The 57,671-nt window shown below is 60.9% G+C and carries 49 protein-coding genes, 1 tRNA gene and 1 pseudogene (1 of these 51 running past the window's edge); 29 read left to right on the top strand and 22 right to left on the bottom strand.

The features are described 5' to 3' along the window. From I1M21_RS06745 to I1M21_RS06735, 3 genes are all read right to left on the bottom strand, one after another. Positions 1–1,709 carry the 5' portion of a DEAD/DEAH box helicase gene (locus I1M21_RS06745; RefSeq protein WP_195192955.1) on the bottom strand. The gene continues 973 nt to the left of window position 1, outside the view, so the window shows 1,709 of its 2,682 coding nt (coding positions 1–1,709); it begins with the start codon at positions 1,707–1,709; the stop codon falls past the left edge of the window. Positions 1,710–2,018: 309 nt separating this feature from the next. Further along, on the bottom strand, positions 2,019–2,858 hold the full coding sequence (gene trmB, locus I1M21_RS06740; protein WP_195192954.1) for a tRNA (guanine(46)-N(7))-methyltransferase TrmB: 840 nt from the start codon (positions 2,856–2,858) through the stop codon (positions 2,019–2,021). A gap of 117 nt (positions 2,859–2,975) precedes the next feature. After that, entirely contained in the window at positions 2,976–3,848 is an 873-nt protein-coding gene (locus I1M21_RS06735) for a class I SAM-dependent methyltransferase (RefSeq protein ID WP_195192953.1), read from the bottom strand. A 267-nt stretch (positions 3,849–4,115) separates the two neighbouring features. Between I1M21_RS06735 and I1M21_RS06730 the strand changes: the two genes are divergently transcribed. The 4 genes from I1M21_RS06730 (at position 4,116) to I1M21_RS06715 (ending at position 8,585) form a co-directional block, all read left to right on the top strand. Continuing rightward, the gene (locus I1M21_RS06730) at positions 4,116–4,838 is read left to right on the top strand and encodes a helix-turn-helix domain-containing protein (RefSeq protein WP_195192952.1); all 723 of its coding nucleotides are present in this window, start codon (positions 4,116–4,118) and stop codon (positions 4,836–4,838) included. Then, a complete protein-coding gene (locus tag I1M21_RS06725) occupies positions 4,838–5,704 on the top strand; it encodes a DUF4097 family beta strand repeat-containing protein (protein WP_229025663.1) in 867 nt (288 codons plus the stop codon). The genes I1M21_RS06730 and I1M21_RS06725 overlap by 1 nt, the downstream gene beginning before the upstream one ends. A gap of 97 nt (positions 5,705–5,801) precedes the next feature. Continuing rightward, a complete protein-coding gene (locus tag I1M21_RS06720; protein WP_195192950.1) occupies positions 5,802–7,706 on the top strand; it encodes an elongator complex protein 3 in 1,905 nt (634 codons plus the stop codon). Further along, positions 7,707–8,585 carry a spermidine synthase gene (locus I1M21_RS06715; protein WP_195192949.1) on the top strand — a complete coding sequence of 293 codons (879 nt, stop codon included), beginning with the start codon at positions 7,707–7,709 and terminating at the stop codon, positions 8,583–8,585. A gap of 26 nt (positions 8,586–8,611) precedes the next feature. On the opposite strand, the gene I1M21_RS06710 is transcribed toward I1M21_RS06715, so the two are convergent. From I1M21_RS06710 to I1M21_RS06670, 9 genes are all read right to left on the bottom strand, one after another. After that, positions 8,612–11,056, bottom strand: coding sequence for a DEAD/DEAH box helicase (locus I1M21_RS06710; RefSeq protein WP_195192948.1), 2,445 nt, complete (start codon positions 11,054–11,056; stop codon positions 8,612–8,614). 115 nt (positions 11,057–11,171) lie between these two features. Next, a complete protein-coding gene (locus tag I1M21_RS06705; RefSeq protein ID WP_195192947.1) occupies positions 11,172–12,476 on the bottom strand; it encodes an ATP-binding protein in 1,305 nt (434 codons plus the stop codon). Then, a complete protein-coding gene (locus I1M21_RS06700) occupies positions 12,469–14,214 on the bottom strand; it encodes a TerB N-terminal domain-containing protein (protein ID WP_271763022.1) in 1,746 nt (581 codons plus the stop codon). Before I1M21_RS06700 ends, I1M21_RS06705 begins: the two co-directional genes overlap by 8 nt. An 89-nt stretch (positions 14,215–14,303) precedes the next feature. After that, positions 14,304–15,020, bottom strand: coding sequence for a DUF554 domain-containing protein (locus tag I1M21_RS06695; protein WP_195192946.1), 717 nt, complete (start codon positions 15,018–15,020; stop codon positions 14,304–14,306). An 89-nt stretch (positions 15,021–15,109) separates the two neighbouring features. Beyond that, on the bottom strand, positions 15,110–16,513 hold the full coding sequence (locus I1M21_RS06690; protein WP_195192945.1) for a hypothetical protein: 1,404 nt from the start codon (positions 16,511–16,513) through the stop codon (positions 15,110–15,112). A 39-nt stretch (positions 16,514–16,552) separates the two neighbouring features. After that, positions 16,553–16,813: a hypothetical protein gene (locus I1M21_RS06685; protein ID WP_195192944.1), complete on the bottom strand. Its 261-nt coding sequence runs from the start codon at positions 16,811–16,813 to the stop codon at positions 16,553–16,555. Next, the gene (locus I1M21_RS06680) at positions 16,794–17,396 is read right to left on the bottom strand and encodes a hypothetical protein (protein WP_195192943.1); all 603 of its coding nucleotides are present in this window, start codon (positions 17,394–17,396) and stop codon (positions 16,794–16,796) included. The genes I1M21_RS06685 and I1M21_RS06680 overlap by 20 nt, the downstream gene beginning before the upstream one ends. A gap of 87 nt (positions 17,397–17,483) precedes the next feature. Then, positions 17,484–17,993 (bottom strand): cell division protein FtsQ/DivIB, encoded by a 510-nt coding sequence (locus I1M21_RS06675; protein WP_195192942.1) that lies wholly within the window; start codon positions 17,991–17,993, stop codon positions 17,484–17,486. Next, a complete protein-coding gene (locus I1M21_RS06670) occupies positions 17,990–18,286 on the bottom strand; it encodes a hypothetical protein (RefSeq protein WP_195192941.1) in 297 nt (98 codons plus the stop codon). The genes I1M21_RS06675 and I1M21_RS06670 overlap by 4 nt, the downstream gene beginning before the upstream one ends. A 346-nt stretch (positions 18,287–18,632) precedes the next feature. On the opposite strand from I1M21_RS06670, the gene I1M21_RS09965 reads away from it, so the two are divergent. Genes I1M21_RS09965 through I1M21_RS06655 form a run of 3 tightly spaced genes read left to right on the top strand, consistent with a single transcriptional unit; the run spans position 18,633 to position 22,258 of the window. After that, the gene (locus I1M21_RS09965; protein ID WP_271763017.1) at positions 18,633–20,234 is read left to right on the top strand and encodes an FAD-binding oxidoreductase; all 1,602 of its coding nucleotides are present in this window, start codon (positions 18,633–18,635) and stop codon (positions 20,232–20,234) included. Between the two features lie 2 nt (positions 20,235–20,236). Then, complete coding sequence (locus tag I1M21_RS06660; protein WP_154517150.1) at positions 20,237–21,052, top strand: electron transfer flavoprotein subunit beta/FixA family protein; 816 nt, start codon at positions 20,237–20,239, stop codon at positions 21,050–21,052. Further along, the gene (locus I1M21_RS06655; RefSeq protein WP_195192940.1) at positions 21,053–22,258 is read left to right on the top strand and encodes an electron transfer flavoprotein subunit alpha; all 1,206 of its coding nucleotides are present in this window, start codon (positions 21,053–21,055) and stop codon (positions 22,256–22,258) included. It begins immediately after the preceding gene. Here I1M21_RS06655 and I1M21_RS06650 read toward each other — a convergent pair. Beyond that, positions 22,255–23,067: an HD domain-containing protein gene (locus I1M21_RS06650; protein WP_195192939.1), complete on the bottom strand. Its 813-nt coding sequence runs from the start codon at positions 23,065–23,067 to the stop codon at positions 22,255–22,257. The genes I1M21_RS06655 and I1M21_RS06650 overlap by 4 nt on opposite strands. A 138-nt stretch (positions 23,068–23,205) precedes the next feature. Between I1M21_RS06650 and I1M21_RS06645 the strand changes: the two genes are divergently transcribed. The 4 genes from I1M21_RS06645 (at position 23,206) to I1M21_RS09960 (ending at position 26,708) form a co-directional block, all read left to right on the top strand. Next, the gene (locus tag I1M21_RS06645; RefSeq protein ID WP_195192938.1) at positions 23,206–23,898 is read left to right on the top strand and encodes an AzlC family ABC transporter permease; all 693 of its coding nucleotides are present in this window, start codon (positions 23,206–23,208) and stop codon (positions 23,896–23,898) included. Next, complete coding sequence (locus tag I1M21_RS06640) at positions 23,879–24,211, top strand: AzlD domain-containing protein (RefSeq protein ID WP_229025662.1); 333 nt, start codon at positions 23,879–23,881, stop codon at positions 24,209–24,211. Before I1M21_RS06645 ends, I1M21_RS06640 begins: the two co-directional genes overlap by 20 nt. A gap of 142 nt (positions 24,212–24,353) precedes the next feature. After that, entirely contained in the window at positions 24,354–25,376 is a 1,023-nt protein-coding gene (locus I1M21_RS06635) for a 2-keto-3-deoxygluconate permease (RefSeq protein WP_195192937.1), read from the top strand. 189 nt (positions 25,377–25,565) lie between these two features. After that, positions 25,566–26,708 carry a GGDEF domain-containing protein gene (locus tag I1M21_RS09960; protein ID WP_195192936.1) on the top strand — a complete coding sequence of 381 codons (1,143 nt, stop codon included), beginning with the start codon at positions 25,566–25,568 and terminating at the stop codon, positions 26,706–26,708. Between the two features lie 102 nt (positions 26,709–26,810). Here the strand turns inward: I1M21_RS09960 and I1M21_RS06625 are convergent, their stop codons facing one another. Beyond that, positions 26,811–27,746, bottom strand: a complete 936-nt coding sequence (locus I1M21_RS06625; protein WP_195192935.1) for a DMT family transporter — start codon at positions 27,744–27,746, stop codon at positions 26,811–26,813. Positions 27,747–27,845: 99 nt separating this feature from the next. Further along, positions 27,846–31,592 (bottom strand): phosphoribosylformylglycinamidine synthase, encoded by a 3,747-nt coding sequence (locus I1M21_RS06620; protein WP_195192934.1) that lies wholly within the window; start codon positions 31,590–31,592, stop codon positions 27,846–27,848. Between the two features lie 184 nt (positions 31,593–31,776). Here I1M21_RS06620 and I1M21_RS06615 point away from each other — a divergent pair, with 184 nt between their 5' ends. Further along, positions 31,777–33,339 carry a cation:proton antiporter gene (locus tag I1M21_RS06615; protein ID WP_195192933.1) on the top strand — a complete coding sequence of 521 codons (1,563 nt, stop codon included), beginning with the start codon at positions 31,777–31,779 and terminating at the stop codon, positions 33,337–33,339. A gap of 270 nt (positions 33,340–33,609) precedes the next feature. On the opposite strand, the gene I1M21_RS06610 is transcribed toward I1M21_RS06615, so the two are convergent. Continuing rightward, the gene (locus tag I1M21_RS06610) at positions 33,610–34,953 is read right to left on the bottom strand and encodes a homoserine dehydrogenase (protein WP_195192932.1); all 1,344 of its coding nucleotides are present in this window, start codon (positions 34,951–34,953) and stop codon (positions 33,610–33,612) included. A gap of 250 nt (positions 34,954–35,203) precedes the next feature. On the opposite strand from I1M21_RS06610, the gene I1M21_RS06605 reads away from it, so the two are divergent. From I1M21_RS06605 to I1M21_RS06580, 6 genes are all read left to right on the top strand, one after another. Then, positions 35,204–36,370: a substrate-binding domain-containing protein gene (locus I1M21_RS06605; protein ID WP_195192931.1), complete on the top strand. Its 1,167-nt coding sequence runs from the start codon at positions 35,204–35,206 to the stop codon at positions 36,368–36,370. A 269-nt stretch (positions 36,371–36,639) separates the two neighbouring features. Next, the gene (locus tag I1M21_RS06600; protein ID WP_195192930.1) at positions 36,640–37,827 is read left to right on the top strand and encodes an ABC transporter substrate-binding protein; all 1,188 of its coding nucleotides are present in this window, start codon (positions 36,640–36,642) and stop codon (positions 37,825–37,827) included. A 139-nt stretch (positions 37,828–37,966) separates the two neighbouring features. Further along, positions 37,967–38,848: a branched-chain amino acid ABC transporter permease gene (locus I1M21_RS06595; protein WP_040358647.1), complete on the top strand. Its 882-nt coding sequence runs from the start codon at positions 37,967–37,969 to the stop codon at positions 38,846–38,848. Between the two features lie 9 nt (positions 38,849–38,857). Continuing rightward, complete coding sequence (locus I1M21_RS06590; RefSeq protein ID WP_195193014.1) at positions 38,858–39,937, top strand: branched-chain amino acid ABC transporter permease; 1,080 nt, start codon at positions 38,858–38,860, stop codon at positions 39,935–39,937. Continuing rightward, on the top strand, positions 39,927–40,787 hold the full coding sequence (locus I1M21_RS06585) for an ABC transporter ATP-binding protein (protein WP_006234439.1): 861 nt from the start codon (positions 39,927–39,929) through the stop codon (positions 40,785–40,787). The genes I1M21_RS06590 and I1M21_RS06585 overlap by 11 nt, the downstream gene beginning before the upstream one ends. Continuing rightward, positions 40,788–41,501, top strand: a complete 714-nt coding sequence (locus I1M21_RS06580) for an ABC transporter ATP-binding protein (RefSeq protein WP_006234438.1) — start codon at positions 40,788–40,790, stop codon at positions 41,499–41,501. It abuts the gene before it with no gap. A gap of 63 nt (positions 41,502–41,564) precedes the next feature. Here I1M21_RS06580 and I1M21_RS06575 read toward each other — a convergent pair. The 4 genes and pseudogenes from I1M21_RS06575 to I1M21_RS06560 form a co-directional block, all read right to left on the bottom strand. Further along, positions 41,565–41,759, bottom strand: a pseudogene (locus I1M21_RS06575) (transposase); the annotation flags it as partial. A 254-nt stretch (positions 41,760–42,013) separates the two neighbouring features. Beyond that, positions 42,014–42,277, bottom strand: coding sequence for a hypothetical protein (locus I1M21_RS06570; protein ID WP_089573305.1), 264 nt, complete (start codon positions 42,275–42,277; stop codon positions 42,014–42,016). A 14-nt stretch (positions 42,278–42,291) separates the two neighbouring features. Then, positions 42,292–42,924 (bottom strand): DUF1700 domain-containing protein, encoded by a 633-nt coding sequence (locus I1M21_RS06565; protein ID WP_117655177.1) that lies wholly within the window; start codon positions 42,922–42,924, stop codon positions 42,292–42,294. Beyond that, positions 42,911–43,231 (bottom strand): PadR family transcriptional regulator, encoded by a 321-nt coding sequence (locus tag I1M21_RS06560; protein WP_187362357.1) that lies wholly within the window; start codon positions 43,229–43,231, stop codon positions 42,911–42,913. The genes I1M21_RS06565 and I1M21_RS06560 overlap by 14 nt, the downstream gene beginning before the upstream one ends. Positions 43,232–43,515: 284 nt before the next feature. On the opposite strand from I1M21_RS06560, the gene I1M21_RS06555 reads away from it, so the two are divergent. Beyond that, on the top strand, positions 43,516–44,193 hold the full coding sequence (locus tag I1M21_RS06555) for a copper homeostasis protein CutC (RefSeq protein WP_195192929.1): 678 nt from the start codon (positions 43,516–43,518) through the stop codon (positions 44,191–44,193). A gap of 3 nt (positions 44,194–44,196) precedes the next feature. Continuing rightward, a complete protein-coding gene (locus I1M21_RS06550) occupies positions 44,197–44,994 on the top strand; it encodes a DUF4931 domain-containing protein (protein WP_195192928.1) in 798 nt (265 codons plus the stop codon). A gap of 30 nt (positions 44,995–45,024) precedes the next feature. Here the strand turns inward: I1M21_RS06550 and I1M21_RS06545 are convergent, their stop codons facing one another. After that, complete coding sequence (locus I1M21_RS06545) at positions 45,025–46,023, bottom strand: bile acid:sodium symporter family protein (protein WP_195192927.1); 999 nt, start codon at positions 46,021–46,023, stop codon at positions 45,025–45,027. A gap of 274 nt (positions 46,024–46,297) precedes the next feature. On the opposite strand from I1M21_RS06545, the gene recJ reads away from it, so the two are divergent. The 9 genes from recJ (at position 46,298) to rplT (ending at position 57,237) form a co-directional block, all read left to right on the top strand. Continuing rightward, positions 46,298–49,585, top strand: a complete 3,288-nt coding sequence (gene recJ / locus I1M21_RS06540; protein ID WP_195192926.1) for a single-stranded-DNA-specific exonuclease RecJ — start codon at positions 46,298–46,300, stop codon at positions 49,583–49,585. A gap of 15 nt (positions 49,586–49,600) precedes the next feature. After that, the gene (locus tag I1M21_RS06535) at positions 49,601–51,961 is read left to right on the top strand and encodes a RelA/SpoT family protein (RefSeq protein WP_195192925.1); all 2,361 of its coding nucleotides are present in this window, start codon (positions 49,601–49,603) and stop codon (positions 51,959–51,961) included. 88 nt (positions 51,962–52,049) lie between these two features. Continuing rightward, on the top strand, positions 52,050–52,733 hold the full coding sequence (locus tag I1M21_RS06530) for an MBL fold metallo-hydrolase (RefSeq protein ID WP_324248731.1): 684 nt from the start codon (positions 52,050–52,052) through the stop codon (positions 52,731–52,733). A 194-nt stretch (positions 52,734–52,927) separates the two neighbouring features. Then, positions 52,928–53,794, top strand: coding sequence for a class II fructose-1,6-bisphosphate aldolase (fba, locus tag I1M21_RS06525; RefSeq protein WP_117638198.1), 867 nt, complete (start codon positions 52,928–52,930; stop codon positions 53,792–53,794). A 252-nt stretch (positions 53,795–54,046) separates the two neighbouring features. Continuing rightward, entirely contained in the window at positions 54,047–55,480 is a 1,434-nt protein-coding gene (locus I1M21_RS06520; RefSeq protein ID WP_195192923.1) for a transglutaminase-like domain-containing protein, read from the top strand. A gap of 39 nt (positions 55,481–55,519) precedes the next feature. After that, positions 55,520–55,606: transfer RNA gene (locus I1M21_RS06515), tRNA-Leu, on the top strand. Positions 55,607–56,037: 431 nt separating this feature from the next. Next, positions 56,038–56,607, top strand: coding sequence for a translation initiation factor IF-3 (gene infC / locus I1M21_RS06510; protein WP_006234423.1), 570 nt, complete (start codon positions 56,038–56,040; stop codon positions 56,605–56,607). A 32-nt stretch (positions 56,608–56,639) separates the two neighbouring features. Further along, entirely contained in the window at positions 56,640–56,831 is a 192-nt protein-coding gene (gene rpmI / locus I1M21_RS06505) for a 50S ribosomal protein L35 (protein ID WP_006234422.1), read from the top strand. Between the two features lie 46 nt (positions 56,832–56,877). Next, complete coding sequence (rplT, locus tag I1M21_RS06500) at positions 56,878–57,237, top strand: 50S ribosomal protein L20 (protein WP_006234421.1); 360 nt, start codon at positions 56,878–56,880, stop codon at positions 57,235–57,237. A 190-nt stretch (positions 57,238–57,427) separates the two neighbouring features. On the opposite strand, the gene I1M21_RS09820 is transcribed toward rplT, so the two are convergent. Continuing rightward, positions 57,428–57,671: hypothetical protein (locus tag I1M21_RS09820; protein WP_229025661.1), on the bottom strand; the 244-nt coding region annotated here is incomplete at its 5' end.

The raw sequence follows: 57,671 nt of genomic DNA, 5'->3' as shown, positions 1-57,671 counted from the left end.
AAAAACGGCGAGAGCGGCTGGTCGAGCGCAAAGTCCTCGGGCAGGTCGACCGTCAGCGCGTAGTCGATGTCCGGCGCGGCGTCAGCCGGAGCGTCGGGTGCGAGCGGCACCTCGGTGCGCACGACGACGCCGGAGTCAATGAGCGTGGCGAAGATCTCGTCGGCACGAACCTCGAGCTTTGCCTTTTCCTCGGGAGTCTGCAGACTCGTCTCGATGAGGTCGTGTACGCGGGCGCGGGCATCGCCGCCCTGCTCGACCACGCTAATCACCATGGAGTGTGTGATGCGAAGGCGCGGCTTGAGCGTCTCGGGCTGCGTCTCAATCAGGCGCTCAAAGGTCTGCTTGTTCCAGGTGACAAAGCCCTCGGGGGCCTTCTTCTTTTTAATTTTACGGAGCTTCTTGGGATCGTCGCCTGCCTTGGCCATGAGCTTGGCGTTCTCGATCTCGTGCTCCGGAGCCTCGGCAATGACCATGCCCTCGGTATCGAAGCCCGAGCGGCCGGCGCGACCGGCGATCTGATGGAACTCACGGGCGCGCAGGCGACGCATCTTGTAGCCGTCGAACTTGGTGAGCGCGGTGAGGACCACGGTGTGGATGGGCACGTTGATGCCGACGCCGAGCGTATCGGTGCCGCAGATGACGGGCAGCAGGCCCTGCTGCGCCAAGCGCTCGACCAGCAGGCGATAGCGCGGCAACATGCCAGCGTGGTGCACGCCGACGCCGCAGCCGAGCAAGCGCTTGAGGATCTTGCCGAAGGCCGTCGAGAAGCTCGTGCCCTTGGCCGCCTCCTTGATGGCCTCGCGCTGCTCCTTGCTGGCAATGCCAAAGTTGGCGAGCGACTGTGCCGTTGCAAGTGCGGCGTCCTGGCTAAAGTGCACGATGTAGAGCGGGGCCTCGCCGCGGCGCATCGCGAGCTCGACGGTGCCCTCGAGCGAGGTCGTCACGTAGTCGTAGCTCAGCGGCACGGGGCGTGGGGCATCGACGACCAAGTCGCAGGTAGCGCCGGTGTGCTCCTCGAGCGAGGCGGCGATCGCGGTGACATCGCCGAGCGTGGCGCTCATGAGCATGAATTGCGTGTGAGGCAGGGTGAGCAGCGGCACCTGCCAGGCCCAACCGCGATCAGGGTCGGCAAAGTAGTGAAACTCGTCCATGGCGACGCAGCCAACATCGGCATCTTCGCCCTCGCGCAGTGCGTCGTTGGCAAGGATCTCTGCCGTGCAGCAGATGACGGGCGCCTTGGTGTTGATGTGCGTGTCGCCGGTGATCATGCCGACGTTATCGCGGCCGAGCACCTGTACCAGGTCGAAGAACTTTTCGCTGACCAGAGCCTTGATAGGAGCCGTGTAGTAGCAGCGCTTGCCCTGCGCCATGCCCATAAAGAGCATGCCCAGCGCGACAAGCGACTTGCCCGATCCGGTCGGTGTTCCCAAAATGACGTGATCGCCGGCGGCAAGATCCATGAGGGCCTCTTCTTGGTGATCCCACAGCTCAATGCCGCGGTCGCTCGTCCATTCAAAGAAGCGTTCGAAGGCCTGATCAGGCGTGAGCCATGGTTCGGGCTCACTGCCATCCTCGGGCTCCCACCAGGTGGGGGAGAGCGCACCGAGCGAGCCAAACTCGGCTTCGGTTCCCGTGCCGCCCGAGAATGAGCTGGCAGCCCCGGCGCCGGAGACGGTGCTGGCGGTGGTATCTGTCGTGGTCTGTGCCATGTGTTTGCTTTCTCTCGCGTTTGTCCGCCAACTATTATGGCGTAGCGGCGGCGCGGGGTGCCAGCGCGCGAGAAAATGCAGGAAATGGGCGTTCTACCCAGCTGTTTGGTGCGGTCGCCAGCTAAGTGAGTAGACTTTTTGCAATATCGCGAGCACATGGCTTTTGTGCAAGGGCTCTACCTGCGGTTTTAGTTTTCGTTGTGCGGGTTGTGCGTGGCCATTGCGAAAAAGTCTACTCACTTAGGCTCGAGGGTCGTTCGTTGGCGCCTATTCGCGCTTGTTTGCCGACGTCGCGACCATCAGAAGCCCCTAGGACTCCTGCGGTAGGCGCTTCTTGCCCTTGCGGGCGCGGTTCTTAAAGTTCTCGACGGCTTCTTCCATGCCCAGGGGTACATAGGTGAGCTCATCGAGGTTATCGGGCAGGTAGCAGGCAAGGCTTTGCTCCTGCGCTCGGCCTGCTACGAGTTGCTCTTCGGTAGGCTTCTCGCCGGGTGTGGCGCAAATGCCATAGACGGCGGCGCCCATCTCGCGCGTGCGGCACTCATACTCGGTCTCGGGATGCTCGGGATGGTCGCGGCGAACGTCGTCACTTATCCAAAGTGTGTCGTAGCCTGCCGCGGCAAACTGCCCCAGGGCGTAGTCGCGCAATGGCTTGCTGTCGGTTCGCAGTGTGACGGTGGCGCCGGCTGCAAAGAGCGGGCGGTAGAGCATCAAATGCTCGACATGGACGAGTCGTTTTTTGGCGTACTTGGCCTTGGGCTGCGGCGTGGGAAAGTTGATGGTGATGGCATCGAGCTCGCCTGCAGCGAACAGTTGCGGTAGCGATGCCGCGCCACGGGGTAGGACGAGTGCGTTGGACAGGCCTTGTTCGCATATCTTCTGTGCGGCGTAGGCGATACAGATGGGTTCTTGGTCCATACCGATAAAGAGGGTGTCGGGCTCGCGACGAGCGCGCTCAACCAGATAGGTTCCCTTGCCACACCCAAGATCCAAGTGAAGACGGCCGAAAGGTTCGCCGCCAGCTGGTGCGCATGCTCCGCGCCAATCTCCGGCATAGGCCTCGGGGTTCGTCTCAATCGCATCGGCGTAGCGCTCCAGGCGCTCCTCGAGCACAAAGTTCTTAGGCGTGCGAACGTGGACGGCTCCCATGAGGCTCCTTGGTCATAAGTATGGAACGCATAGCTGCGCGTTCCGTCAATGGGTTGAAAAGGGCGGGCATAGCTTGCCCGAAAGATGCGATGCGGCTCGGCGGCGAGTTGTCGATGCCTACAGGCGCTTGAGAATCACATAGCGGTTGAGATCGCCGCTGCGACCGTCGGCATGGAAGCGCTCAAGCTCGCGCACGGGGACCTCGCCGCTCTTGTAGAACGTACGCACGCCGCGCACCAGGTCGGTGATCTGCTGATCGTCAAAGTGATGGCAATAGCGGTAGGCGTGGCGGTCGTTTTGCCAGCCAATGAGGTGGTCGCCGGCTTCAAACTGCGCGGAATCGTAACCCTCAAACGGCGGGGTGAGCTCGGCGCGCGCCTCGGCGCGAACTGCCTTGCGCGCCATGCGTTCGTCGTTCATAAACTCCCAAAAGCTAATGGCGATGATGCCGCCCGGGCGCGTTTGGCGTACGAGGGCATCGAGCACGCGCACGCGGTATTCGCACGATGGCACGTGGTGCATAAAGCCAAAGCACACCGAGATATCAGCGAGTGGGGCGTCAAAGAGCGTATCGGGCGTCTCGGCGGGATTGAGCTTCATGAGGGCGTCGAGCACGTCGAGCTCCTGGAAGTGCAGGTTGGGAATGCGCAGTGCGTGGCCATGTGCATCGATGGCCAGGTCTTGGCACGAGTCGACACCATAGAACTCAAACGGGCAGCTGGCATCTGCCGAGGGGTTTGCTCCGTCGACGCCCTTGGCGGCAAGTGCGCCGCCGGCGGCAAAGTTCTCGAACCGCATATTGCCGCAGGCAAGATCGAAGACGCGGACGGGATGCTCGATTGTGGCGACGTCGAGCTGCTCGAGCGCGATGTCCATGGTGCGCACCCAGCCGGGCCACGGGGCCTGGCGCGTATCGGAGAAGGAGGCGGAGTGCTCGCGATAGAACGTGTTGTTGAGCTGGATGAGCGATGAAGCGAAATCGCGGTTCACGGCGCGGAACTCCCTCCGTTGGCGGTGCGGAATAAACAGTACGACCATACTACCGTTAACGCCGCAACGGGGACAACCAAGCTACGGGTCATTGCTTTGTTTGGACACATTTCCGCAGCTCATATGCACCCGCAACCGCCGGTTGTCAAAAATCTCACTAGAATAGGTGGCATGCTTTTGGCGGTGGCGGATAGATTTTTAACTGTGCAAGGCGCCTTAAGAACAAAAACGGTCCGGCGGCACGGCTGGCATCACATAGGAGGAACCATGAATGTAGAAACTGCGCAGCGGCTCGCCGACCTTCGTCGCAGCAAGGGCTTTAGCCAAGAAGGGCTGGCGCGAAAGCTGGGGCTGTCGCGCCAGGCGGTCAGTAAGTGGGAGCGCGCGGAGAGCTCGCCCGATACTGAGAACTTGATCTCGCTCGCCAAGCTCTATGGCGTGAGCCTGGACGAGCTGCTCAATCCGAGTGACGAGATCGAGGACGATATCGAGTTTGAGAACGAGGACCGCGCTCGCCAGCGCGAGGCCGAGGCGGCAGAGCGCGCACGCACCCATGAGGCGGCGGCACGAGCTACCGAGGCGGCAACACAGGCGAGTGACGCCGCCGCCAAGGCGGCGCAAGCGGCAAGCTGGAGTGCGCAGGCCGCCAATGCCGCTACAGCGCAGGCGACGAGTGGCGGCGCGGTTGGCTCGACTCCGGTGAAGGGCCCGTTCCAATCGTTTCCGTATTGGGCCGTTTGCTGGCTGCTGTTCTTTTTGCTGATGTTCCTGCTTGGTGGCTGCCCCTTTGCCGCGCTGATTTTCTTTACAATCCCTATTTACCACTGGGTGGCCCGTGCGCTCGATGGCGATTGGGCACGTGGGGATATTCAGGTTGGTCCGGTACCGGTGGCGGCTCAGGTTCAGGTGCAGGACGCTTCCGCCACGGTTGATGCCGACGCGGCTGCTGCCGACGGCGCGGAGCCGAGCGCCAAAGAGGGTGATGAATGATGAAGCTTTCGCATGAGTCCAAGGTGCGCCTGGGCGTCGGCATCGGAGCGTTCGTGCTCATTATCGGACTGGTCTTTGGCATTTCACGGGCATTGATTCACTTTGATGGGCCGTGGAGTCTTGGTACCGTTGCGTTCGACTGGCCTGGCCTGGATAGCGACAACTATTCCGCTCAGTCCCAGCAGCTTTCGTGCACGACTTTTGACGAAGGCGCGTTTCAGTCGCTCGACCTGGATGTGACGTCGGGCACAGTCGAGGTTAAGCGTGTCTCTGGCGGACGGGTGCGCGTCATCGAAAGCGGCCGCGTTGCGAAGGGGACGTCTGCTTCAGACGCGGCAACCCGGAATCTTGCCGAGATCGAGGGCTCTACGCTCAAGATCGGCCAGTTCGACAGCGATGACAAGTACGTGATCGACCGTACGGTCACCATTGAGCTGCCGCGCGAGGTTGCCGAGAACATGGTGGGCATTACGGCGTATGTGGGGCTGGGCGATCTGACGGTCACAGACATTGCGTGCCACGATTTGGATGTAACGCTGGACTCGGGGGACGTCGAGTTTACGGGCGCCGTGACCGATACCCTGAATGCCGAGGTCGGTTTGGGCGATGCGACGTTTGAGCTCAACCAGGCCCCTGCGAAGTTGATGGACGTGAGTGTGGGCTCGGGCGACGTGGAGATAACGGTTCCGAGTTCTACGGGCTTTAAGGCGAGTGTTACCCTGGGCGGCGGCGACTTTGAGAGCGATTTTGTCATGGATGCCTACGAGGGCGATGACGTTTCGAACCTTGAGTTCGATAACGGTGACAAGTCCGCCACGTATCGCTTTGAGGTCGGTTTGGGCGACATGTCGTTTGATTCGGAGTGACGGACGGTTTTCGAAGACCGGTAAACATAGCCGCGCTCTTTGATGAAGGCGCCGGGGCCGTGGTCGGCTCCGGCGCCTTTGCCTTTACAATGGGGGCATGGAACAGATTATTTTGAACATACTCGAGGCCCTGCATCGCGGTGAGACCGTGGACGACAAGGCGCTCGTCAAACTGATACATGCCGAGGCGCGCCGCGAGGGCGCCGACAAGCGCGACCTGGCCAAGCGTCGCCTGCTGCCGTTTTACCAGCGGGTGAAGCGCGAGGAACCGGCGCGTTGGGCTGGGTGGAATGTCGATGCCGAGCTGGAGCGTCAGCTGCTGCAGGTGCTACGCATGAAGCCGCGCCGCACAGCTTCGGGCGTGGCGACGATTACTGTCATCACCAAGCCATGGCCGTGCTCGGGCGATTGCCTGTTTTGCCCTAACGACCTTCGCATGCCTAAAAGCTACCTGCATGCCGAGCCAGCGTGCGCCCGTGCGGAGCAAAACTGCTTCGATCCATATCTGCAGGTGAGCGCTCGCCTGACGGCGCTTTCACAGATGGGACATGCGACCGACAAAATTGAGCTTATCGTTCTCGGTGGCACGTGGAGTGACTATCCGCAGGAGTATCAGACATGGTTTATGTCGGAGCTCTTCCGCGCGCTCAATGACGATGCCGTGGCGGGCGTGGCAGCCAACCCCATGCTGGCGCGTCCGGGCATCAGCCGTACCGAGGCGGGGCGCCTGCTCGACGATGCTCCCGCCGATGCGCTGCCGCCCGTGGTGGCGGAGCGTCGCGAGCGCTATCGAGTCGCAGGTATCGCGACCGACGAGGTTGAGCTTGCTGCCGGTGTTGCCGACGAGCAGGAGCAAGTGGATGCTGCCGTGGGCGGCTACAACCGTGCGGTGCGTCGCCTGTACGGCTCTGGCACACCCTGGGGCGCGGTCGCCGAGTGGCAGACGGCCACCATGGAAGAGCTCGAACGCCAGCAGCGCATCAACGAGACGGCGAAGCATCGCGTGGTGGGTTTGGTTATCGAGACGCGCCCCGATGCCGTGACGCCGCAAGCGCTCACGCTCATCCGCCGCCTGGGTTGCACCAAGATTCAGATGGGCATCCAGAGCCTTGACCAGCATCTGCTCGACATGAACGAGCGGCGCATCACGGTGGCGCAGATTGAGCGTGCGTTTTCGCTCGCGCGTCTGTTTGGCTTTAAGATCCACGCGCATTTTATGCTCAACTTGCTGGGCGCCACGCCTGAGGAAGACAAGCGCGACTACGAGCGTTTTATGACCGAGGGGGCCTTTATGCCCGACGAGGTCAAGGTCTACCCGTGCGCGCTTATTGAGGGTTCGCGCCTGGTGGGCTGTTATGAGCGCGGCGAGTGGCGTCCCTATACCGAGGACGAGCTGCTCGACGTGCTGGCCGACGACATCGTGGTGACGCCGGCGTTCTGCCGCATCAGCCGCATGATTCGCGACTTTAGCTCCGATGACATCATGGTGGGCAATAAGAAACCCAACCTGCGCCAGCTGGTCGAGAATCGCTTGGCCGCTCGCGGCGACGGTGCGACGGTGCGTGAGATTCGCTATCGCGAGATCAGCACGGCGGGTGCCGACCTGGATGAGTTGTCTCTTGACGAGGTCGCCTACGAGACCCCGGTGACGGGCGAGCGCTTTTTGCAGTGGGTGACACCACAGGGCAAGATCGCCGGCTTTTTGCGCTTGTCTCTGCCCGACCGCGCATTTGTTGCCGCCCACGCGGGCGAGTTGCCGACGACGCCGGACGAGGCGATGATTCGCGAGGTACACGTGTATGGCATGGCGGCGCGTGTGGGCGATCAGGGCCAGGCGGCGCAGCATCATGGGCTGGGCCGTTCGCTGGTGGAGCGCGCGTGCGCTATCGCTCGGGATGCGGGCTATACGCACATTAACGTGATTAGCGCGATCGGCACGCGTGAGTACTATCGTCACCTGGGTTTTTACGATCATGGCCTCTATCTGCAAAAGGAGCTCTAGATGAACAAGCCGAGTGTTTCTGCCGGGGTTGTTGCCGGTGTTGCCTTGGGAGCTGCTGCGCTTGGTGCGGCCGCTGTCGCTGTTCGCGCTGCCTGCTTGCAGGTCGCGCGGACTCGTAATGGGCTAGCACGCGTAAGGCGCGTGCGCGATGCGAACGGCGATGAGGTTCGCGTGCTTGTGCAGGGTGGCGTTTACCAAAGTGCGAGCTATGTTGGCGATCGCTGGGCAGAGCCGGTCTTTGCGTACTATCGTGCGTTTGACGATGTGTTTGAGGCCCAGGATGCGATGCGCGCAGCTTGCGGGCATGGCATCGACCGCATGCTCATGCTGGGCGGTGGCGGGTTTGCTTACCCCAAGTTTGCGCTGATGTCGCACGAGGGCCTGCGTATGGATGTCGTTGAGTACGATGCCGAGATTACGCGTCTGGCCCGTCGTTGGTTCTATCTGGACGAGCTTGAGCGCATGGTGGGTGACCGCTTGTGTGTGATCACCGCAGAGGCGCGCTCGTATCTGGGCGTGACGAGCGTGGGGCATCGCCGCTACGACGTTATCGTGAGCGATTGCTTTGGCGGTGCCGAGCCCGTACGCGAGCTGGCGACGGTTGAGGCGTTGCGTTTGGTGCGAGGCAGCCTGAACCCCGGGGGTATCTACGCGGCCAATATCGTGAGCGCAAACGAGGGGAGCGACGTGACGTTCCTGCGCGACTGCGCTGCCACGGCACTCGAGGTATTCGCCCACGCCTGGGTGGTCCCGTGTGGCGATGCGGAGTTCGGCGGCGAGGAGAACTACCTGCTCATCGCCAGCGACGGCGACTACGCTTTTGCCGAAGCCGAGCCCTTCGACACCGACTTCCTCGGCACCGTCCTTCACGACAAGTAAGTTTCCCCGTCCTAAAAAGACTGGTCTCAGGCGTGGTCTCGCCAGCTAAGGACGCGCTGCTTCATGCCTTCGATGTCGAGCACGCCTTCGGCGAAGCCTTTGCGCACAAGCTCCTCGGGAACGTACTCGTCGTAGCGATCAAAATAAGGCACCTCGCCGGGATAGACGAGCTCGATGGGGTCGAAGTCCTTTTCGGCCTCGGCGGCGAGCACCTCAAAGAACGTCTCCTCGTCGGCCTTCATCTTGAACTGCATAAAGTACGGACGTGACGGGTCGAGTCCGCGAAGGCCCAGCTCCGCGGTACACTTAATCTTGAGCATGCGCTCGAGTGCCAAAAAGGCGTAGCTGCCCAGCCAGGGGAAGAGCACCCAGGTGTCGCCACCCAGGTTGATGAGTGGCTTGGTCCCCGCGCCCGAAATCTCGGCCGTATGGCGAGCCTGCGCCAGACGTGCCCGTGCGTTGCCCATAAGGTACGGATACACGGCATGTTCATTGAGCGCCTTGCGCATGCGTTCGAGTACGTGTGTATTGATGTCACCGGGGCAGTCGCCAAAGTAGGCCGGCACACGGCCCTTGACCTGCGTGGCAAAGACGGTATGACGCTTCCAGTCCACTTCCTCGACAATCCAGCAATGGCCGGCGATGGCGATGCGCTCACCGGGCGGGGGCGGGTTGACGATCGTGCCCAGCTCGGCCGATTCGCTGCGAACAGTGAACTCCTCGTTTTCCTGGAACACGGCGTAGAACTTAAAGTTGTTGATGATGCGCTCGCCCGCGAGACCCACGATAAGCCTGCCGCCTTCGGTGACCTGGATATGGTCGATCTTAATGAGGTGACGCAGCAGCACGCGATAGTCATCGGCCGAGATGCGATGGAAATAGCTCAGTGTGAGCACGCGCTGGGCAAGTTCGGCCGGCGTGAGCTCTCCGGTGCTGGCGAGGGTCGACATGGTCTGGTGATAGAGCAGACTGTAGGGGAGTCGATCGAGCTCGGGCGGCTCGACCCACTTTTCCTCGCGATAGAGTTGTACGAGCGCGATGCCCTGCAGGAGCTTCCAAGGAATGGTCTCGGGCATCATCGTGCGCGGCTCGGGTTCTTCCTCGCGCATGACAAACCACATCTCGGGCGGAAGGTCGCGACGGCCTGTGCGCCCCATGCGCTGCAAAAAGGAGCTGACGGTAAACGGCGCGTCAATCTGGAAGGCGCGCTCCAGGCGGCCGATATCGATACCGAGCTCCAGCGTAGAGGTGGTGACGGTTGTCTGCGCCTGCTCCTCGTCGCGCATGAGCTCCTCGGCCGTCTCGCGCAGCGATGCCGAAAGGTTGCCGTGGTGGATGAGAAAGCGGTCGGGCTCGTGTCGACTTTCGCAGTAGCTGCGCAGCATGGAGCACACGGCCTCTGCCTCCTCGCGCGAGTTGGCAAAGACCAGGCACTTGCGGCCGCGCGTATGCTCAAAGATATAGCCCATACCGGGGTCGGCGTTGTCGGGCGCCGTGTCGGTGGGGTTGAGAAGCGCCTGCTCGGCCGCTCGTGGGATGTCGACTTCGCCCTCGGGAGCCGAGGAAGTGCGACGGTCTTTGGGAGCGGCCTTGCCCCGCGCCTGCTCGCGACGTTGACGGCGTTCTTCCTGTGCAAGCTGTCCGCTGTGGCGCATGTCTTGGACACCGGGCGGCAGCTCCGCGGGTGGTGCCGCCTCAATGCGCTCGCATCCGAGCACCTCAGCTTCCTGCGGACCTGTGCTCGCGAATCCTCGCTGCTGAGCCTGGGGACCCGAGTTGTAGAAGTGCTCCATGGAGATACACCACACGCGGCGCGGCTCCTCAAAGCGGGGGATGACGCAGTCGCGTCCCGTCCCCTGCGACAGGAAGGCACCCGTGCGTTCCGGGTCCCCGATGGTGGCCGAAAGGCCGATGCGCCTGGGTCGCACGCCCGCCATGCGCGAGAGTCGCTCGATAAGGCAGAGCGTCTGCCCGCCGCGGTCACCGCGCATGAGCGAGTGGACCTCGTCGATGACCACATAGCGCAGGTCGCAAAACATGCGCGGAATCGCCATGTGCTTATGGATTAAGAGCGCCTCGAGTGACTCGGGCGTAATCTGCAAGATGCCGCTCGGTTTTTTGATGAGCTTAGCCTTGTGCGACTGGGAGACATCGCCATGCCAGTGCCAGATAGGGATATCGGCCTCTTCGCATAGGTCGTTGAGACGGACGAACTGATCATTGATGAGCGCTTTGAGGGGGCCAATGTAGAGGGCACCAACGCTTGCGGGCGGGTTCTCCCAAAACTCGGTCAGGATGGGAAAGAAGGCCGCTTCGGTTTTGCCGGAAGCCGTGGATGCCGTCAGGAGCACATTATCTTGCGTGTTAAAGATGGCATCAGCTGCTGCAACCTGGATGGAGCGCAGGCTCTCCCAATCGTGGGAGTAAATGAAGTCTTGGATAAACGGGGCGTAGCGGTAAAAGGCGTTCACGGGGCCTCCTCTCATCAACGGGCTGATCAACGCAACGGGCAACGGCTCGATATCTTGCAACATCGGCGTTTGCCCAGATAAAACCTGCCAAAATAAACCTGACCTTTTTGGCAGGTTAGATGGTGAACTCGGCGAAGTTGCGGTCGTCGCCTGCGGTGCCGGTGTCGTCTGTTGCGGCTGCCGGCGCCAGCGCGTCGCCACCGACGCTTTGCAGCAACTCGGCCACGTTAGCATCGGGGTTTTGACACAGGATATCGAGCAGCTCGATAAAGTCGCGGATGACTTCGCGGGGCGTCAGATGCGTGTCGGCCCCCACGCGGCCAAACTCGATCTTGAGGAAGTCCACCAGGTCGTTCTCGGTAAGCGTGGGGGTCCAGCCAAAGTAGCCGGCATGAATCTGCATGAGCTTTTCGATGAGCACCAGCAGCTCCTCGTAGGTGAGCGGCTGCAGGCGGATGATGGGCGCGAGCATGTCTTTGAGATCATCGTGCGCAAAACGGCCCTGAGCGAGACGGCTCCGAAGGGCCTCATAGGAAAAGACGCCGCGGCGGCGGTCCTCGATAGAGGTCGGCGTACCGCCCATGATCATGCCCAGGTACTGCGCCTTGCCCTGCAGCGTGTCGTTGTACATCGTTAGGATTTTCTCGTAGTTATACTGTCGCGTGATGGCGTTGGGAATCTTGTACAAATTCACGAGCTCGTCGATGAGCACCAGCATGCCCTTGTAGCCGCTGCAGACCAAAAAGCGCGCAATGAGCTTGACGTAGTCGTACCAATCGTCATCGCTGATGATGGTCGAGGAGCCTAGCTCGGCGCGCGCCTCGCTCTTGGTGCGGTACTCGCCGCGAATCCATTTGGTCACGCGACTCATAGCTTCTTCGTCGCCCTCCGAGACGGCCGTGCGGTAGCGGCGGAGCATGCGGGTGAAGTCGAAGCCGTGGACCATCTCTTCGAGTGGAGCGAGTTGGGCATTAACGGCAGACTCGTCGGCGTCGGCACACGAGGCGACCCAGCGATCCAGGATAAGGTTGAGCGCGCCGCCCTCGGGGCGCGTCTTGGTCGATATGTTGCGGATGAGCTCTCGATAGGTGGCGAGGCCCTGGCCCTGGCCGCCCTGTAGGCGGCGTTCAGGGGAAAGGTCGGCATCGGCGACCACAAAGCCCTCGCCCATGGCATGCGTTCGGATGGTCTGGAGCAAAAAGCTCTTGCCGGCGCCGTAGCGACCGACTAGGAAACGGAAGCTCGCGCCGCCATCGGCGATGAGGCTTAGGTCGGTGAGCAGGGCACGGATTTCGACCTCTCGCCCCACGGTGATATAGGGAAGGCCAATGCGCGGGACAACGCCGCCCTTGAGCGAGTTGAGAATGACGGCGGCGACGCGCTTGGGCACACGGGGTGCTGCGGGTGCGGTATCACTCATGGTCTAAGTATCCTCTCACGTCTGCTTCGTAGTCCTCGATAATTTGCGGTCCTGCTGAGCCAAATTCAATAACGGTGTCGCCCACCAGGTCAAAGAGCGCTTCGTTGATGCTATCGACGAGCATGTCTTCACTCTTGCCCGACTGCGCCACCGCCGATGCCGTCTGCGCTGCGTTTTGCTCGAGTAGTGCTCGAAGATAGGCGTCTGCGGCGGGATCGAGTGCGGACGCGGTGTCGGCGGGCGTGGGCGCTGGTGCGAGGAGCGGGGCTACGATGCCAAACTGCTCGGTGGAGATGGTCGGCTCGCCAGCCTCGTCCCGCTGTATGGTCGTCACGACTGGTTCGGCGATCGTGTCAGCCACGGGCTCGGCTTCCCGTCGCTCGGCAACTGCCACCTCGGCATCCGCAAGCGTGCCGTCCTCGCGCTCCTCGTCGATCAAAAGCGCCTCGCGCGTTTGTGCGGCGGCGCTCCGAATGTGCCCCAGCTGGCTCAGGTCGATATCGATCTTAACGGGCTGATGTGCGGCATCCCATGAAAGCCATGCCGTGATCTCGTCATCGATAATCTTAGCCAGATATTTGGGGACCTTCTCTTCCTTAAGGGGGTGGCCGGGATCCAGTGCCAAGCGCAGGCGTTGATCACAAGCGCGCATCATCTCACCGAGCTTGCTACTTTTTTGTCTGCTGCCGTGGATGCGCATGCATTCCCAAAAGCCATTTTGGCAGCGGTAGATGTGAATGGGGTCCAGGCGATATTCGCAGTCCTCGTGGCGCTCGGGCGCAAAGAACACGGCCGAGGCAAACATGGTGTAGGGCATGGCCGTCTCCTCCCCAAACAAGCTCGCTACGATGCCGGTCTTTCGGTGCGTGTCATAGTAGCGCGCCATACGGACATACACGGCGCATGCCACGTGGCGCAGGTCACGATGGTGGGAACGGTCGAGCCGTGAGTTATTCAGGTTGTACGTCGAGAGTGCGTCGATGGCAGCCATGAGCCGCTCCTCATGCGCCTCATCGGGCGGAAGGGGAAGCGTGGGCTTGGAGGTCTTGCGACGCGCAGGCGGCAGGTCCGACGGCGCCGGCGCGGGTACAAGGTCTCGCGCTGCGCGGCGCAGCTCGATGAGGGCGTTGTCGAACATAACGGTTTTAGAGTCGCGAAGCAGCTTGGGGTCGAGTCCGTGGAACACGGCGTAGTCCTGCAGCCACACGCGTGCGAACCGGTCGATGCCGGGTTCAAAGGCGCGATAGGCCTCCCAAAATGCCTTGATCTTGCTAAAACCATCGAGCGGGTCATCTACGCCAATGCCGCAAATCAACTCATAGAGATACAGGAAGGCAAAGGACGTAGACGTTTCCTCGACGGTTCCGCGGCGCACTTGGGCACGCCAGGTAAAGTAGCCGCGCAACTGTCGATCGCTCATGGCATTGTAGGTGGGAAAGTACGACTTAAAGGTGCCGTTGTAGGGGCAATCGTCCTCGAAGTCGGCCATCAGCAGGCCTTGACGGTAAAAGAGCTCCGCCTCCGATAGCCAACGCCCAGCGCCGCCTTTGGGATCATCTTGCCAGCGTGATATCTCGCGCATCTTGCGGTACTGGTCGGGGAGGAAGTTCTGCATCTGACGACCGGTCTTGAGAATCGGCTCGTCAGCATAGATTTCGTTTGAGAAGCGGGCGGACTGATGGGTCCGGGCCTCGGCCATAATGCGCTCGATGAGCATCTTGACGTCCTGGTCGGCCACCGCCCTCTCCTCTCCCTATATGGTGTCGGTGACCTCATATCATAGCACAGCATCAAACAGGTGTTCGAGATACCGCTATGTAGATAGATTTAGAACAAGAGGGCGTAGATGACCGCCACGACGACGGAGGGGAGCATGTTGGCCGTGCGGAAGGTCTGAGGCCGAATAAGGTTAACGCCGACGCAGAAGATGAGCATGGAGCCCACAAGCGAAAGGCTGTCGAGGGCTGCGGTGGTCATGATGGGGGAGAGTGCGCCGGCAAAAAGCGTGATCGTGCCCTGGAATACGGCAACGGGCAGGGCCGAGAAGATGCAGCCGCGGCCAAGCGAGGCCGTCATGGTGCAGACGATGATGCAGTCCAGCGCGCCCTTCAGGGCAAGCGTGGACCAGTCGCCGAGCAGACCGTCCTGAATCGATCCGACGATGGCCATGGCGCCGATACACACGGTGAGCGATGACGAGACAAAGGCGTTGGTGAACTCGTTGTCGCCTTCGCTGCCGGTTTTGCGCTTGAGCCATTCGCCGAGGTTCTCGATGGCGGCTTCCAGGTTGATGGCCTCGCCGATGAGTGAGCCGAGGGCAAATGAGACGATAAGCATGGTGGTGCCGGTGGTCGCCAACGCCTCTCCATCGATTACGAGCATCTTTTGCATGGTGCCGCCCAGGCCGATAAACAGAACGCACAACCCCGACGCCTTCATGAGCGTGTCTTGGATGCGGGGCGTAATGAAGCGCCCACCTATGAGGCCCAGCAGACCGCCCGCGATCAAAAGCGCGACGTTGATGATCGTTCCTAAACCCGGCATGAACCCTCCTGTAATTGATGCCAACGCGGCAATCGTAACAGAACGGGGAGGGGAGCGCTCAGTATCCGAGCCAAGCGGCGGTTGGCGGTTTAAGACAGGATGGGGCTAAAGTCGAAGCGCAGCGTCATGAGGTGCTGCGGGGATTCGATGGCTGCGGCAATGATGTCGGCATCTCGTGCACGATCGAACCCTTCAAGTTCCATCTGATAGGGGAAGTCTTCTTGGATACCGATGCGACGAGGAACCAAAAGCTTGGTTCCGTCGAATTCTTCGGTTCGCGTTCCGTCTGCTGCAACGGAATAAAGGTGTAACTTGGCGGTCGTTGTGGCATCAAGTGCCGAGATAGCTTGGATATCGTTCGATGCGCTCCTTGCTCCCACTGCTGTAAGTGCCGTAGGCGCGACGACTTCACCCGAAGGCAAAAAGACGAGCTCGACGGTATTGGGGAATGCGATGAGGATATTTTTGCGGCGGGGCGCATTGGCAGCGACTGGCTCAATGCTTGCGGCATCGACGGTTTCCGTGTGGTCGAGCGCGACCATCATGCAACAGTTGCCTTCGTCGACATCTGGGGGAGCGGCAAAGTCCAGGCCGTCTTTCGGTTGGGGATCGCCTAGTTCGGTGGCGGCGCCGCCTGGCTTCTCGAGAGGAGCCGCAGCGTCGTCTTCTGATGACGCATCGTCTGCATCGTCAACATGTGCCGGTGTGTCTGCGACCTCGTCTTCGGGGGATTTGTCATTATCGCCAGATATGGGAGCAGCAATCCCGACGGACCCCACTCCGTGCCATGCCATTTGGAGCAGCGCCGGATCGGCGAGAATGCGCTGCACGCCTTGCGCCTGGGCATCGATATTGATGGGGGCGGGTTCTGATCCACGCGTGAGGTTAAGCGAGCCCTTCTGTCTGGTGCTTTGAGCCTCTTGGTCGTCCGCGTCGCCAGCGTAGAACAACAAAGGTGCATCTCCCGTTGCGATGGCTTCGGTGTCCGCCTTGGTCAGTCGCAGCGATGCCGTAAAGGAGATGATGGGCTGCGCGCCATCGACATTCGAGGGAACGCAGCCCAGGCATACACCTCCTCCTTCTTCTTCATAGGTCGCGCTGTCGAAGACGACCTTCGCCCCGTTCGCCGAGTCATCGACCGAGGCGATATCGATGCGCAGCTCTAGGTCGCATGGGTCGCCATCGGCGTCGACTGCAGCCGATTTCCATGTGCAGATGGCATAACCTGCCTGGGGGCCGTTCTCCTTGTCCGGTCGCTTGATATCCACGACTATCGAGTCGACCGTATTGCGGTGAAGGCATCCCGAGGTTCGGACCGTGGCGTGTGCGAGCGAAAAACGTTGGCAGGCGACGATACCCGACGAATCCGCCACGGGGTTCAGAGCTTGCGGTAAGGAGTTTGCCGTGGCGGGCGTCGCCCAAGCGGCGAGAGGCATACCGCTCGCCAGTGCGCTGCAGAGCGCGGCAACGGGCAAAAGGTTTTTGGGTGCCATGGTTCTCCTATCTATTCCGCGTACTCCGGTTATGCTTGGCTATTGGTTGCGTTTGATGTGCAGGCCAAGGCACGTCAGTCCTGCTCCCACCGTGGCGGTGCCTACCGCAATGAGCTGCCGGGTGTCGCTCGTCTGAGCGAGCGGCTCGTGACGACTGCCGCGATCAAGGCCCGAAAGGTCGACGGTCACTTCTGTGGCCGCCTGCGCTTGCTCTTGTTGAGCAAAGGCCATGGCAGGTGCGGACGCCAAGATGCCGACGATGGCGGCCAGTGCGATTGCCTTAGGACGTGGCGTGTGCACCGGGCTCGACCGTCCAGGTGATGCTTGCCACTTGATCTCCCGTACCGGTGGCGTGGTAGATGTCACGCGTGACGCGCGCGACGTGTCCACTCACACCGAGCTTGATCTTGTCCGTTCCATCGGCAATGCCCTGGTACTTCATGTCGAAGTTTGCGTCTTTGGAAAGATCGAGGCCCGTAGTCTGGGTCGCCGAGCTGGCATCCTTTTCTGCCTTATCGGGGCCAACCTTAAAATCGATGGAGTTCTGGGCCGAGCCCGTCTTTGCATCTGCAACGATTGTCCAGTCGTTCTTGGCCGTGACCTTCATGTTGGTGACGTGGATGCCATATGCCGAGAGGTTGTCGATGGTAATCGTCTTGTCGGAGGGTCCTACAAGCGTTCCGTCGGCTTTGGCGGCAAAGGGGATGACCGTTGGCGCCTTAAACGAAACATTGCTAATGTCGGCCTTCACCGTCACATCGGTGGTTCCAACGCGTACCTCTGCCATGGCCGCCGTTGGCGCGGCGCCCATCGCAAGTGCGAGCGTAAGCCCTGCGCCCACGGCGAGTGCCCTGGCTCCGCTCAGGTTCATGGGTGTGTTCATAATCGATCCTTTCTGCTCGTCACGGACTGTTTCCGTGATGGTTGGACGAATGGGGGCAGGGTGCTGCCCCTGCGAGCGCGTCGGCCACTAGCCTTCTGCCTGGGCCACCCGCACTTTGGCGCGCGTCGGATTGCCGTGGGTGTCGTAGGTCTTGGCATCGAGTGCCTGAATCTCGATATATGCCTCGCCTTCTTGGATATCGCCGGCGGGGCAGGTCTCAACCGTCTTGCCGGCTTCGACCACACCGGACTCATAGATGGTCTCGTCGTTTTGAATCACGCGGAAGCGCTGGGGAAACTTGTTGTCTTGGGCGTTTTGCACGTTGACGCGCAGCTTGCCGCCTTCCTGCAACTGTGCGACCGGCGCGACCGAGATCGTCATCATGTTGTCGCGGACGATGGCGTCGAGCTCATCCTGGATTTCTTGGCGCGATTTGCCCTCTGCCGTCGTGACCGAGGCGCCCGCTTCGGGCACGGGCTGCGACTGCCAGGCGTATAGCCCTACGGCGATGAGGGCGCAGACGATAGCCAGGCAGACAACGACGAGTTTCTTGCGACGCCCCAGTCCTGCAAGGCGGGGCGGCTTCTTCGCGCTCATGCGGCGTCCTTGGTGGTGTAGACGCGTGCGAACGTGGACGGGTCCGCTCCAAAGAGCATGTGAAGCATCAGACGGCGCGAATAGATGAGCTCGTCGAAGTCGTGAGGGAGCTCGATGTTGTGGATGCGCGCGATGTGGTGGGCGAGCGCCGAGAACGACTCGGGGTCGCAGATAACATCGGTGGTGACGTGGTAGACCGTCGTATCGGGGAACGCCTCTTCGTCGAAAGGCAGGAGATAGGGATCGTCGTCGACCTCGATGGCGACGCCGTACTGGGGCCAGTAATATGCCATGGGAACCTCCCTGCTTCTGGGGCCAAAACTTCCATTGGTTTTGGCTGTCGATGCCGACCGTATCAGTCACTACTTGACCAATTTCTGACCAAATGCTTGACGGATTGACATCTCTGCAGGTAAAAGATGGCAAAAATAACTTCAACTTTTTTCGAGCGACAATTGCGTGGTCGCTGGCGGTAAAGCGACATGTGTCAAAAGCATCGTCTGCCGAGGAAACCTTGCCGCTCGCCGAATTGCACGAACGTAAAAATCGCCAATTATGGAGACGGTCTCGAACACGTCGACAAAACGATGCGGTAACATCTCCCTGCAAACACTGTAGTTAGCTAAAGGGGGAGTTCGCGTGTCTGCAACCATCAAACCCTTCACCGACGAGTTCGAAGAGTATGGTCGCGATGAGTCTCGCACATCGGGCGAGGCCTCGAGCATCTCGTTTCCGACAACGGAGGACGAGGTCCGCGCCATTTTGAAAAAGCTCCATGCCGAGCGTGTCCCGGTGACGGTTCAGGGCGCCCGGACCGGTCTTGCCGCCGGCGCCGTGCCTCATGGCGGTCACGTTCTCAATACTTCCCGCATGAATCGCTACCTAGGCATTCGCCGCGATGAGCAGGGCCGCTTTCTTTTGCGTGTGGCGCCCGGCGTCGTGCTGTCTGAGCTACGCAAGCAACTGGGCAAGAAAGTGCTACCGACTGCCGGCTGGGACCAGACATCGCTTGAGGCCTACGAGGAGTTCCAGGAAGCCCCCGAGCAATTCTTTCCTACCGATCCCACCGAGGCATCTGCCTGTCTGGGCGGCATGGCGGCATGCAACGCTTCCGGCGCCCGTAGCTACGCTTACGGCCCCATGCGCCCTCACGTCACGGGCCTTCATGTCGTGCTGGCCGATGGCGACCTGCTCGAGCTTCACCGCGGCGAGGTTTTTGCACGGGGTCGTCGCCTTTCGCTCGTCACGGTGCAGGGCCGCACGCTCGAGCTCGACCTTCCCGACTACACCATGCCCAAGACCAAAAATGCTTCGGGCTATTTCGTTGCTGACGATATGGATGCCATCGATCTGTTTATCGGTGCGTGTGGCACACTCGGCGTCATCACCGAGCTCGAGATTGCCCTGCAGGCGGCGCCTGCGGTCGTTTGGGGCGTGAGCTGCTTCTTTGACAGCGAAGACAAGGCCGTGTCCTTCACCGATTCTGTGCGTCCCGTCCTGTCCCACGCGGCTGCCATCGAATATTTCGATGCAGGCGCCCTGGATATCCTGCGTCGTCAGCGTGAGCAGTCGACCGCGTTCGCCTCGCTGCCGGCGCTCGACAAAGACGCCAAGGTCTGTGTCTACGTGGAGCTCGACTGCGACGACGAAGCCCAGGCGACTGAGGAACTGTATCACTTGGGGTGGGTACTGGAGCTTGCGGGCGGCAGCGACGATGCGACATGGGTCGCGCGCACCGAGGTCGATCGCGAGTGCCAGCGATTCTTCCGCCATGCGGTACCCGAGAGCGTCAATATGCTCATCGACGAGCGTCGCCGCACGGATCCCACTATCACCAAACTGGGCTCGGACATGTCGGTGCCCAACGCGCGCTTGGCCGATGTCGTCGCCCTGTATCGCCGCACGTTGGCCGAAAGCGGGCTTGAATCTGCCGCCTGGGGGCACATCGGTAACAACCATCTGCATGTGAACATTCTGCCGCGCGATGCGCAGGATTACCGCCGCGGCGGAGAACTCTTTGCCCAGTGGGCTTCCGAGGTCACGGCCATGGGTGGCGCCGTCTCCGCCGAACACGGCGTCGGCAAGATCAAGGCGGGCTTCTTGGAGACGATGTACGGTCACGAGGCCATGGTCGAGTCGGCGCGGCTCAAGCTCCAGCTCGATCCTGCCGGGCAGCTGGGTCGCGGTAACCTGTTTTCGGAGAACCTCTTGGATGAGCTCGTCCAGAAAGGGGGCGCGTAAAGATGAGCGATTTCCATATGGTGGTGTGCGTCAAGGCAGTGCCGGGCAGCACCGAGGTCAAGATGGACCCCAAGACCAATACCATCGTGCGCGATGGCAAGCAGGCGGTCATTAATCCCTTTGACGCGAGCGCTTTGGAATGCGCGCTGGCGCTGAAGGACGACTTTATCGGCTTTGGCATGGACGTGCGCGTAACGGTGGTGTCGATGGGCATCCCCGCGACCGAATCGCTCTTGCGCGATTGCATCGCCCGAGGCGCCGATGACGCACTGCTGCTAACCGATCGCGCCTTTGCAGGTGCCGATACCCTGGCAACCACCTATGCCCTCAAGTGCGGCATCGAGGCGCTCGACGAGGACTTCGACCTGCTCATCTGCGGCAAGATGGCGGTGGACGGTGATACGGCCCAGATTGGTCCCGAACTTGCCGGTGCCTTTGAGATCCCCTGCGTGACCGACGTGAGCTGCGTGCAGAGCGCGGGCTTTACGACCTGTGGTTCACTGGCGCTTGTTCACGGCTGCGATGCCGGCGAGGAGACGGTCTATCTTGAGATGCCGTGCGCGATGACGACCGCCAAGGAGATTGGCCAACTGCGCATGCCGAGCATTGCCGGTATTCGTGCGGCCGAGGAGGCGGACGTGCGCGTGGTCAACGCTGCTGACGTGAACGCCGACCCCGCGCGCTGCGGCCTTGCCGGCTCGCCGACGCAGGTCGTGCGATCGTTTGTGCCCGATCGCGACCAAACGTGCGAGGCCGTTGACGGAACGGCGTCCGAGCAGGCGGCAAAACTTGCCAAGATTATCGAGGGGATGGCATAGATGAGCGGACTGATTATCGATAGCGAAGCCTGTATCGGTTGCGGTCGCTGCGTTCGCGCCTGTGCCTCGGGCGGCATTGTGGTGGAGGGTGAGCGCCCCAACCGCTGCGCCCGTGTAACCGATGGCTGTATCCTGTGCGGTGGGTGCGTCGACGCCTGTCCCGTCAATGCTATCTCGATCGAGCGTGACGAGGTCGCCGGCGCGGCGGACCTTAGCGCATATCGAGACGTTTGGGTTTTCGTGCAGACCGACGAACACGATACGGTGGCTCCCGTGGCCTATGAGCTGATGGGCAAGGGACGCGAGCTTGCCGATGCTCGCGGCTGCCGTCTGGTGGCGCTGGCCGGTATGGGGCCCGAGAGCTCGCTCGGGGAGCTTGAGCATTTGGTTTGCGCCGGTGCAGACGAGGTCCTGGTCTGTCGCGACGAGCGCCTGCGCCAGAACGACGCGGAGGTCTACGCTCGTCTGATCTGCGATTTGGTGGCCGAGCGCAAGCCCGAGGCCATTCTGTACGGTGCGACCGCCTTTGGCCGCGAACTGGCACCCGGCGTTGCCGTGCGTTTGCAGACGGGCCTGACGGCCGACTGCACCGTGCTTTCGATGGATACGGAGACGGGCCTGCTGCAGCAGACGCGCCCGGCGTTTGGTGGCAACCTCATGGCCACCATCATTTGCCCCAATCACCGTCCGCAGATGGCAACGGTGCGCCCCGGCATCTTTAAGGCGACCGACTTTGACTACGGCCGCTCCGGCGCGATCACCCAGATATCACTTGCGGATGATGCTAAGGCTCGTGTCGAGATTTCGATTCCCGCCGAGGAACGGGGCCAGCAGGCTTCGATTGCCGATGCCGAGCGTCTGGTCGTGGTGGGCCGCGGCATTGGCTCCAAGAAAAACTTGCCGCTGATGCGAAAGCTCGCCGAGGCTCTGGACGCCGAGCTTGGCTGCACGCGCCCTGTCGTGGAGGCCGGTTGGTTGGAGTATCGCCATCAGATTGGCCAGACGGGCGTATCGGTTTCGCCCAAGCTTCTCGTGAGTATCGGTGTTTCGGGCGCCATTCAGCATCTTGCCGGCATCGGTGGGGCGAAGTGCATTATCGCCATCAACGAGGACCCGGATGCCCCCATCTTTGGTGCTGCCCAGTACAAGGTTGTCGGTGATGCCGTCGAGGTCGTCGAGGAGCTGCTGGCCCAGCTTGAGCGCTAGGCGCGCGCCAGCCAGTCGCGCATCTCGTCCTTTAGACGCTCCCAGGTCGCTTGCGTGGCGGGATCGGCAAAGGGGCGCGTAATGCCAAAGGGCGCGTCGAGCAGACGGTAGATATCGCCCTGTTCGCGCGCCAGCGCGCGGCTCGCTGGATAGACGAGCTCAAACATAAAGCAGATGAGTCCCACCAGGTAGTCTGCGGGCTCGTCGCGTTCATCGCGTGCGACGCAGCGATGCTCGTCAAAGGCGGCAAGTGTCGTCGCCGAGAAGTGGCTAGCAAGAAACGTATCCTCATTCACTTTGAGGATGGTATCGACGGTGCTATCGGCGATGGTGCGCATAATGTCGATCTTGTCGCCATCGCGTACGATGTCGCAGAAGCACCGTGTGCGCTCGTCGAGTTGTGCCGGCAGACGAAAGTCGCTGTGATAGGCGATGCTCGCGCGGATGAGCTCGTCGTGCTCGTCGGCCTCGATAAAATCTCGGATGCTTGTTGTCGCGGGCGCGTCTGCAGGGTTTTCGCCAAAGAGAACCTCGACGCCCAACGCCGCATGGCTCATGCTCTCGGCATCCTTAAACGTGTCCCAGCGTCGCAGCTGCTCAAAGCGGCCCATATCGTGCAGCAGGCCGCAAAGCCATGCCAGGTCAATGTCCTGCGGTGACCAGCCCTGTTCGCGTGCCGCGGCATCGCATGCCTCGGCAACGTGGTACGTATGCTCGATTTTGAGTGCGATGCGCGGATTGGCGGCATCGTAAGCATCGGTATAGCGTTTGAAGGCCGCGGTCGCCCGGCCCCGATCGATAGCTGTCATAATGACTTCCTAAAAAAGTTGTGTCTTTCTGTGTCTTTCGATCCGGTGGCAATTGTAGGTGAACTCGGTTGCTGCCGGGCGATGATTCTGCCGCGTCGTTGAATGCGGCTCGGAAAGCTTGTCGGGACGAGGAACGCTATGGTGCTCAAAATCGTTAAAACCGTCTGGCCGGTGATGCTTACCTATGTTGCGATAGGCGCGCCGTGCGGAATGATCATGGCGCAGACGGGAATGGAACCCTGGATGGTTTTTGCTCTGAGCAGCACGTTCGTGACGGGTAGCGGCCAGTTTATGGTCTGCAATCTGTGGCTGGCAGGTGTGCCTGCGGCATCGATCGTGGCGAGCGTCGCCGCAATCTCCTCGCGCTTTGCGCTTTACTCGGCATCGATCGCACCGCATCTGAGGGGTGCCTCGAAGCGTCAGACGCTGGCCGTTGCCGCGACGCTCACCGAGGAAGCATATGGCATCTCGCTTGCCAAGTTGGTTGAAGGGGAGGATTGGGGTCCGCACGAGTCCTTTGCGCTCAACGCGATCCTCATCGCGACATGGGGCGTTTCGTGTACGACGGGCGCCATCGTCGGCGCCGTTGTCGATGTTCCAACCGCTATTGCGGGTTTTGTCTGCACCTCGCTCTTTATCTGCCTACTCTTTTCGCAGAGGCTGTCGCGCGGCAATATCGTAGCTGCCGTTTTGGCTGCGGTGTCCGTCGCCATATGCAAGTTCTTGGGGTGGACGAATATCGCCGTGCCGGCAAGCGTGCTCGCCGGCGTTGCCGCGGCGCTTGTGTGCGATGCTCTCGCCGAAGGAAGGGATGCTCGCGATGCCCGTTAATGAGTTTTTGGTCCTGTGGCTGTCGTCGTGGGCGGCTATCGCATTTTTCCGCACTGCCCCGGCGTTTGCCTTGCGCGGGAGAACGCTGTCGCCCCGCGTTACCGAGGCCTTGGGTTATATTCCGCCCGCCTCCTTTGCGGCACTGGTCGCTAACGATTTGATAAGCCCTGGCGCTTTCGACACCGGCTTGTGGCAGGGCTTGATTCCCTGGATTGCGGCTGCCGGCGTCGTGGCGGTGGCAATCAAGACAAAGTCGATGTTGTGGTGCTGCGCCTCGGGCATCGTGTTCTATATTGTTTTGAGCCTCGTTTAAAAGCAAGGGTGCGTTCGCCGTCCTGGCCCAACAATCGAATTTCTCACTGAGCCGGTCTGCTTCTTCTGGTACCATGGTCAAACTTTACTGTAGCAAAGCATGACGTGGTCTTTTGTTCCGTGTCAGCGGAAATGGGGGTTTCATGGCACAGAAAGCGACCACCAACGAGCAAAAGAAATTCAAAGTACCACGCATCCCGGGTGACATCATGATCTACCCGATGATCGTCGGCCTTTTGCTCAATACCTTTTGCCCGCAGGTCTTCGAGATCGGTGGCTTCTTTACCGCCGCCTGCCGTGGCGGTTCCAACACCATCGTTGCCGCGATTCTGCTGTTTGTGGGCGCCGGCATCAGCTTTAAGTCCACGCCGGGCGCCATTAAGACCGGCATCGTCGTGCTGATTCCTAAGCTTATCGTCGCGGCGGCTCTCGGCTTGGGCGTCGCCTATTTCTTTAACGACAACTTCTTGGGCCTGAGCTCCGTGTCCATCATCGGCGGCATCACGTTTTGCAACATGGCACTCTATACGGGCATCATGGGCGAGTTCGGCGACGAGTCCGAGCAGGGCGCCGTCGGCATCCTGTTCTTTACGGCCGGCCCCGCCGTCACCATGATCATTCTCGGTGTCTCGGGCCTCGCCAACATTCCCATCGGCACCATCATCGGCTCCATCCTGCCGCTCGTTATCGGCATGGTCCTGGGCAACCTGTTCCCGTTTATCAAGAACCTGCTGGTTCCCGGTGCCAACCCTGCGATCGCCGTCATCGGATTTCAGCTCGGTGCGTCCATGAGCCTTTCGAGCTTCATCACCGGCGGCATCTCGGGCATTCTGCTGGGCCTGATCACGCTCTTTATCGTCGGCCCCATCACCTTTGCCTTTGAGCGTCTGTGCGGTGGTAACGGCAAGGCTGCTGTTGCCTGTTCCACCATCGCCGGCACGGCTATGACCACGCCGGTTGCCCTTGCCGAGGTCGCACCGCGCTACGCCGAGCTTGCACCCACTGCGTACGCCCAGATCGCCACCGCCGTTATCATCACGGCAATCATGGCTCCGATTCTGACCGGCTGGGTCGACAGGAAGTTCTGCCAGGGCAAGGAAGACCTGTCCGTTGCCGGTGTCGAGGCTATCGAGGAGGCTGTCGCGACCGATATCGATGGCGAGTAGTCGTCTCTTCGAATCAGTGAAACGGCGCGTGCAATTCGCGCCATCAGAGCGTCCGAACGGCATCTGTTATCCAGAGTCATTCGGACGCTCTGCTATTATTCCCTTTACCCCTGCGGAGTAAGGGGTGTTTATTGCCCAGATTCGAATCGGGCGATTCTGACCACTTGGATATTGAAGGGACGGCGTCTAGTGGTTAAGGCACTCAAGATTGAGATATTCGTGCTATGCATGATTGTTCTTATCGGGCTTGCCGTGCGAAGTCGTCGCTCCTTGTTCTCGAGCACCCAGCAGCTCTTGTTTAGCATGCTTGGCTACACCTCTGCTGCCTACATTTTCTTTGATATGATCTGGACGCTTTCGGATGGTGCGAGCGGCACGTTGGGCATTGCCGCCAACTGGATTTCCAACGCGGTCTCGTTTTCGCTGTTCGCCATCGCGTGCCTCATTTGGTTTTTCTATTCCGAGACGATGCAGGGCTCACGGCTCCTGACCACGCCCTACAGGGTGGTACTTTTAACGTTGCCAACCGCATTGGTGGTCGTGCTGGCATTTACCAGCTACTGGACGCACGCTATGTTCTATATCGATGCGCAGGGTGTATATCGTCGCGGTGCGGCTTATATGATTCAGCCCATCGTTAGCTACTGCTACGTCATATATACGTCCCTGCATGCCTTTGTCCATGCTCGAAAAGTCGAAAGCCTACAAAAGAAGGCCATTTATCGCACCCTCGCCTTTTTCGCGGTCCCCGCTCTGGTGGGCGGTACCTTCCAGGTTTTGTTTTCGGTACCGGGCCTTTGTGTCGGTATAACGCTGAGCATCCTGCTGCTCTACATCATCTACCAGGAGCAGCTGATCTCGACCGACCCGTTGACTGGACTTAACAATCGCAACCGTTTTGAGACCTATATGCTGTCGCTCTTCTCAAATGTGGATCAGGCCGAAGATGTGTATCTGCTTATGATGGACGCCGACGGCTTTAAGCTGATTAACGATCGCTATGGACATGTGGAGGGCGACCATGCTCTCCAGGTCATATCTGCTACGCTCAAAGAGGTCTGCTCGGCGTCTGGTGGTTTTATCGCACGTTATGGCGGCGATGAGTTCGTGGTGCTCCAGAAGGCTGCGGCGGAACAGGACATCATAGACCTGTGTTCGGCGATTAACGACGAGCTCGCTCGTGCCGAGGTGCCGTATGCATTGCGGATGTCCATCGGTTACGCGCGGGTCGGCGATGGTGTCGATACCTGGCAAGACTTACTTCGCGCTGCCGATGCGGAGCTCTACCGCGTCAAGGCCGAGAAAAAGAAAGCCGGTGTCCAGATACGCTAGAAAAAAGGGGCGCACGCTTGCGTGCGTGGCGGCCCTCAGCTCACCGATATACTCCATTAAGCTAAAGTACATGAATCCCCTCTGCTAAATAAGGGCAGTTCGTTAAGCTTTTTTGGGCTTGTTGACGATGATGATGCCGCCGCAGACCAACAGCAGGGCAACGATGACGGTAACGGGGCTCGTGCCAGCGCCCTCGCCGAGCAACAGCGCGCTCAGCAGCACACCAAAGACGGGGTTCATAAACCCAAAGACCGAGACGCGGCTGACGGGGTTGACGGCAAGTAGGCGCGACCACAGCGAGTAGGCGACCGCGGAGATAAGCGCCATGTAGATGATGAGCGCGATGGCGGGGGCAATCGCCGTGGGGGAGAGCGCGCCACCCATCAAAAAGCCGATGGCGGTGAGGACCAGGCCGCCGACCAAGAACTGCCACCCGGCAAGCAAGACGCCGTCGTGCTCGCGCGAGAAGATGCCGATCAGGCAGGTCGAAAGGGCACCCGCGACGGTGGAGACCAGGATAAAGCCCTCGCCGTCGAGTGCAAAGCCAAAGGTGCCGTCCGCGCCCGAAAGGTTGACGAGCGCGACACCGGCAAAGCCCAGTACGCAGCCGAGCACCTTGGCCGCATTGAGCTTTTCGGTGCGAAACGCCAGGGCGGCAAAGAGGATGGCTAGGAAGTTGGCGCTGGCCTCGATGATGGAGCTCGACATAGCGCTTGCACGGGAGAGACCAAGGTAGAAAAAGAAGTACTGGCCGATGGTCTGGAAGAGCGACAAGATGCAGATGGGCTTGATATCACGCGCTTGCGGAACGAGCGGTCGGCGCTGGGCCACGCTCATGCCAACAATGACCAGCATGCCGGCAAGCGTAAAGCGCAAACCCGCGAAGAGCAGCTGCGAGGCGCTGTCGTGCGCGGGAATGCCAAAGAGGCCGTAGCCGATCTTGATGCAGGGGAAGGCGGAGCCCCAGAGCGCGCAGCAAACGAGACAGCCCAGGATGAGTCCGGGCAGGGTGGCGAGATACGGCTTGCGGCTTTCCATGATGTCCTTCCTACATGCGCGAAGCAAAAAAGAACCCGCCACCGGATGCGTCGGTGGCGGGTGATGTTACCCGAAGGGATTGTACCCGATGGGAAAGGTTTAAGCGAAGTAGGCTACGCCGCTCTCAAAGATCGGCATGAACTTATCGCCGGGGACATGCTCGGGCACGTTGCGGTACAGGTTGTCGCCGCGACGCTCGGCATGGCCCATCTTGCCCAGGACGCGGCCGTCGGGGCTCGTGATGCCCTCGATGGCGAGCGCGGAGCCGTTGGGGTTGACGGAAAGATCCATGCTGGGCTTGCCGTCCTCGCCTACGTACTGCGTAGCGACCTGGCCGTTGGCGATCAGCTGGGCGAGTACCTCGTCGTTGGCGACAAAGCGGCCCTCGCCGTGGCTGATGGCGACGGTGTAGGGGTCGTCCAGACTGCACTGCGACAGCCACGGGGACAGGTTGGACGAGATGCGGGTGCGCACCAGGCGGCTCTGATGGCGACCGATGGTGTTGAACGTCAGCGTAGGCGCATCGGGCGTGGCGTCAACGATGTCGCCGTAGGGCACCAGGCCGAGCTTGATCAGGGCCTGGAAGCCGTTGCAGATACCCAGCATCAGGCCGTCGCGGGCCTTGAGCAGGTCGCGGACTGCCTCGGTGACCTCGGGAGCGCGGAAGAACGCCGTGATGAACTTGGCAGAGCCGTCGGGCTCGTCGCCGCCCGAGAAGCCGCCGGGGATCATGACGATCTGGCTTGCACGGATGCGGCGGGCAAGCTCGTGGGTGCTCTCGGCGACCGCCTCGGGCGTGAGGTTGTTGATCACGAAGGTGTCGGCCTCGGCACCGGCGGCACGGAAGGCGCGGGCGCTGTCGTACTCGCAGTTGTTGCCGGGGAACACGGGGATGATCACGCGCGGGCGGGCGATCTTGGCGCCGCCGTACACGTGAATGTCCTTGGCGCGGAAGTCGATGGTCTCGACCTCGGGGGTCTCGCCGGCGCTGCGGTAGGCAAAGACGCCCTCGATGCCGCTTTCCCAGGCTTCCTGGAGCTCGGCGAGCTCGATGACCTCGGAGCCGGTGTCGATGACATAGCCCTCGACGGTGGTACCTAGGGGCTCGACGACAACGCCGTCGGCGACCTCGGGCAGCTCGGCGTCCTCGGCGAGCTCGACGATAAAGCTGCCGTAGAGCGGGGTGAAGAGGCTCTCCACGTCTACGTCCTCGGCAAGCTCGATACCGATCTGGTTACCGACGCACATCTTAAAGAGGCTCTCGGCGCCGCAGCCGTAGCCGGGCGTGGAGACGGCCAGGGCGTCGCCGGTAGCAGTGAGCGCCTCGACGGCGTCAAACGCGGCGAGCAACTGCTGGGCGTCGGGGCGGTAGTCCTCGCCGTAGGTGGCGGGGGCGATGCGAACGACGCGGTGCGTCAGGCCCTTGAACTCAGGGGAGACGGCGCGGGCGGCCTTGCCCACGGCGACAGCGAAGCTGATCAGGGTCGGCGGAACGTTGAGCTCGCCGGCCTCGTCCTCAAACGAGCCGCTCATGGAATCCTTGCCACCGATGGCGCCGGCACCCAGGTCGACTTGGGCCATGAGGGCGCCCAAGACGGCTGCCGTGGGCTTGCCCCAGCGCTCGGCCTCGGTGCGCAGACGCTCGAAGTACTCCTGGAAGGAGAGATAGGCGCGCTTGTGCTCAAAGCCGGCGGCAACGAGCTTGGCAATGGACTCGACCACGGACAGGTAGGCGCCCGCAAACTGGTCGGCCTCCATCAGATAGGGGTTGAAGCCCCATGCCATGGCGCTCGCCGTGGTGGTCTCGCCGTCCACGGGGAACTTGGCGACCATGGCCGAGCTTGGGGTGAGCTGCGTCTTGCCGCCAAAGGGCATGAGCACGGTCGCGGCGCCGATGGTGGAGTCGAAGCGCTCGGAAAGGCCCTTGTTGGAAGCGACGTTGAGGTCGGTGACGAGCGAGGTCATGCGCTCGGCGAGCGTGGTGCCGGCCCAGCTGGGCTGCCACACGCTGCGGGCACAGACGTGGGCGACCTGGTGCTTGGGCGCACCGTTGGAGTTGAGGAACTCGCGGGATAGATCGACGATGGCGACGCCGTTCCATGCCATGCGCATGCGCGGCTCGGCGGTCACCTCGGCGATAACGGTAGCCTCCAGGTTTTCCTCGGCGGCGTAGCCCATGAACTCCTCGACGTCACCGTCGGCGACGGCGCAAGCCATGCGCTCCTGGGACTCGGAGATAGCGAGCTCGGTGCCGTCCAGGCCGTCGTACTTCTTGGTCACGGTGTCCAGGTCCACGTACAGGCCGTCGGCAAGCTCGCCTACGGCGACCGAGACGCCGCCGGCGCCAAAGTCGTTGCAGCGCTTGATCAGACGGCAGGCATCGCCGCGGCGGAACAGGCGCTGCAGCTTGCGCTCGACCGGGGCGTTGCCCTTCTGGACCTCGGCACCCGAGGTCTCGATGGACTCGGTGTTCTGGGTCTTGGAGGAGCCGGTGGCACCGCCGATGCCGTCACGTCCGGTGCGGCCGCCCAGCAGGATGATCTTGTCGGTGGGGGCGGGGCACTCGCGACGAACGTGGTTTGCCGGGGTAGCGCCCACGACGGCGCCGACCTCCATGCGCTTGGCCACGTAGCCGGGGTGATAGAGTTCGTTGACCTGACCGGTGGCAAGGCCGATCTGGTTGCCGTAGCTGGAGTAGCCGGCGGCAGCAGTGGTCACGAGCTTACGCTGCGGCAGCTTGCCCTCGAGCGTCTCGGACACGGGGACGGTGGGGTCGCCGGCGCCGGTGACACGCATGGCCTGGTACACGTAGCTGCGGCCCGACAGCGGGTCGCGGATGGCGCCGCCCACGCAGGTGGCGGCACCGCCGAAGGGCTCGATCTCGGTCGGGTGGTTGTGGGTCTCGTTCTTAAACAGGAACAGCCAGTCCTGGTCCTCGCCGTCGACATCGACCTTCACCTTGACGGTGCAGGCGTTGATCTCCTCGGACTCGTCGACATCGGTCATGACGCCGGTCTTCTTAAGGTACTTGGCGCCGATGGTGCCCATGTCCATGAGGCAGACGGGCTTGGCGTCGCGACCGAGCTCGTGGCGCATCTCCATGTAGCGATCGAAGGCCTGCTGCACCACGGCGTCGTCGATCGTCACGTCGTCCAGGACGGTGCCGAAGGTGGTGTGGCGGCAGTGATCGGACCAGTAGGTGTCGATCACGCGGATCTCGGTGATGGTGGGGTCGCGGTCCTCATCGCGGAAGTACTGCTGGCAGAAGGCGATGTCCGCCTCGTCCATGGCAAGACCGCGCTCGGAAATAAAGGCGGCAAGGCCGGCCTCATCGAGCTCACGGAAGCCGTCGAGCACCTCGACGGGCTGGGGCTCGGGGGTCTCCATGTACAGCGTCTCGGGCAGGTCGAGCGTGGCGATGCGCGCCTCGACGGGGTTCACCACGTAGTGCTTGATGGCATCGATGGCGGCCTCGTCCAGAGCGCCCGAGATCATATAGACCTTGGCGGAGCGCACGGCGGGGCGCTCGCCCTGGCTGATGAGCTGCACGCACTCGCTGGCGGAGTCGGCGCGCTGGTCAAACTGGCCAGGCAGGAATTCGACGGCAAAGACGGCGCCATCGCTTGCGGGGAGCTCGTCGTAGGTCACATCGACCTGGGGCTCGCTAAAGACGGTCGGCACGCAGGAGCGGAAAAGCTCCTCGTCGATGCCCTCGACGTCGTAGCGGTTGATGATCCTCAGGGCCTCGATGCCCTTGATGCCGAGAATTTCGGTCAGCTCGCCCTTGAGCTGCTGAGCCTCGACGTCGAACCCGGGTTTCTTCTCCACGTAGATACGAGAGACCATTGGTTCCTGCCTTCCTGATCGGTTGGGCGTACGGTACGGTATGCGGCAGCGGTCGGTTTACGGGGCAAGCCTCGCGGCCGCCTTGAGCCACATGTTTGTAAACCTCACTATGATACGACAGCTCGCGGCGCGTTGAGGACGGCGAGGGTGCTACAGTGGGGCTCAAACAAGAGAAAGGCATCACATGGCATTCGTTTCGCTCGCCATCATCGCACTCGTGGCCTTTGCAAGCCCCTTCATCGCCTCGGCGATTCCCAGAAAGCCCATTCCCGAGACGGTCTTTTTGCTCGTGCTCGGCGCGGTGCTGGGACCCCATATGCTCGGCGTCATCCATGTAGATGCCGAGGTCTCGCTGGTGTCCGAGCTCGGTCTGGCCTTTTTGTTCCTGCTTGCCGGCTTTGAGATCGATCCCAAGAGCATCACGGGCGTCGAGGGCCGCTACGGCTTGGCGACGTGGGTCGTCACGTTTGGTATCGCCTGGCTTGCTGTGCGCTTTACCCCGTGGTTCTCGGTCAGTCATTTCGACGGTATCGCCGTGACGCTTGCCCTCACTTCCACGGCGCTCGGCACGCTCGTACCCATCATGCGTGAGCGCTCGCTCACTGGCACGCGTGTGGGCGACTCCATCCTTGCCTATGGCACGTGGGGAGAGCTCGGTCCCGTGCTCGCCATGTCGGTGCTGCTGTCTGCCCGCACTGGCATCCAAACGCTCGTAATCCTTGGCTTGTTTGCGGTGGTTTGCGTGTTGCTTGCCGTGGTCCCGAGCCGCTCCAAGCGCGTCGGCAGCCGTTTCTTTGCGTTTGTCGAGGAGCGCGCCGATACCACGTCGCAGACCTTCGTGCGCCTGACGGTGCTCATCCTGGTCACACTCGTGGCGTTCTCGGCCGTCTTTGATCTCGACATCGTGTTGGGTTCTTTTGCCGCCGGCTTTGTCCTGCGCTATATCATCCCCGAGGGCAACCATACGCTCGAGACCAAGCTCGACGGTCTGGCCTACGGCTTTTTGATTCCGGTGTTCTTTACCGTATCGGGCGCAAAGATCGACCTGACGGCCGTGGCTTCGCGCCCGGGCTTGCTCGTGGGCTTTATCGTGGCGTTGCTGATTATTCGTGCCGTGCCGATCCTTGTCTCTATGAGCATTTGTCCTGCGACGCGCGATGTGTCGGCGTATGGCCGCATTACCGTGGCCCTGTACTGCACCACGGCGCTGCCGATCATCGTTGCCGTGACGAGCGTTGCCGTCAACGCGGGCGCGCTGTCGCAAGACATCGCGTCGGTTATGGTTGCCGCCGGCGCCATCACGGTGTTCTTGATGCCATTGCTCGCGCAGCTCTTCTACCGCGTGGTGGATGCTGCGCCGGTCGCCGCCGTGGCAGAAGTTGCCGAGCATCCATCCGATGCGCTCGACATCCTGCGCGCTCATCACGATTTGGCGAGTCTGCTCGCACGAGAGCACGAGCTGCTGACTTCGCATGGCCATGGTCGCGTATTCGAGGGCCTGCCTACGCTCGATACGATTGCCGAGCGTCTTTCCGCCGAGGCGGCGAGCGGCCACATCGATGCCCGCATCGTGGACGCGGCGCACCTGCTTGCCGATAAGACTTATGGTGATGAGATCGACACGTCCGAGCTGACTCCGCATGAGCGTCGCCGCCTGGAGCGCGCCAAGCTCGCCGTGCGCGAATACCGCCGCCGCATGCTGGAGCTCTATGCACGCGATGAGGCCCAGGACGACGACGGCAGGTAGCCAACGCCGCCGCGGAAAATGCGTCCCGGAATTGGCGTCCAGAGTGGGACGTGCTTTCCGCGAGAGGCCCGTTGCGGAAAGCGTGTCCCAGAATTCGCGCCCAGAATGGGACATAGTTTCCGAAAAAGGCCCTGAGGGAAGCTTCGCCCCGTTCTGAGCTGAAATACCGGGACGCAGCTTCCCCTGCAAACAGAAGAAGGCGCGCTGCCTGTGGTTGATGCAGGCAGCGCGCCTTTTGCGTTGAGCTTCGTTGAGGTTCGAAGTAGTGGACTAGTTGGCCATGACGCCTTCGGTCCATGCCTCGACGTCCTCGATGCGCAGGACGTTGGCGACCTCGGCCACGCAGTCGACGCTGGCAAGCTCGGCGGCGGCAGCCTGGACGTCCTTCTCGAGCGCGCGGTGCGTCAGGAAGATGACCGAGCAGGCATCGCTGACGCCCGACTTGCCGTCCTCGACCTGGTTGATGAGCGAGATCGAGATGTTGTGCTTGGCAAAGATGTCGACCGTCTCGGACAGGGCGCCCACGCGGTCGGCGACTTTCAGGCGCACATAGTACTTGGTCTGGAGCTCGTCCATGGGCTTAAAGGCGAGGTTGTGACCATAGGGCTCAATCTCGGGCAGCGGAGCCACGCCGCGGCTGATCTGCTCGGAGAGCGACAGGATATCGCCCACGACGGCGCTCGCGGTGGGGAAGGAGCCTGCGCCGGCACCGTAGAACATGGTCTCGCCCACGGCGTCGCCTACCACGTAGACGGCGTTCATGGCGCCGTTGACCTTGGCAAGCATGTGGTCGGCGGGGATCAGCGTGGGATGCACGCGGACGTCGACGCCAGCGTCGGTGTTGCGTGCGATGCCCAGCAGCTTGATGGTGTAGCCGAGCTCGCGGGCCTGGGCAATGTCTTCGGCGCCGATGGTACGGATACCTTGCTGGTAGACATCGTCGGTGGTCACGCGGGTGCCAAAGCCGATGGAAGCGAGGATTGCCGTCTTGCTGGCGGCGTCGAAGCCGTCGACGTCGGCGGACGGGTCGGCCTCGGCATAGCCCTTTGCCTGGGCGTCGGCGAGCACGTCAGCGTAATCGGCGCCCTCGGCGTCCATGCGCGACAGGATGTAGTTGGTGGTGCCGTTAAGGATACCGGCGATGGTCAGGATCTTGTTGCCCACCAGGTCGTGCTCGAGCGTGCTCACAATGGGGATGCCGCCGCCGCAACTGGCCTCGCACTTAATCTGTACGCCGCACGCGCGCGCCTTCTCGGCAAGCGTCTCGACGTGACGGCCCAGCAGGGCCTTGTTGGCAGAGACGACGTGCTTGCCGTTCTCGAAGGCGGTGGTGAATATCTCGGTTGCGGGATGCTCGCCGCCGATCAGCTCGACGACGATGTCGACGGCGGGGTCGGTGACGACGTCGTGCCAGTCACTCGTAAAGGCCTCGCGCTCAATGCCTGCCGCCTCGGCCTGCTCCCAAGCAAGCGCGCAGGCGCGGGTCAGCTTAAGGTCGATGCCGTAGGCTGCCAGGTACTCATCGTGGTGGCTCTTGATCAGACGGGCCACGCCGCCGCCGACGGTTCCCAGACCGATCAGACCGACGTTCACGGTGCGCATGGGTTCGCTCATAGATAGCTCCTTCGTGCATCTTATGGATGGATTAACCACTTAAAGGTTGAGTGCATTCTAGCGTGAACCGAGGGCGCGTGCTCGCCAGGCAACAGGAGTCGCACAAAACGGCACCCCCGAAACGCTGCGGAAACATTGGAAACATGCTCGCTACAAACGAACTTCCGTAACAAACTGTCAACGTTTGCACCATAAGGTTTGCCCTGTACCGCAAGACGGCCGCATCGCGGCTAGCGAAAAGGGGGACACCATGTTTAGCATCAACAACGTACTTAACCGCAGGAGTTTCCTTGCCGGAGCCGCGGCGCTCGGAAGCACCGTCGCGCTCGCCGGTTGCTCTTCGGACGGCGCGGACGGCGGCTCCGCCGATGAAGACGGCGCATTCAAGATCGGTGTCATCGGCCCTCTGACCGGCGCCGCGGCAACCTATGGCGTTTCGGCCGAGAAGGGTGCCAAGCTCGCCGCCAAGGATTTCTCGACCAAGGACCTCAAGCTCTCGCTTAAGTCCGAGGACGACGTCGCTGACGGCGAGAAGGCCATCAACGCCTTCAATACCCTGTGCGACTGGGGCATGCAGGCGCTCGTCGGCCCCGTCACGACTGGTGCCGCCGTCGCCGTCTCGGGCGAGATTGCCGACGATATGCTCATGGTCACGCCCTCGGCCTCGTCTCTCGACGTCACCAAGGACAAGACCACGGTTTTCCAGGTTTGCTTCACCGATCCCACCATGGGCGCCAGCGCCGCAAAGTTCTTGGCCGAGAAGTACGCGGATGCCAAGATCGCCCTGTTCTACAACTCCGGCGATACGTATAGCTCGGGCGTTGCCGACGCTTTTGCCGAGCAGGCCAAGGCCTCAAAGCTCGACATCGTCGATACCGAGACCTTTAAGGACGACTCTTCCACGAGCTTTACCAACCAGCTCACCAAGGCCAAGGAGGCCGGCGCCACGCTCGTCTTTGCGCCGATCTACTACACGCCGGCGTCCGTTTTGCTCAAGAACGCCAAGGACATGGGCTACGACATGACCCTCATGGGTACCGATGGCATGGACGGCCTGCTCTCTGTGGAAGGCTTCGATACCTCTCTTGCCGAGGGCGTACTGCTCATGACCCCGTTTTCGGCTGACGATGAGAAGAATGCCGACTTCGTCAAGGCCTATAAGGATGCCTACGACGAGACGCCCAACCAGTTTGCCGCCGACGCTTACGATTGCGTCCACGCCATCGTCGAGGCTATCGATAAGGCGGGGATTGACATTTCGGTCGATGGTGCCGAAATTGCCGACGATCTTGCCAAGGCCATGCGCAAGATCAAGATCGAGGGCCTGACGGGCGAGCTCACGTGGAACGACGAGGGTCAGGTCGAAAAGCCCGCCACGGCCTATGTGATCCAGGACGGCAAGTACATCTCCGCCTAAGTGCATATAACGAGACCGGTGGGGTCGTTTTATTCAGGGCAAGGGCGCTTGTAACAGAACAGAAACATTACTTTCACACAATAAAGTGGCTAAACTGCATAAACCGATAGGAATACGCACAAATATGGATAAATGGACAAAACAAAAGAAAAGTTGAAATAATCGCCACTTTTCTCAACTAAAGCGTCTACTATTTTGCGAACGCCGAACACGGCGAAGGATGGCCTGTCGGGTAACCGAAACCCGACGAGATTTGAGAGGAGAGCCGCATGTCGAGCCTCACCGGTAAGTCATTGAACCCTGTTATGAATCGCAGGAGCGTTATCGCGAGCGCAGCAGGTCTGGGGGCGATGTCCATTCTAGCTGGCTGCTCCTCCAACGGCGGCGACAGCGGTTCCGCGTCGGCCGACGGTTCCTTTAAGATCGGCACCATCGGACCGCTGACCGGCGCCAACGCGTCCTACGGCAAGTCCGTTACCCAGGGCGTCGAGCTTGGCTGCAAGGATTTCTCGACCAAGGAGCTGCCGCTTGCCAGCAAGGCCGAGGATGACCAGGCCGATGGCGAGAAGGCCGTCAACGCCTTCAACACCCTGCTCGACTGGGGCATGCAGGCCCTCGTCGGCCCGACCACCACGGGTGCGTCGGTTGCCGTTGCCGCAGAGTGCGGTAACGACCCCAAGACGTTCATGATCACCCCGTCCGCGTCCTCCGAGGACGTCACCGACGGCAAGGATTGCGTCTTCCAGGTTTGCTTCACCGACCCCAACCAGGGTGTCAACGCTGCCAAGTTCCTGGCGCAGAAGTATGCGGACGAGAAGTTCGTGCTGTTCTATAACTCTGGCGACGCCTATTCTTCGGGCATCGCAGATTCCTTTAAGGCCCAGGCCGCCGAGTCCAAGCTCGAGATTGTCGACGAGGAGACCTTTAAGGACGACTCCGCCACGAGCTTTACCAACCAGCTGACCAAGGCCAAGCAGGCCGGCGCCACCATGATCTTTGCGCCGATCTACTACACGCCGGCGTCCGTCCTGCTCAAGAACGCCAAGGACATGGGCTACGACGTCAAGATGATGGGCTGCGACGGCATGGACGGCATCTTGGGCGTTGAGGGCTTCGACACCTCTCTTGCCGAGGGTCTGCTGCTCATGACCCCGTTCTCCGCCGACGACGAGAAGAACGCCGACTTCGTCAACGCCTACAAGGATAAGTACGGCGATACTCCCGACCAGTTTGCCGCCGACGCCTACGACGGCGTGCACGCGGTGGCCGAGGCCGTCAAGGAGGCCGGTCTTGGTGCCGACGCCGACCCGACCGAGGTCGCCGAGAAGCTGTCCAAGGCTATGCTCAAGATTACCGTTGACGGTCTGACCGGCAAGCTCACCTGGAACGATAAGGGCCAGGTCCAGAAGGAGCCCACGGCGTACGTCATCACCGACGGCAAGTACGTACAGGCCTAATTGGCCGCCTTACATAGAGCGGTTTTGATCCCAAGCAGGGGAGGTTTTGGCCTTCCCTGCTTGCTTGGTATCTAGGGACAGTGTAACGTCCCTGTTTCATACATTAACTGGAAACCTATTCGAAAGGGGGATGTGGAACATGACGGTCTTTATCCAATACCTGGTCAACGGCCTGTCCATGGGCAGCGTCTACGCCATCATCGCGTTGGGCTACACCATGGTCTACGGTATCGCCAAGATGCTCAACTTCGCTCACGGCGATGTCATCATGGTCGGTGCCTATGTCTCGTTCTGCGCCACGTCGTATCTCGGCCTCCCGGGCTGGGCATCTGTAGTTCTCTCTTGTGTGGTCTGCACGGTTCTCGGTGTTCTCATTGAGGGTCTGGCCTATAAGCCGCTGCGCCAAGCAGGCCCGCTGGCCGTTCTGATCACGGCCATCGGCGTGTCTTACTTCCTGCAGAACGCCGCGCAGCTTCTGTGGGGCGCCACGCCCAAGAACTTCACTTCGCTCGTCACCTTCCCGGTGCCGGAGTTCTTGGCCAAGTTTAACGTAAGCGCCGTCTCGCTTGTCACCATCGTCGCCTGCCTGGTTATCATGGCCGGCCTGATGTTCTTTACAGGTAAGACCAAGATGGGCAAGGCCATGCGCGCTGTGTCCGAGGACAAGGCCGCCGCTCAGCTCATGGGCATCAACGTCAACCGCACCATCTCGATGACGTTCGCCATCGGCTCCGCCCTTGCCGCCATCGCCGGCGTGCTCCTGTGCTCCTACTCGCCGGTGTTGCAGCCCACCACGGGCGCCATGCCTGGCATCAAGGCCTTCGACGCTGCCGTTTTCGGCGGCATTGGTTCCATCCCCGGTGCCTTTGTCGGTGGTATTCTCATCGGCATCATCGAGGCGATGGCGCAGGCTTACATTTCCACGAGCCTTGCCAACTCCATCGTCTTTGGTGTTTTGATCATCGTCCTGCTCGTCAAGCCTGCCGGCCTCTTGGGCAAGTACGTCCCCGAGAAGGTGTAGGTGAGCGTTATGAAGTTTCTTAAAGACAGGCAGACGCGTCACGACTTTGTCACGTACGCCATGTGCGTTGTGGCGTTCGCCATCGTGTTCTTTATGCAGTCCAACCACATGATCCCGCGCATGATCGCCGGTCAGTTGGTTCCCATCACGGCCTATATCGTCATGGCCATCTCCCTTAACCTTGTCGTCGGCATCGCGGGCGACTTGTCGCTGGGCCACGCGGGCTTTATGAGCGTCGGTGCCTATATGGGCATCGTCACTGCCGTCGCGCTGGAGAGCACCGTTCCGTCCGATCCGATGCGTCTGATCATCAGCATTGTGGTCGGCGCTATCGCCGCTGCCATCTTGGGCTTCTTGATCGGTATTCCGGTCCTGCGCCTGAGCGGCGACTATCTGGCCATCGTGACCCTCGCTTTTGGCGAGATTATCAAAGAGGTCGTCACCTGTCTCATTGTGGGCGTCGATTCCCGCGGCCTGCATGTGATCTTTAACATCACGGGTAACTCCACGATCGACGACCTGCACCTGCTCGAGGACGGCACCGCCATCATCAAGGGCGCGCAGGGCGCATCGGGCGTGTCGACCTATTCGACCTTCCTTGCCGGCGCAATCCTGGTTATGGTCGCGCTCGTGATTGTGCTCAACCTGGTTCGCAGCCGTACCGGTCGTGCCATTATTGCCGTGCGCGACAACAAGATCGCTGCCGAGTCTGTGGGCATCTCCGTCACCCAGTACCGCATGATCGCCTTCGTGGTTTCCGCTGCCCTCGCCGGTGCTGCCGGAGCTCTGTTCGGCGGTAACTTCTCGCAGCTTTCCGCTACTAAGTTCGACTTCAATACGTCCATCCTCATTCTGGTGTTCGTGGTCCTGGGCGGCCTGGGCAACATGCGCGGCTCCGTTATCGCCGCGGCGCTGCTCACGGTGCTCCCCGAGCTGCTCCGTCAGTTCTCGGACTACCGCATGCTCATCTACGCCATCGTATTGATTCTGGTCATGGTCTTTACCAACAACCCACAGCTCAAGGCGTTCTTCGCACGCATTAAGGACCGCTTTGCTTCCAAGAAGGAGGTGGCAGCCGATGCCCAGTAAGTTTGAGTTCAACAAGGGCAAGATGGTCCCGTATCCTTCTGGCGCCATCGTTCCCGACCGCGACCTGGGCCAGCGCCCGGCGCTCGAGTGCATCCACCTGGGCATTGAATTCGGCGGCCTTAAGGCAGTCGATGACTTTAGCCTGACCATCGGCAAGACTGAGATCGCCGGTCTCATCGGCCCCAACGGTGCCGGCAAGACCACGGTCTTCAACCTGCTCACCAAGGTGTACCAGCCTACGCACGGCACCATCCTGCTCGATGGTGAGGACACCTCGGGCAAGTCGGTCTACCAGGTCAACCGCATGGGTATTGCCCGTACGTTCCAGAACATTCGCCTGTTCAACACCATGACGGTGGAGGACAACGTTAAGGTCGGCCTGCACAACCAGGAGCGCTACTCCGGCTTTGAGGGCGTGCTGCGCCTGCCGACGTATTGGAAGCACGAGAAGGCCGCCCACGAGCGCGCCATGGAGCTGCTGTCCATCTTTGACATGGAGCACCTGGCAAACGAGCAGGCCGGCTCGCTTCCTTACGGCGCCCAGCGTCGTCTGGAAATCGTCCGCGCGCTTGCCACCAACCCCAAGCTGCTGCTGCTCGACGAGCCTGCCGCCGGCATGAACCCGTCCGAGACCGCAGAGCTCATGGCGAACATCGTCAAGATTCGCGACACCTTCGGCATCGCCATCATGCTTATCGAGCATGATATGTCGCTCGTCATGAACATCTGCGAGGGCATCTGCGTGCTTAACTTTGGCAAGGTTATCGCCAAGGGCACGGCAGAGGAAATCCAGAACAACGACGCCGTTATCGAGGCGTATCTGGGTAAGCAGGATAAGGGGGAGAACTAAATGGCAGAGCCGATGCTTTCCGTCTACAACATCAACGTCTGGTACGGCGCCATCCACGCCATCAAGGACATCTCCTTTAACGTTAACGAGGGCGAGATCGTGGCCTTGATTGGTGCCAACGGTGCCGGCAAGTCCACAACGCTCAAGACCGTCTCGGGCCTGCTGCGCTCCAAGACCGGCTCCATCAAGTTTATGGGCGAGGACATTACCCATACGCCCGCTGATAAGCTGGTTGGTAAGGGCCTGGCTCAGGTTCCCGAGGGTCGTCGCGCCTTTTTGCAGATGACGGTTGAGGAGAACCTGGAGATGGGCGCCTATACGCAGCCCAAGTCCACGGTGGCTCCGGGCCTGGAGCGCGTCTACGAGCAGTTCCCGCGCCTGAAGGAACGTCGTCGCCAGGTCGCCGGCACCCTTTCAGGCGGCGAGCAGCAGATGCTCGTTATGGGGCGCGCCCTTATGAGTAACCCCAAACTGCTTATGCTCGACGAACCTTCCATGGGTCTGGCGCCGATTCTGATCGAACAGATCTTCCAGATTGTCGAGGACCTGCACAAGGCCGGCACCACGGTGCTTCTGGTCGAGCAAAACGCGCAGATGGCGCTTTCCATCGCCACACGCGGTTACGTGCTCGAGACCGGCAAGATCACCATGACCGGCACCGGCCAAGAGCTCCTGCACGACGACAACGTCCGCAAGGCTTACCTGGGCGGCTAGGGACTTCCGCCGTTCTGCCGAACGGCGGACCGGCCGACGCTGCGCGGGCGCCCTGATCGACGTGCCGAAGCTCCTCACCCTTGGGGCTATGCCGCGGTACGAGGCCAGGTGGTCATGGTCCGGGAACCTCGCGATGTCGAATGACACCGCGAGGTTCGCCGCCGTCCTCGGCGGCCTCGACCCCCGAGTGGGCGATCCCCACGCGCTAACGCCTGCAAACAAGGGGATCGCCAAGACGCCGCCGGGCACCTCCGTCATAGACGTGGAAGTGCGGCCGCGCTGAAGCACTGCGCGGTGTCTGCTCGCTTATGTGCGCATCACGAAGGAAGACCAGATCGGTGAGCGGGATTGGCCCGAAGTCGAGAGATTCCCATCAGCCTCTCGTCGGTCGATGACCGGTTCACCACGCAGGAAGAGCGTGACGGAAGGTCTCGCAAAAAGGCTCCGAGCGCGGCGTGCTCATGCCCGTCGTGGTGCGCCCGAAGGGGGGGGGACGGCTGCTACGAGCTCGATCATTTGCGAGGAGAAGACGAACCAGTCGTTGCAGATCCAATATGGATCTCGCCGACCTCGGCAAGCTGCTCGATGAGTGGAAGCCCTGTCGGGTCGTCTATTTCAACACCACCCAGAATGATGGTGTCATCGCGCAGGTCGATCTGCGTGTTGAGCACAGCGAGGTTAAAGCCGGAGGCCACAAATCCGATAGCAGCCAGGACGAGCCCCGTGGCAACAAGCCCACCCGCTACGGCAAGGTAAATCCTTTTTACGCTGGACATGTTTGCACTCCTTCCTATGCCGTGAGCGGCGCCGCTTCGGCGCCCATGCGGCTCTTATTGCCTCGATCTTTCCAGAAGGGCGAAACGGCTTTCTTCGCCCAAAGGGCAGAGAGGCGCGCGATCTGCTTGGACGCCGTCCAGGCGCCGGCTCCCGTGAGGAGCGCCACACCGATGGAAGCGAATCCCATTCCCATCGAGGCCAAAACGTACGGAACATGCCCGATAATGATGCCGTCCACGGCGAACAGGAGCCCTACCAGGCCCGCGCCCCCGAATGCCGCGGCCACGATCCACACGCAGAGCGCAAGAACCCAAATACAGATGTAGACTGCAGCGGCAACGGCGACGAACGCGAGCAGCAGCGGAATCCATACCGGAGAGCCCACGATGGCGAGCGCCCATAGAAGTGCTGTGCTCTTGCGCTTGGTCCTCGCGATCGCGCGCGGCACGGCGGGCAGTTCGTCGAGCGTTGCCTCGGCGACCTCACCGGGCGTGCCCATGGCGGCCACAGCCTCGGCCTCCGTCATGCCGTCCTCCATACGGTCGGCGATGGCCTCCGCGTAGAACTCCTGCGTTTCCTTTACCTGATCTGCCGGCAGGCAGGCCAGAAGCTCGCCCAGCCGGTTCAAGAACTCATCGCGCGTCATGGTGCGCCCCCTCCACGTAACGGTAGATCTCCTGCACGGATGGCCATTCGGCGAGGAACTCGGCGATACGCTCGCGCCCGGCGTCCGTGATGCGGTAGTACCTCCGCAGCCGCCCGTTGTGCTCGGCGGAGCGCGCGGTGATGCAGCCCGCCTTCTCCAGGCGCTTGAGCAACGGATAGAGCGTGGATTCCGTGAGCCCCATACTCGCGGGCACGTCCTTCACGATCTGATAGCCGTAGGATTCCTCGCCCGAGACGGCCGCGAGCACGCAGGCCTCGAGGAAGCCGCGCTTCATCTGTGCCTCCATCCGCACACCTCCTTTCGTAGTATACTGTGTAACACCTACTATATGACACATAGTATATGATGTCAACAGTTGTCGTATAGGGAGTCCGGTCTGTCTGTCCCCTGCGGGTACTCATTGGGGACGTGCTTAAATGAGTACCCATCGCTCAAGGTGGCACCTGGGGACGTTCCTTATGTGCCGGCACTTTGGGACACTCCTTGTCAAGGTTTTGTTCCATCGTGCGGGTTGCTATTTAACGTGCGACAATGCCGTGTGGAAATCGAAATGTCTCCTGGGGGCTATCTATGCTGTACGAGTTTTGTGCCGAGAACTTTGAGCGGGTGCCGGCGGCTATCGATGCCGGTGCTAAGCGCATCGAGTTGTGCGACAACCTTGCCGTCGGTGGTACCACGCCCTCGGCCGGCGTTATCAGCGCTACGGTCAGTTATGCTCACGAGCACGACGCTCGAGTGATGTGCATGATCCGTCCGCGTGGCGGCGACTTTCACTACAACCAGGACGAGCTGCGCATGATGGAGATGGACTTGGGCCTTGCCGTGAGCGCCGGCGCCGACGGCTTGGTCTTTGGCTGCTGCAAGCCCTGCGCCGGCGGATGGGCGCTCGACGAGCTCACGCTCGGCGCCCTCGTGATGGCTGCGGGCTGCGCGACCGAGGAGTGCAAGCGCGGGCCCATCGACATTACCTTTCACATGGCCTTTGACCAGCTCTCGCCCGAGACTCAGCTCGATGCGATTGACACGCTTGCCGACTGCGGTGTTACGCGCATCCTGACGCATGGCGGCGCGGCCGGTACGCCGATCGAGGACAACCTGGAGCATCTGTCGCGTCTTATCGAGTGTGCGGGAGACCGCCTGACCATCCTTCCCGGCGGCGGCATTTCCACGGCCAACCGCGATACCGTGGCGGCGGCACTGGGCGTCTCCGAGCTCCATGGCACCAAGATCGTGCCGCTGGAGGTATAACCCGTGGCGCTGGTATTTGACGTTCAGCAGGCGAACGGTAAGCCCGACGACAACCGCCGCCCCGGCACCACGTGCCCCTTTTGCGATACAGAAGGGCTCACCGACATCATTCGCCGTGATGGCGATTGCATTTGGCTCGAGAATAAGTTCAAGACCCTGCGCGCCACCCGTCAAACCGTGCTGATCGAGTCGGCCGATCACGATGCCGACCTGGTGACCTATGAGCCGGATGAACTCCACCATGTGATGCGGTTTGCCCTGGGTTGCTGGCAGCAGATGATCGATTCACAGCAGTATCGAAGCGTGCTCATGTACAAGAACAAGGGTCCGCTCTCGGGCGGTAGTCTCGTTCATCCGCACATGCAGATTGTGGGTTTGGAGCAGGAAGACGGCTATGCTTCGCTGACTTCCACCAATTTCGAAGGCATCAATGTCTGGCAACAGGGGAGGATCTCGGTCAACATCTCAACCGAACCGATCATGGGGTTCTTTGAGATCAACGTTTCAGCCCCGCAAGGAATCGCCGCTAGCGATGACACAAGAGACCAAGCCGAGGCGGATCTCTTCGCCGATGCGATCCAGGTAGCTCTGCGCTATATCCTGAACGAGCACCACGGTGGTCGCGCGGAGTCGTACAACTTGTTCTTCTACCACATAGACGGCCGGACCATTGCCAAGGCGCTGCCACGTTGGGTGGTATCGCCCTACTTTGTGGGCTATCGTCTGGCCCAGGTCAATGCTGAGACCACGCTCGATATCGATGCTGAGTGCCTGCGTGCGCATCTGGAAACGCTCGTATAGCAAGACTAACACCCGCGTAATGCGGACAGTCTAGCGTGCCATGGCGTTGCGGCCGGCCTCGACACGCTTGCGCTGGGCGGCGCGCTCCTCGCCGGTCAGACGCTCAAAGAGGTGCCCGATAAGCGAGGCGAGCACCTGCTGAAACAACGTTCCACACATGACGGGAAACACGACTTCGCCCGGAAAGTATTGCGTGGCGATGACGGCGCCCGAAGAGATGTTACGCATGCCGCAGGTAAAGCACATGGTAGTCGTCTCGCTATATGGCAGATGCAGCGCACGGGCGACCAGAAAACCGACGACAAAGCCGCTGATGGCGAAGGTCAAAATAAAGAGGGCGACTTCCAGGCGCACCGCGTTCATGTGCAGCACGTACTCGCTCATGGCGGTGGAGTTGGAGGCGATAACGCCCATCATCATGAACTTGCAGGCGGGCGAGAGCGCGGGGGAGAGCTTCTCGTGTCCCCATCCACGCGTGAGCTCGTTGATCACGATGCCGAGCACGGCGGGGATGGCGATCATAAAGGCCATGTCCTGCATCATGTTCGGCACATCGATCGAGACGGTGGCACCCAGCAAGAGCTTAAGCGTGAGCGGAATCGTCACAGGGGAGATAACCGAGGACGTCAGGATGATGGTGAGCGCGAGCGGGCCGTTGCCGCCGAACATGCTGATCCACATAAAAGCGGTGACGGCCACGGGCACGCTGTACTCGAGCACGATGCCGCAGACAAGGTTGGGGTTGGAGCCAAAAAAGAGTGACCCTATGGCATACGCCGCGATGGGAATAAGCACTGCCGAGACCAGTAGCGCCAGAATCAGGTGCAGCGGACGGTGGAACACCTCGGCTACCTGGTGAAAGGTGTTGCTGAGCGCGCCCTGAAACGTCATAAAGGCGAAGAGGGCGGGAACAATGGGCTTGAGCACGCCGATCTGCTGGGGAAAGAGCACGCCGAGCGCCACGCAAATCGGAACGATGATCTGCATATGCCCCGCGAGGAACTTTCCCAGTCCAGCCCATTGCTTCATATGTCCCGTGACTCCCTTTATCCGCGAACTCGTTTGTATGGATATGCTAGACGCTCGTATGCGTCCGTGCGGCTGAAACGCTCGATTATTTCGAGGCCATTACCGCCATCGTTTGCCGAAACCGCGGCGCACCGCGGCGTTTTGCGTCCGCGCTGCACGGTATAATAAATCCGTTCAACAGATCTGCCTGCCGAAGCGGGCATACACAGAGGACTCATCGCTATGAACCGTGAGAGGTATCGCGGCGACCTGCCCCTATCAGGGGTGGGTGCCTATGTCATCGCTTAAGACGACGCATCGCTGGGCGGTCGCTCAGCAAAACCCCGAGCTTGAAAAGGAGCTTTCGGCTGGTCTGGGCATTCCCGGGCTGGTGGCGCGCATTATGGTCGCGCACGGCATTGGCTCCATCAAAGAGGGCCAATTGTTTTTGACGCCTTCGCTCGATCGCGACTGGGCCGACCCACTCATTATCCCGGGCATGTCGGTCGTTGCCGACCGCGTCGAGCGTGCTATTCGCAACCACGAGCACATTGCAGTCTTTGGCGATTTTGACGTTGACGGTATTACGTCGACCTGTCTGTTGACCGAGGCGCTGCGCACGTTTGGCGCCGATGTCACGCCGTTTATTCCGCATCGATTTGATGAGGGCTACGGTCTTTCGCGCGCGGCACTCGACCGCGTTAACGAGCTCGCTCGCCCCCAGCTGATCGTGACCGTCGATAACGGCATTGCCGCCAAGGAAGAGGTTTCCTATCTGGAGAGCCTGGGGATCGATTTGGTGGTCACGGACCATCACGAGCCCTCCGACCAGGTGCCGCAGGGTGTACCCCTGACCGACCCCAAGCTCGAGGACGAGGGCCCCTCGCGCGAGCTCGCCGGTGCTGGCGTGGCGCTCAAGCTGGTGCAAGTCCTGGGTGAGCGCCTGGGCAAGCCGTCGTATTGGCGTTCGCTAATCGAGGTCGCGGCGCTGGGCACCGTGTCCGACATGATGCCGCTCACGCCCGAGAACCGCGCGCTGGTTGCCGAGGGCATCCAGCAGATGCGCGTAACCGCTCGCCCCGGCTATATCGCGCTTGCCTCGCTCGCCAAGGCGGACCTTTCGAGCATTACGGCGGATGGCCTGTCATTCTCGCTCATTCCCCGCTTAAACGCTGCCGGTCGCATGGCCGATCCCAAGCTGGCGCTCGACCTGCTGCTTGCCCACAATCCCATCGAAGCAAGCGCGCTGGCGGCTGAGCTCGAGGAAATCAACCGCCAGCGCCGTGAGATCGAGGCGGAGCTCACGCGCGATGCCATCGCAAAGGTCGAGGAGACCTATGACGGCGGACGCGCGATCGTCGTGGGCGGTGAAGGCTGGCACGAGGGCGTCAAGGGCATCGTGGCAAGCCGTCTGACCAACCGCTATCACGTGCCGGCACTGCTGTTCTCGATCGAGGACGGTATCGCGCGCGGCTCTGGTCGCTCGGTGGGCAAAGTTAACCTGTTTGACGCCGTTGAGCGCTGTTCCGACCTGCTGATTCGTCGCGGCGGACATGCCGGTGCGGTGGGAGTGACCATCGAGGCGTCCAAGCTCGACGAGTTCCGTCGACGTCTTTCCGCCGTGCTGTCCGAGCTTCCCGCCGAAGACTTTGAGGACACCGACGAGGTTGCCGCCACGGTCGACCTTTCCGAGTTGAATATCGAGACTATAGAGCAGATTTCCCGTCTTGAGCCGTTTGGCCAGGGCAACAAGGTGCCGCTGCTGGCCGCCGAGGGCGTGACGATGTGCGATCGCGCCGTGGTGGGCAAAACCGGCGAGCACATGCGCTTTGTGGCGACCGATGGCGCCGCGAGTGTGCCGGCCATTATGTTCCGCGTGCCGCAAATCGATAAGCTCATCAACTGCGATAGCGCTGTCGACTTGGTGTTCGAGGCCGTTGCCGAGCATTGGCAGGGGCGTGTGAAGCCCAAGCTCATGATCAAGGATGTTCTGGTCCGCGATACCACGCTGCCCAGCGTCGACGATCCGGCATGCGAGCTTCGTCGTGGCGTGCAGCCGGCGGATTCCGGCCTGCGCCTGGAGTCGCGTAAACGCGAGACGCTCGCCCAGCTTTCTTATACCGAGCTGACGCGCTCGCTTATCCATAGCTTTATAGGCTCGAACCAGCCGCATCGCGCGCAGGTCGAGGCGCTCGATGCCCTGGCCGATCACCAAAGTGTTCTGGCCGTTATGGGAACGGGGCGCGGCAAGTCGCTCATCTTCCATGTGCATGCCGCGCGCGAGGCGGTCCTTCGCGGGCGTGCGAGCATCTTTGTCTATCCACTGCGTGCGCTCGTTGCCGACCAGGCCTATCACCTCTCGTCGACGATGGCAGCGCTTGGCATTGGCGTTGGCGTGCTGACCGGCGAGACCGTGGAGGCCGCACGCGATGACGTGTTCGCCGGTCTAGCTTCGGGCCGCACCGGTATCGTGCTCACGACGCCCGAGTTCCTGTCTATCCACCGTGACCGTTTCGCGCGTTCGGGCCGCATCGGCTTTGTCGTTATCGATGAGGCGCACCACGCCGGCCTTGCCAAGGGCGGCGACCGCAGCGCCTATCTTGACATGCCCGATATCCTCAAAGCCCTGGGCGACCCGGTCGTTATGGCTGCGACGGCCACCGCGACGGCTCCGGTCGTGGCCGAGCTTGCCCGCATGTTGCCGATCACTCGCACGGTGGTCGACGAGACGGTGCGCGAGAACCTGCAGCTCGAGGACGACCGCGACCTTGCGAGCCGCGAGAACCGTTTGGTGTCGATCGTGGCGACGGGGGAGAAGACCGTCATTTACGTCAATTCGCGCGACCAGTCCGTGGCGCTCGCCAAGACGTTGCGCAAGCGTGTGCCCGATTGCGCAGCCCATATCGCGTTCTATAACGCGGGGCTTGCGCGTTCCGATCGCCGCCGCGTGGAGGAAGCATTCCGAGACGGAAGCCTCAGCTGCATCGTTTCGACCTCCGCCTTTGGCGAGGGTGTCAACCTGCCCGATATCCGCCATGTCGTGCTCTACCACATGCCGTTTGGCGCCATCGAGTTCAACCAGATGAGCGGACGTGCCGGCCGCGATGGCCAGCCCGCCGTGATCCATCTGCTCTATTCGTCGCGCGACGCCCGCATTAACGAGCGCCTGCTCGACTGCTATGCGCCCGAGCGCGACGAGCTCGTCACGCTCTATCGCGCGCTGCAGACCATGTGGCGCTCCAACCGCGGCAAAACCGGGGACGATTCCTTTAGCGCGAGCGATATCGACATCGCGCAGATGTGCCTTGCCATCGATGCCCGCACGCCGGTCGACGAGCGCTCGGTGGAAAGCGGCCTGGGAATCTTCGAAGAGCTTGGTTTCTGTCGAGTTTCGGGGTTTGACGACACTCGTCGCATCGCGATGGCCGAAAACCCCGGTCGCGTGCAATTGAGCAGGTCAATTCGCTATTTGGAGGGCTTGCGCTCGCGCATGGAGTTTTCGGCTTTCCGGAGCTGGGCGCTCGATTCGTGCGCTTCTGATATGCTAGCCAAAGTTAACCGCCCGATCGTACCGCGGGCCTAGGGGAAGGGGACCTCGATGGATGCCGCAGCCCGTACCGCCCATGATTCCACCCTCCAGCCGTTTTCGGAGATGGAGCACTATAAGCATGCCGATGAGCTGCCGCCCGAGATTATGGCGGACAGCTACGACAAGCTGGAGCGCCTGTGCCTCAAATATATGAATGAGGACGACTTTTCTAAGGTGGAGCAGGCCTATTGCTTTGCCGCCGAGAAGCACTGCAACCAAAAGCGCCGCTCGGGTGAGATGTACATCAACCATCCCGTCGAGGTGGCCATCATTTTGGCCGACCTCAAGATGGACTGCGATGTGGTGTGCGCCGCGCTGCTGCACGATACCGTCGAGGACACCGAGACCTCGCTCGCCGATGTTTCCGGCCTGTTTGGCGATACGGTGGCCGAGCTCGTCGATGGCGTGACCAAGCTCACCAACATCGAAGTCGACAGCATGGACGAGAAGCAGGCGCTCACGCTGCGCAAGATGTTCCTCGCCATGTCCAAGGACATTCGCGTCATCATCGTTAAACTTGCCGACCGTCTGCACAACATGCGAACGCTGGCAGCCCTGCGCGAGGATCGTCGCCTGTTTAAGGCTCGCGAGACCATGGACGTGTACGCGCCCTTGGCCGACCGCCTGGGCATGAGCTCTATCAAGTGGGAGCTCGAGGACCTGTCCTTCTTCTACCTGGAGCCCGATGCCTACCAGCGCATCGCGCGCATGGTGGCTGAGTCGCGCGAGGTCCGCGAGCGCTACCTTGCCGAGACCATCAAGACGCTTACTGATGAGCTCAACCGCATTGGCCTGGAGGACTTCCAGATCAACGGCCGCTCCAAGCACTATTGGTCCATCTACCAAAAGATGAAGCGCAAGGGTAAGGAGTTCTCCGAGATCTACGACCTGGTGGCGCTGCGCGTAATTACCCATTCGGTGCGCGATTGCTACTCCACGCTCGGTGCAGTGCATACGCTGTGGCACCCCATGCCCGGTCGCTTTAAAGACTATATCGCCATGCCCAAGGTCAATAACTACCAGTCGCTCCACACGACGGTCATCGGCCCCACGGCCCGCCCGCTCGAGATTCAGATTCGAACCTACGAGATGCATGAGCAGGCCGAGTACGGCATTGCCGCCCACTGGCTATATAAGAAGTCGGGCGGATCGTCTGCTTCCAAGACCAATGACGCTCAACGTCTGGACGACCAGATCAACTGGCTCAAGCATTCGCTCGATTGGGCGGCTTCCGACGAGATCACCGATGCCAAGGAATACCTGCACTCGCTGAAGGTCGATCTGTTCGATCAGGAGATCTTTGTCTTCACGCCCAAAGGCGAGGTCATGGCGCTTCGCGCCGGCTCCACGCCGCTCGACTTTGCCTATGCCGTTCACACCGAGGTGGGAAACCATTGCGTCGGCGCCAAAATCAACGGTGCGGTGGCTCCGCTCACGCACGAGATTAAGACGGGTGACCGTGTCGAGATCCTGACTAACAAGAGTTCCAAGCCGTCGCGTGATTGGCTCAAGATCGTTAAGACACCTTCCGCCAAGTCAAAGATCCGCCGCTATTTTGCCGCTGCGACCAAGGACGACGACGCTGCCGCCGGTCGCGATATGCTGGCCAAGGACCTGCGTAAGCGTGGCTATGGCATTTCTACGCCGCGTTCGACGCGTGCACTCAACGCCGTGGCGGAGCAGTTTAACTTCAAGCAGCTCGAGGACCTGTTTGCCGCCGTCGGCGCCGGCAAGGTTGCCCCGCGTGCTGTGGGCAATAAGGTCGGGCAAATCTTGGACCCCAAGCCCGAGGAACAGCTCACCAAGGCCGAGGCTATCGCCGAGGTCGTGAAGCAGCCCGCTCGCGGCTCCAATCGCAAGCCGCAAAAGCACGGCAAGAGCGCCAGTAACGGCATTATCGTCAAGGGCGAGAGCAACAGCGGCCTGCTGGTCCGTCTGGCTCATTGCTGCAACCCCGTGACGGGCGACGACATCGTCGGCTTCATTACGCGCGGTCGTGGCGTTTCGGTGCATCGCGCCAACTGCCCTAACGTCAAGGGTCTTATGGAACATCCCGAGCGCATGATCGATGTGGAGTGGGACGGCGCTGCCGACACCCTCTTCCAGGTCGAGATCGTGGTCGAGTGCCTGGACCGCATGGGCCTGCTCAAGGATGTCACCATTGCCATTGGCGATGCGGGTGGCAATATCCTTTCTGCCGCCACGTCGACCAACCGCGAGGGTATTGCAACCCTGCGCTTTATGGTCGAGATCTCGGACGCGAGCGGTCTGGATCCGCTGCTGGCTTCCATCAGCAGTGTCGATTCGGTCTACGACGCTCGCCGTCTTATGCCCGGCGAAGGCGGAGCTCAGCTCAAGCGTCGTGTGTAGGTGCGAGAGCCTCTCAGCATCATAGATATTGGTTACGTTCGAGGCATCGTTTGGTGCCTCGAACGTATTTTAGAAGGAGGGCATGCGCATGGGCGATATGACTTTGGACCTGACACCCCGAGGTTCGGCTTCGATTGAGGCGCTCGTCAACGGCCCCATTCAGACCAACAGTTACGCCGTGATTTCGAATGACGAGTGCTTAATCGTCGATCCGGCGTGGGAGGGCGAGCGTCTTGTGGAGCATATCCGCACCGCGCATCCTGAGGTGCGCGTACTCGGCTCTGTCTGCACGCACGGTCATGCCGACCATGTTGGCGGGGTTGCCGGGGTTCGAGCTGTCGTTGGCGACGGCGCGCTATATGAGTTGTGCGCTAAGGACGTGACGGTACCTCGCGCAAATATCGAGGAGCAGCGCACCATGTGGGGTATCGAGACGCCCGATCCGGGTGAGCCGACGCGTTTGCTTGCCGAGGGCGATACAATCGAGGTGGGCGACGTCTGCCTGCAGGTGATCGAGACGCCGGGGCATACGCCGGGCGGCATCGTCCTGTTCGCCGCGACCGAGCAGGGGAACATCGCCTTTGTGGGCGACACGCTTTTCCCGGGCAGCCACGGTCGTACCGATCTTTCCGGCGGTGACGAGGCGGCGATTATGCGCTCGCTCTCCAAACTTGCCAAGACGCTTCCGCCCGATACCGTTTGCTTGACGGGCCATGGCGATTCGACCACGATGGCGCGCGAACTTATGCAGAACCCGTTTATGCAGATGTAGGCTCGAAGCCGTCTTTCGAACCACGAAGACCGGTCAATCGTCAAGCTATTTTCCCCAGTGGGTCGATTCTTTGGGGCAAACGGTCAAAATTTGTCCAATCGGATGGTATTCGTGAACAAACGAACGTTTATGCTCGGGTATGTCGTGGTAAAATCTCAGGCGTTATCGGAGCAACCTTACAGGAGGTTTCTTTTATGCTCGTCAACGCAGCAGACATGCTCAAGAAGGCCGAGGCCGGCAAGTACGGTCTCGGTGCCTTCAACACCAACAACCTCGAGTGGACCTTGGCTATTCTCCAGGCCGCCGAGGAGGCCAAGTCTCCGCTGATCCTTCAGTGCACCGCTGGTGCCGCTAAGTGGATGGGCGGTTTCAAGGTCTGCGCCGACATGGTCAAGGCTGCCGTCGAGGCCACGGGCGTTACCGTTCCCGTCGCCCTTCACCTCGATCACGGTTCTTACGAGGACTGCTTCAAGTGCATCGAGGCCGGCTTTACGTCCATCATGTATGACGGCTCTCACGAGGAGACCTTCCAGCTTAACCTCGACCGCACCAAGGAGCTCGTTGAGCTTGCCCACTCCAAGGGCATGTCCATTGAGGCCGAGGTCGGCGGCATCGGTGGCACCGAGGACGGCGTGACCTCCAGCGGCGAGCTCGCTGATCCTGCTGAGTGCAAGCAGATTGCTGACTTGGGCGTCGACTTCCTCGCATGCGGTATCGGCAACATCCACGGCGTGTACCCTGCCGACTGGGCTGGCCTTTCCTTCGAGCGTCTGGGCGAGATCAAGGCCGAGACCGGCGACCTGCCCCTCGTCCTGCACGGTGGCACCGGCATCCCCGAGGATCAGATCAAGAAGGCCATCTCCCTGGGTATCTCCAAGATCAACGTCAACACCGACCTGCAGCTCGTCTTCGCCAAGGGCGTTCGCGAGTACATCGAGGCTGGCAAGGATCAGCAGGGCAAGGGCTTTGACCCCCGCAAGCTCCTCAAGCCTGGTCGCGACAACATCGTTGCCCGCACCAAGGAGCTCATGGAGGAGTTTGGCTCCGTCAACAAGGCGTAAGTAGCGGTTTAACTTTCCCGTCGGAGGCCCCGTTCACCCTACGCTTTTCCCTTGCGCTCACCTGGCTTTGCCAGAAGTCGCGCAATGGGAAAAGCTCCGGGCGAACGGGGCCTCCTTTGTTAACTCGCTGCAGGGTTACGAGGCTGAATTCATTTTTGCTACCGTTCAGCGGCGTTGATGGCTCCTTTGTTGGGGCTTTCTATTTATCTCGCTACAATGGGCTTCGAGAGTTCTAATGACTTGGAGTTTGGTATGGCTGTTATTAATGTGCTGCCTTCGGATGGGAAGGTTATTGACGAGGGTCCTGTTGGTTGCTCTATTGATGTTTGCTGTGATGACTTTCGCCATCTCGATATTGGACTGCCGCCCGAGATTCTTCGACTCAAGGATGCCGGATATTTGACGCAGGCTGTTGCGGCTTGTGATCGTCTTTTGAGGCAGAATCCTGAGCCTTCCCTGGCAGCCTGCGTTCGTGCCGAGCGGTATCGCATGCTTGAGACGCCGCTTCATTTTTCAGTGTCGCGCGATCGAGCTATTGCGATGATTCGCGAGGAGTGGCCTGAGTTTACCGAGGAGCAGTTTGACGATCTGATTGACCGTAAGCGTATTGACTGGCGCTTTATCGACGGCGAGCTGTTCGTTCTCGACAACTTCCTCGATTCGCTTCGCGTATATCCCAAAGAGGTTCCCGGCATGCGGTCCGATACTACGGACGGAATTGCAATGCGCAACGAGATGCTCAAGGAGATGGAGTCGCAAAACGGATTGGCTCGCGTCATTACGCTTAAAGCGTCTGTGTCTGTCCCCGGCGCTCTGGAGGGGGAGACCGTTTGCGCTTGGCTTCCCGTCGCGGCTGCCTGCCGTCAGCAGACTCGGGTCGAGATTCTCGACATGACGCCGGAAGGTGCTGTTGCTCCCGCGAACGCTTCGGCACGTACCGCCTCGTGGTCTTCTTCGAGTGAACGCTCATTCTCGGTGACCTATCGCTATCAAATCGATGCCGCTTATCGCGATATCTATGGGGGTGCGCTTCCGGCGCATCCTTGCATGGACGCGCCACTGCCCGTGGACACCTCCGAGGACCGTCCACACATTGCATTCACGCCGTATCTGCAGCAGCTGACGGCCGGTGTTGTTGACGGACTCGAGGATCCGCTCGATCGCGCCCGTGCTATCTATGATTATCTGACGCAGCATATCGACTATCGCTATCAGCCGCCGTACTTGCTTTTGGGATCTATTGCCGATGACTGCGCGCATTCGCTCCGCGGCGATTGCGGCGTTATGGCGCTCACGTTTATCACCATGTGCCGTATCGCGGGCGTGCCTGCCCGTTGGCAGAGCGGCCTGTACGTTGCGCCCGATTCGGTGGGGTCGCACGACTGGGCAGAGTTCTATACGCCGCAGACCGGTTGGCTCAACGCCGACGTGTCATTTGGATCTTCTGCTCGCAGGATGGGGGAGGAGTGGCGCCGCCGTCACTACTTTGGCAATCTCGACCCGTGGCGTATGGTGGCCAACAATCGATTCCAGGCAGAGTTTGACCCCTCTTTCGACGGCATGCGCGAGGACCCTTACGATAACCAGATGGGTGAGGCTTCGGTCGACGGTCGCGGATGCCGTCAGCGCGAGATGCTCCGCACGGTCGAACTCATCGAAATGCTCGAAGTTCCATTTTCGGACTAATCAACAGAAAGCTGTGATAAACTAACTCACGCATTGCGTGCCCGAGTGGCGGAATTGGCAGACGCAGTGGACTCAAAATCCACCGTTGGCAACAACGTGCGAGTTCGAGTCTCGCCTCGGGCACCATACATGCAAGTGAGCGTTCAAGGGGGCTGCGGCCCCCTTTTTCGTGCCGAACTCGCGTGAGCGCGCGAAGCGTTAAGCAAACAGGCCTGCGGCCTGTTTGAAGCGGAGCGTGGCGAGGGCGCCACGCGCCCGAAGCCCGGGGCTTCGCGAAGCGAAGGCCCTTCGAGTCTCGCCTCGGGCACCATACATGCAAGCGAGCGTTCAAGGGGGTCAAGGCCCCTTTTTCGTGTACGTAATGTGATAACGCGCTGTACGTGTTATTATTCGCAAGGCGTTGTTCCCGCAATGCCCTAAAGAGGAACCCGAGGGTTCCCACCTTTTGGCGCCAATGAGCAGCTGACTGGTCATACAACTTAGATTCTCTTCCTCAAATCGAGGAAGTCTATGTGTACGACCTGGTTGCTGAGAAGCGCCGGGTTATTTTTTTATGAATGGAGGTAGGGAAAATAGCTAAGTCTGATGACACCCGCATCAACGACGAGATCACTGCATCTTCGTGCCGTTTGATTGGCGTCGATGGCTCTCAGCTCGGCCTGTTCGCCATCCGCGATGCCCAGCGCGTCGCCGACGATCAGGGTCTCGACCTGGTCGAGATCGCTCCCAACGCGGAGCCGCCGGTCTGCAAGGTCATGGACTACGGTAAGTTCAAGTACCAGCAGGCCATGAAGGCCAAGGCTGCTCGTAAGAACCAGTCCAAGGTCGAGGTCAAGGAAATGAAGTTCCGACCCAAGATCGACGTTGGCGACTACGAGACCAAGAAGGGCCACGTTCTGCGTTTCCTCAAGAAGGGCGCACGCGTTAAGATCACCATCATGTTCCGCGGCCGTGAGATGGCTCACCCGGAGCAGGGCCTTAACGTTCTCGAGCGTCTCGCCGAGGATCTCAAGCCTTACGCTACGGTCGAGTCCAAGCCTAAAATGGAAGGCCGTAACATGCTTATGCTGCTCGCCCCGATTAAGGGCGCCTTCGATGAGGATAAAGCGGCAAGCGATACCAAGTAACTAGTGTTCTGTAACCGATTAAGGAGTATTTCATGCCTAAGATGAAGTCCCACAGCGGCACCAAGAAGCGTTTCCGCAAGACTGGTACCGGCAAGCTTATGCGCGCCAAGGCTTTCAAGAGCCACATCCTGAGCAAGAAGTCCACCAAGCGTAAGCGTGGCTTCCGTCAGGAGACCGAGATCGCCGCTGCCGACCGCAAGGTCATCAAGTCGCGTCTCGCCTAAGTTCGTTTTCCCGTTTTTCGTTTTACCGTCTAGGAGTTGATAGAACATGGCACGTATTAAGCGCGCTGTTGCCGCCAAGAAGAAGCGCCGTACCGTTATGCACCGTGCGAAGGGTTACTACGGTGCCGCTTCGCGTACTTACAAGCATGCTAAAGAGCAGGTCCAGCACTCCCTGCAGTATCAGTATCGTGATCGCCGCAACAAGAAGCGCGAGATCCGTTCTCTCTGGATCACTCGTATCAACGCTGCTGCTCGTCTGAACGACATCTCTTACTCTCAGTTCATGCACGGCCTGAAGGTTGCCGGCATCGAGCTCGACCGCAAGGTCCTGGCTCAGATGGCTTACGAGGACATCGAGTCCTTCAACGAGCTGGCTACCATTGCCAAGAAGGCTCTCGAGGCCTAATAGATTCTCTTGAATCGCTAGGGGAGTGTCGCGTTGTGCGCGGCGCTCCCCTTTTTTATCGAAAGCGCTGGTTTACATTGCTAAAAGCGCGGGTAGATAAACACTTACAGGTGACCGATCTCTATATATTCCTGAACCAAAGGGTCATCATCTGATACGTGCGGAAGATTCGCATTAGTCTTTCTACTACCTATAGAAAGCAATATGTTGTGTAGGACTTGTGAAGAGTGGAATTGACGTCCCACAGGGCTTCGCGGTCTGGCAATATATCTCCTTGCCGCGCGGCCCGGTGGAACCGGATGAGCCGCGGGGCGTGCACCTTGAGAACCGGATACTGCGAGGATGGACACACCAGATGTGTCGCATCCGGGCAGACATCGAACCATTTGAAATGGTCTAACTTGGATTTGTTTTTCGCAAGGCCGCCGAGAGGC

This window comes from Collinsella aerofaciens, from assembly GCF_015546965.1.
GTDB lineage: Bacteria > Actinomycetota > Coriobacteriia > Coriobacteriales > Coriobacteriaceae > Collinsella > Collinsella aerofaciens_X.
Note: the sequence above shows the minus strand (reverse complement) of the source record. Positions and strands in the feature narration are given on the sequence as shown.

Coding starts and splice junctions, on each gene's coding strand:
- I1M21_RS06600 (WP_195192930.1), top strand. CDS start 36,640: ATGTCGAGCCTCACCGGTAAGTCATTGAACCCTGTTATGAATCGCAGG.
- I1M21_RS06565 (WP_117655177.1), bottom strand. CDS start 42,924: ATGACGCGCGATGAGTTCTTGAACCGGCTGGGCGAGCTTCTGGCCTGC.
- I1M21_RS06620 (WP_195192934.1), bottom strand. CDS start 31,592: ATGGTCTCTCGTATCTACGTGGAGAAGAAACCCGGGTTCGACGTCGAG.
- I1M21_RS06610 (WP_195192932.1), bottom strand. CDS start 34,953: ATGAGCGAACCCATGCGCACCGTGAACGTCGGTCTGATCGGTCTGGGA.
- I1M21_RS06690 (WP_195192945.1), bottom strand. CDS start 16,513: ATGGCACCCAAAAACCTTTTGCCCGTTGCCGCGCTCTGCAGCGCACTG.
- I1M21_RS06715 (WP_195192949.1), top strand. CDS start 7,707: ATGAACAAGCCGAGTGTTTCTGCCGGGGTTGTTGCCGGTGTTGCCTTG.
- I1M21_RS06595 (WP_040358647.1), top strand. CDS start 37,967: ATGACGGTCTTTATCCAATACCTGGTCAACGGCCTGTCCATGGGCAGC.
- rplT (WP_006234421.1), top strand. CDS start 56,878: ATGGCACGTATTAAGCGCGCTGTTGCCGCCAAGAAGAAGCGCCGTACC.
- I1M21_RS06675 (WP_195192942.1), bottom strand. CDS start 17,993: ATGAGCGCGAAGAAGCCGCCCCGCCTTGCAGGACTGGGGCGTCGCAAG.
- I1M21_RS06635 (WP_195192937.1), top strand. CDS start 24,354: ATGGCACAGAAAGCGACCACCAACGAGCAAAAGAAATTCAAAGTACCA.
- fba (WP_117638198.1), top strand. CDS start 52,928: ATGCTCGTCAACGCAGCAGACATGCTCAAGAAGGCCGAGGCCGGCAAG.
- I1M21_RS06570 (WP_089573305.1), bottom strand. CDS start 42,277: ATGTCCAGCGTAAAAAGGATTTACCTTGCCGTAGCGGGTGGGCTTGTT.
- I1M21_RS06695 (WP_195192946.1), bottom strand. CDS start 15,020: ATGCCGGGTTTAGGAACGATCATCAACGTCGCGCTTTTGATCGCGGGC.
- I1M21_RS06560 (WP_187362357.1), bottom strand. CDS start 43,231: ATGGAGGCACAGATGAAGCGCGGCTTCCTCGAGGCCTGCGTGCTCGCG.
- I1M21_RS06660 (WP_154517150.1), top strand. CDS start 20,237: ATGAGCGATTTCCATATGGTGGTGTGCGTCAAGGCAGTGCCGGGCAGC.
- I1M21_RS06585 (WP_006234439.1), top strand. CDS start 39,927: ATGCCCAGTAAGTTTGAGTTCAACAAGGGCAAGATGGTCCCGTATCCT.
- I1M21_RS06640 (WP_229025662.1), top strand. CDS start 23,879: ATGCTCGCGATGCCCGTTAATGAGTTTTTGGTCCTGTGGCTGTCGTCG.
- infC (WP_006234423.1), top strand. CDS start 56,038: ATGGAGGTAGGGAAAATAGCTAAGTCTGATGACACCCGCATCAACGAC.
- I1M21_RS06545 (WP_195192927.1), bottom strand. CDS start 46,023: ATGAAGCAATGGGCTGGACTGGGAAAGTTCCTCGCGGGGCATATGCAG.
- I1M21_RS06590 (WP_195193014.1), top strand. CDS start 38,858: ATGAAGTTTCTTAAAGACAGGCAGACGCGTCACGACTTTGTCACGTAC.
- rpmI (WP_006234422.1), top strand. CDS start 56,640: ATGCCTAAGATGAAGTCCCACAGCGGCACCAAGAAGCGTTTCCGCAAG.
- I1M21_RS06530 (WP_324248731.1), top strand. CDS start 52,050: ATGGGCGATATGACTTTGGACCTGACACCCCGAGGTTCGGCTTCGATT.
- I1M21_RS06615 (WP_195192933.1), top strand. CDS start 31,777: ATGGCATTCGTTTCGCTCGCCATCATCGCACTCGTGGCCTTTGCAAGC.
- I1M21_RS06680 (WP_195192943.1), bottom strand. CDS start 17,396: ATGAACACACCCATGAACCTGAGCGGAGCCAGGGCACTCGCCGTGGGC.
- I1M21_RS06650 (WP_195192939.1), bottom strand. CDS start 23,067: ATGACAGCTATCGATCGGGGCCGGGCGACCGCGGCCTTCAAACGCTAT.
- I1M21_RS06555 (WP_195192929.1), top strand. CDS start 43,516: ATGCTGTACGAGTTTTGTGCCGAGAACTTTGAGCGGGTGCCGGCGGCT.
- I1M21_RS06705 (WP_195192947.1), bottom strand. CDS start 12,476: ATGAGTGATACCGCACCCGCAGCACCCCGTGTGCCCAAGCGCGTCGCC.
- I1M21_RS06720 (WP_195192950.1), top strand. CDS start 5,802: ATGGAACAGATTATTTTGAACATACTCGAGGCCCTGCATCGCGGTGAG.
- I1M21_RS06605 (WP_195192931.1), top strand. CDS start 35,204: ATGTTTAGCATCAACAACGTACTTAACCGCAGGAGTTTCCTTGCCGGA.
- I1M21_RS06645 (WP_195192938.1), top strand. CDS start 23,206: ATGGTGCTCAAAATCGTTAAAACCGTCTGGCCGGTGATGCTTACCTAT.
- I1M21_RS06730 (WP_195192952.1), top strand. CDS start 4,116: ATGAATGTAGAAACTGCGCAGCGGCTCGCCGACCTTCGTCGCAGCAAG.
- trmB (WP_195192954.1), bottom strand. CDS start 2,858: ATGGGAGCCGTCCACGTTCGCACGCCTAAGAACTTTGTGCTCGAGGAG.
- I1M21_RS06655 (WP_195192940.1), top strand. CDS start 21,053: ATGAGCGGACTGATTATCGATAGCGAAGCCTGTATCGGTTGCGGTCGC.
- I1M21_RS06520 (WP_195192923.1), top strand. CDS start 54,047: ATGGCTGTTATTAATGTGCTGCCTTCGGATGGGAAGGTTATTGACGAG.
- recJ (WP_195192926.1), top strand. CDS start 46,298: ATGTCATCGCTTAAGACGACGCATCGCTGGGCGGTCGCTCAGCAAAAC.
- I1M21_RS06670 (WP_195192941.1), bottom strand. CDS start 18,286: ATGGCATATTACTGGCCCCAGTACGGCGTCGCCATCGAGGTCGACGAC.
- I1M21_RS06625 (WP_195192935.1), bottom strand. CDS start 27,746: ATGGAAAGCCGCAAGCCGTATCTCGCCACCCTGCCCGGACTCATCCTG.
- I1M21_RS06535 (WP_195192925.1), top strand. CDS start 49,601: ATGGATGCCGCAGCCCGTACCGCCCATGATTCCACCCTCCAGCCGTTT.
- I1M21_RS06725 (WP_229025663.1), top strand. CDS start 4,838: ATGAAGCTTTCGCATGAGTCCAAGGTGCGCCTGGGCGTCGGCATCGGA.
- I1M21_RS06580 (WP_006234438.1), top strand. CDS start 40,788: ATGGCAGAGCCGATGCTTTCCGTCTACAACATCAACGTCTGGTACGGC.